Source organism: Flavobacterium ichthyis (genome assembly GCF_009915155.1).
Classification (GTDB): domain Bacteria; phylum Bacteroidota; class Bacteroidia; order Flavobacteriales; family Flavobacteriaceae; genus Flavobacterium; species Flavobacterium ichthyis.
Map to the genome: position 1 here is coordinate 1 of NZ_JAABLM010000016.1, position 47457 is coordinate 47457.

The following is a 47457-nucleotide window of genomic DNA, read 5'->3' on the forward strand; positions in this document are numbered from 1 at the left end:
TTAATTTTTTTTAAAAATTATTCTAAAGTTGCTAAATAACGCTCTGCGTCAAGTGCTGCTGTATTTACTTAATTTTTTTTAAAAATTATTCTAAAGTTGCTAAATAACGCTCTGCGTCAAGTGCTGCCATACATCCTGTTCCAGCAGCAGTAATTGCTTGACGGTATTCTTTATCCTGAACATCTCCAGCCGCAAAAACACCCGGCAAATTTGTTTTTGTCGTTTTTCCCGCAGTAATTAAATAACCGGTTTCATCCATATCCAATTGACCTTTGAAAATATCAGTATTGGGTTTGTGACCAATAGCGATAAAAAGGCCAGTGATAGCAATTTCTTCTTTTTCGCCTGTTACATTATTCACCATTCGTAAACCTTCCACCACTTGGTCTCCCAAAACTTCATCTACTTCGGTGTTGAATAAAACTTTTAAATTAGGTGTATTTTCTACTCTATGTTGCATCGCTTTCGAAGCTCTCATCACATCTTTTCTTACAAGCATTGTTACGCTTTTACAAATATTTGCCAAATATGTCGCTTCTTCAGCAGCGGTATCTCCCGCACCAACAATTGCTACATCTTGCCCTTTGTAAAAAAATCCGTCACAAACTGCACATGCCGAAACACCACCGCCACGCAATTTTTGTTCGCTTGGCAATCCTAAATATTTGGCAGTTGCTCCTGTAGAAACAATTACCGTTTGCGCATGAATTTCTTTATTTCCATCGATAATCACTTTGTGAAGACCGCCTTTTTCTTTAGAAAATTCTACGGCAGTTGCCATGCCAATTCTCACTTCGGTACCAAATCGTTCGGCTTGTTGTTGTAATTGAAGCATCATCGTTGGACCATCGATTCCTTCAGGATAACCTGGGAAATTATCAACTTCTGTAGTAGTAGTTAATTGTCCTCCAGGTTCCATTCCGGTGTACATAATAGGTTTCATATCGGCTCTAGCGGCATAAATTGCAGCAGAATATCCTGCGGGACCAGAACCAATGATTAAGCATTTTATTTTTTCTATCGTATCAGACATATTAAATTTTGTTTTAAAAAGTAAGCAAAAATAAGGTTTTCTAATTTGAAAGTAAAGCCCAACAAATTAGTTTTAACTATAAAAAAATAAGCAACCGTTATTTCCAAAAAAATATTTGCAAATAATAAAAATAGGAGTATATTTGCACTCACAAATTCGGGGTGTAGCGTAGCCCGGTCATCGCGCCTGGTTTGGGACCAGGAGGTCGCAGGTTCGAATCCTGCCACCCCGACTTTAGTTAATAAACCTGTAGATTTTGTCTGCGGGTTTTTTTTATGTTTTGCAAATAAATTGTATTGCTGCTTTCGCAAAATTTTCTCTTAAGAAATACTTTTTAATACTAGAGATTCAAAACAATCGTTACCTTTAAAATTGCTTTTAAAAGCCATAACGCTGTATATGAACAGACGAAAATTTATAAAACGAACTTTTTGGGGAACCCTCGGTTTAGGCGTTTTTACCGGACTTTACACTTGGCAAATTGAACCTTTTTGGTTAGAATTTGTAAACAAAAAAATGTCTATTGCAAACTTACCAAATCATTTAGTTGGCAAAACTTTGATGCAAATCAGTGACATTCACGTTGGTAACAGATTTGATTATAATTTTATCATCGAATCTTTTCAAGAAGCACAAAAATTAAATCCTGATTTTGTAGTTTACACTGGGGATTATGTGAGTTACAAAGATGAAGAACAATTTTCACAATTGGACGAAGTTCTGAAACATACCGTAAAAGGTACAATTGCAACTGTTGGCATTCTCGGAAATCATGATTATGGAAAAAATTGGGCAGAACCAGAGGTTGCTGATAAAATTACCGCACAATTAAACGATGCCGGCATTCAGATGCTCAGAAATGATGAAGTTGAATTTGATGGTCTCAATATTATAGGGTTCGATGATTTTTGGGGCTTGAATTTTAATCCTGAAAGCGTGATGAAAAATTTAAATCATGACAAGGCTAATATAGTGCTTTGCCACAATCCCGATGTTTGTGATTTATATGTTTGGAATGATTATCAAGGCTGGATTCTCGCCGGACACACACATGGCGGGCAATGCAAACCACCGTTTTTGCCAGCACCAATTTTACCCGTGAAAAATAAAAAATATGCTCAAGGCGAAATCAATTTGCAAGACGGCAGAACGCTTTACATCAATCGTGCGTTGGGACATTCGTTTCAAATAAGGTTTAATGTTCGCCCGGAAATTACGCTTTTTACACTCGAAAAAGCGGTTTAATATTTTTTGCAATAAATATTCTCGGTTAATTAACATTTTTCATTTTTAGGGATTCGGTTCTGGTATTATCTTTGTGGCAATCAGCACTTTTTCTACAAAAAGAAAGGACTTAAATGAAACGGACAGAATATGCCATAGTAGATATTGAAACGACTGGTGGAAACGCAAGCGGAAGCCGTATTACCGAAATTGCTATCATCATTCACGACGGAATCACGGTTTTAGATCGATTTGAAACTTTAATAAATCCGCAGAAAGAAATTCCACTTCCCATTTTTGCCTTAACCGGAATCAATAACGAAATGGTTCGTGATGCGCCAATTTTTGACGATGTAGCTCAAAAAGTTTTTTCTCTGCTAGAAAATAGGGTTTTCGTGGCTCATAACGTTAATTTCGATCATACCTTTGTAAAACACGAATTAAAAAACTCCGGATTCAATTGGACCGCAAAATACAAATTATGTACGGTTCGAGCGGCTCGAAAAATAAAACCGGGATTTCCATCTTATAGTTTGGGAAATCTCTGTAAATCGCTTTCTATTAATTTGGAAAATCGTCATCGGGCTGGGGGAGATGCTAATGCAACGGCTATTTTATTGCGCCAATTGTTAGATAGTGATGAAGATGGTATAATTGAAAAAATGATAAAAAAAACTTCGCAAGATCAACGATTACCGCCAAATTTACCACCCGAAGATTTTGAAAATTTACCCGAAAAACCGGGTATTTATTACTTTTATAGCAAAGAAAAAAAAGTGATTTATGTGGGCAAAGCCAATAATTTAAAAAAACGCGTAGCCCAACATTTCGGAGGACACAAAATTACATCGCAAAGACAAAATTTCTTACGTGATATTCACGGAATTTCCTTTGAAATTTGTGGTTCGGAATTAATGGCTTTAGTGATGGAATGTTGCGAAATTAGAAAACTGTGGCCCATATACAATCGTGCTTTAAAAAAATACGAAGCTAACTTTGGCTTGTTTCAATACGAAGCCAGAAATGGTTACCAATATCTTGCGGCTGGAAAATTGGCTAAAAATCAATCAAACGTATTGCAAAATTTTTATTCGTTACAAGAGTCTGTTAACCAATTGTCCAAACTAATGCAGGATTTTAATCTTGATTACAGGTTTTGCCAATTTGGAATTGCCAATGATTCTTTATTCAAAAAATTTGATTCCGAAAATTTACCAGATATTAAAGAACACAATAAAAATGTTACAGCTGCTGTTGCTTCGCTAGAAGAAAATAAAGTTAGTTTTGCGGTTTTTGACAAAGGTAGAACCCAAGACGAACGAAGTTGTATTTGGGTAGAAAAAGGCCATTTTTATGGTATGGGTTATATACCAAACGACATTGGTTTACAAGATATTTCCCAAATTAAGGATTATGTGACAATACAGAAAAGCAATCATTATCTCATGCAATTAATCCATTCTTTTGTAAAGAAAAATCCTAAAAATGTGTTCTTTGTATAAAATCTTTTGTGGTAGTTATAGGTAAAAGTTCAAGAAGAAATATCAAATCCAGTTGTCCACATCATATTATCATTTAATAACTATTCACATTTATTTAAGACTTAAGAATCTAATAACTAATTTTCAAGCCTTAATTTTGCAGCTTCGTTTTTATATTTATGATGACTTCAAAACAAAAATATTCTATCTTGTTTATACTCGGTGGTCTTTCGGCATTGGCACCATTTTCTATCGATATGTATTTACCGGCTTTTCCTTCAATTGCTAAATCACTCCAAACCGATATTTCCCACGTTGCACTTTCGCTTACCAGTTATTTTATAGGAATTAGTATAGGACAATTATTTTATGGCCCTATTACGGATAAATTTGGACGAAAAAAACCGTTAATTTTTGGACTTTCATTATTTCTAATCGCTTCAATTGGTTGTGCTTTATCACCTTCAATTGATTTTTTGATTGCCATGCGAGTCATTTTAGCACTTGGCGGTTGTGTAGGAATGGTTGTCAGTAGAGCTGTGGTACGTGATTTATTTCCGGTGAGCGAAATTCCCAAAATATTTTCTATTTTAATGTTAATCGTTGGGGTTGCCCCAATTTTGGCACCTACAATTGGTGGTTGGGTTTTGGCACATTCTACTTGGCGAAGTATATTTTATTTCCTAACGGCTTTCAGTTTTATCCTAATTATTTGCGTTGCCTTATTTTTACCTGAAAGCAAAAATCCAAATCGTGCTAAATCATTAAAAGCAAAAGACGTCATACGGGATTATGCTGATGTTTTACAAGAAAAAACGTTCCTTTATTATGCCTTTGGAAGTAGCATTGCCATGGCTGGAATGTTTGCCTACATTAGCGGTTCGCCTTTTGTTTTTATGGATTTTTTTAAATTTTCCGAGCAAGAATACAGTTGGGTTTTTGGAGGAAATGCATTAGGGTTTATTTTGGGAAGTCAATTAAACCGAATTTTTTTAAATAAATTTTCACCCCTTCAAGTAATTACTGGTTCCAGTGTACTTTTAATGGCCTTATCGTTTTTAATTTTTGGATTATTTTTAGCTAACGTTTTAAGTCCGTTTTTACTGATTATAATCTTATTTTTCTATTTATTTTCTTTAGGATTATTAGTGCCAAATTGTACTGCATTGGCTTTAGCTCCATTTACTTACAATGCTGGAAGTGCTTCTGCATTAATTGGTTTTATCCAAATGTTAACAGGAGCCAGTATTTCTGGATTGGTAAGCGTTTTACATAATGGAACCATTTTTCCAATGGTCTTCGGTATGTTTTTTTGCGGAAGCATTTGTTTTTTAATCATTATGATTTTAAATTCAAAAATCAAAAAGTGGAAGTTAGAAACCAATCCGGCATAAAACCACGATGAAAATCAATCCCTCTGTCGAAGCTTCGGTTGGTACCGATAATGCTCAAAAAACGGTTTACCGCATTTTATTTGCCATCGCATTTGCTCATTTATTAAATGATATGCTGCAGTCGGTAATTCCGTCAGCTTATCCAATTTTAAAAGAAAAATATGATTTGAGCTTTACGCAAATTGGTCTGATCACTTTTGCTTACCAAATGGCAGCTTCGATTTTGCAACCTTTTGTAGGATTTTACACCGATAAAAAACCACAGCCCTATTCGCAGATTTTCGGAATGTTGTTCACTTTAACAGGAATTGTCTTGCTTTCATTTGCCGCTAATTTTTACGTGATTGTACTTTCCGTAATTTTAGTAGGAATTGGCTCGTCTATCTTTCACCCCGAAGCCTCTCGTATTTCATTTTTGGCATCCGGCGGAAAACGAGGTTTAGCGCAATCTGTTTTTCAGTTAGGCGGAAATGCCGGAACCGCAATCGGACCTTTGTTAGTAGCGCTTTTGGTAGTGCCAAATGGACAACGTTACATTTTATTTTTTGTTTTAGTCGCCACATTAGCTTTATTTGTTTTACGCCACATTGCCAATTGGTATGCGGGGCATTTAATATTGAGAGCCAAAAAAACGCCAGTCATCATTTTGCCTGATTTGTCTAAAAAGCGAATTTTTTGGTCGGTTGTCATTTTACTAGTTTTGATTTTTTCAAAATATTTTTACATGGCCGGAATCTCGAGTTATTTCACATTTTATTTGATGGAAAAATTTCAATTGACGGTTCAAGAGGCACAATTTCATCTCTTTTTATTTTTGGCATCATGTGCTTTGGGAACGCTTGCTGGTGGACCAATGGGAGATAAATTTGGACGAAAATACGTGATTTGGTTTTCGGTTTTAGGAGCCGCACCTTTTGCTTTAATGTTGCCATATGCGTCACTTTTTTATACAGGTGTTTTATCCGTAATAATTGGGTTAATCATTTCATCAGCATTTCCAGCAATTTTGGTTTATGCACAAGAATTATTGCCTAAAAAATTAGGAATGGTTTCCGGACTTTTCTATGGCTTTGCCTTTGGAATGGGAGGTTTAGGTTCTGCACTTTTAGGCTATATAGCAGATCATATCGGTATTGAAAGTGTTTATAAAATTTGTGCATTTTTACCTTTAATTGGAATTATTGCGTTATTTCTTCCTAATCTTAAAAAGAAAAATTCTTAGCCCAAATATTTCATAAAGGTTTTTTTGTTAATTTTAGTAAAAATTTACCCATGAAACGTTTATTTAATACTTCGCGCAAATTAAGAGCATGACCAATTTAGGTCTGTTCATTTTAAGGGTTTCAACTGCATCGTGTATGATGGTTCACGGCTGGCAAAAATTACAAATGTTAGAATCTGGCGGTGCTGCCGAATTTCCAGATGTAATAGGGATTGGTGGCGCTACAACGCTTTATCTGGCAATTTTTTCGGAATTTATCTGTGCCGCTTTAATTCTTATCGGTTTTGTAACACGCTTGGCTACTATACCGTTAATTATTACCATGTTTATCGCAGTTTTTATCGTTCATGCAAATGATGGTTTTCAAATGCAAGAAATTGGCGCGCTTTACCTAACGATTTTTGTCTTTATTTTAATCGCTGGACCAGGAAAATATTCTATTGATCATTTGATTTACAAAAAAACAAAACCCACACATTATTAAAATTTCTTCGGTAAAAAGACTAATTTTGACACTTGTTCCCATTAGTTTTTATCCGATGAATAACGAAATTTCTCCCGAAATAAAATTACAGCTCAAGGCAGTTGTTGGCGCTTCCCATTTTTTTGAGGATACCGAAACAACAAGCCATTACGGTCACGATGAAACGGAAGATTTACTTTTTCCGCCCCAAATTGTTTTAAAACCAGCCGATTCTTTTCAAATCTCGGAAATTGTAAAAATTGCTTTTCAAAATAATATTCCCGTGATTCCCATCGGCGGAAGAACAGGTTTGAGTGGTGGCGCTTTAAGTATTTTTGGCGGAATTGCGATTGCCATGGAACGCCTTAATTCTATTTTGGAAATTGACGAAAAAAATCTTCAAGTTATTGTCGAGCCAGGAGTTATCACCCAAACGCTTCAGGACACTTTACTCGAAAAAAATCTTTTTTATCCGGTAGATCCCAGCAGTCGTGGTAGCTGTTTTATCGGTGGAAATGTTGCTGAAAATTCCGGTGGTGCGAGAGCTGTAAAGTATGGCGTTACAAAAGATTACGTTCTCAATCTTGAAGTGGTTTTGCCTAATGGAGAAATTATTTGGACTGGAGCAAACACACTTAAAAATTCAACGGGATACAACCTTACTGCGTTAATGGTGGGAAGCGAAGGTACTTTAGGAATAGTAACTAAAATTGTTTTAAAATTACTACCCAAACACTATCACGAAGTATTGATGCTGGTTCCTTTTTTTAATGCCAAAGAAGCTTGCGAGGCGGTTTCAAGAATTTTTAGAGCAGGTATCATTCCAAGTGCTTTAGAGTTTATGGAACGTGATGCAATTGATTGGACATTGCAATATGTTGAGGGTGTAAATCTTCAAATTAAAGATGAAGTTCAGGCACATTTATTAATTGAAGTGGATGGAAATTTCTCAGATATACTTTTTGCGGAAGCGGAAAAAATAGCCACAGTTTTAGAAGATTTTAATATTGATGAAATACTTTTTGCCGATACCGACGATCAAAAAAATGCGCTTTGGAAATTGCGTCGTGCAGTTGGTGAAGCCGTAAAAGCCAATTCAATTTATAAAGAAGAAGATACAGTTGTCCCAAGATATGCGTTGCCAACTTTGCTAGAAGGGATTAAAAAAATTGGAAAAAAATATGGGTTTAAATCCGTGTGCTATGGTCATGCTGGCGATGGAAATCTTCATGTAAATATTATTAAAGGTAAGATGAGCAATGACGATTGGCAAACTGAAATTCCCAAAGGTATCCGCGAAATTTTTGAACTGACGGTTGCTTTAAAAGGAACACTTTCTGGGGAACACGGCATTGGTTTTGTGCAAAAAAATTTCATGGACATTGCTTTTAACAAGGTTCAATTACAATTATTGAAAGGAATCAAAGAGCTGTTCGATCCTAAAAATATTATGAATCCCGGAAAAGTTTTACCTGATAATTTTTAACTAAAGATTATTTTCCGGACCTTAAAGATTCTTCTAAAATCGCTTTTTTTGATTTTGGAAGTAATCTGTTGGCTAATTTTCCAATGGTCAATCCTTGCACAATTATTGAAAAAACCACTACAAAATAAGTTATTGCTAAAATAATTTGCTTGTTTGGACTTTCGGCAATAGACAATGCCAATGCGATTGAAACACCACCTCGTAAACCACCCCAAACCAAAATTTTCACAGTAGAGGCCTCAAATTTTTTCTTAAACGGAATAATTTTCGTGGGAATATAAATTGAGACAAAACGTGCAAACAATACTACTGCAACACATATTATTCCAATTTTCCAGTAACTCCAAATATCGGGAATGAGCAATAATTCGAAGCCAATGAAAAGGAAAAGAATTGCATTTAAAATTTCGTCGATTAACTCCCAAAATTTGTCGAGATAATCTTTAGTAACAGGTGACATGAGTGTTTTTTTTCTTCCAAAATTACCAATTATTAATCCGGCGGAAACCATTGTCAAAGGTCCAGAAATATGCATGGCGTGAGCAATGAGATAACCACCCATTACCACCGAAAGCGTGATGAGCACTGAGGTTTTGTAATCGTCAATCTTTTTCATGGCGCGACCTGCTGTAATCCCTAATAAAATTCCTAAGATAAATCCTCCAAAAGCTTCTTTGATTAATAACCAGGATACGTGAGGCAGGGAAAAATCGCTTGCTGGATCTTGCGCTAACTGAAGAATTACGGCAAAAACTACTACTGCTACGCCGTCATTAAATAATGATTCTCCGGCAATTTTTGTTTCTAAAGATTTGGGTACTTTGGCATCTTTTAAAATACTTAAAACTGCAATAGGATCAGTTGGAGAAATCAATGCTCCAAAAAGTAAACAATAAATAAAAGGAATGTCAATCGCTAAAAAAGTGGTGATGTAATCTAATAAAAATCCGATGACTAATGTGGAAATCAGCACACTTATCGTAGAAAAAACCATGATTGGACCACGTTGTTCCCTTAAATCCCGAAGATTTACGTGAACGGCTCCTGCAAAAAGCAGAAAGTTAAGCATGGCACCCATAAGCACTTCGGTAAAATCGAAGTTGGCAATGAGTTTGCTAAAATTTTGAAAGGCTTTTGGAAAAATATTACCAGAAATTACTAATAGTATTGAGGAGATCATCGCAATAATCATAATCCCGATAGTTGCGGGAAGTTTTAAAAAGCGATTATTGAGGTAGGCAAAAAATGAGGCGAGAACAATAAGAACAGAAAATGAGTAGTACAACTCCATAAAAAATCGAGAATTTTGGCGTTTTTCCAAAAATAACAAAAAACGACTTTTTTTCCAAGAAGTTTGATGGGATGTTGCAAAAAAAAATCCCCAACATTGCTGTTGAGGATTGATTCTATGTAGGACTGAAAATTATTAGTTGGCTAAAACCCATTCACCTGAAGCAATTAAACTTTCGGCTTTTTTAAATTTCATAGTTTCTGTTTTCCCAGTCATAATGTGTCTTACCGTAACGTTATCATTGCGATTTATTTTTGGCATATCTCGAACAATGGTTTCTGTAACATGAGACGGTTGGGTTTGAGAGGCTTCTCTGTTTTTAGCTACTGCTTGATCCGTATTTGGAATTTCGTCTTTAGAAGTTTGGTAGTTTTCCTTTGGACGAGGAATTTCTCTTGCTTCTTGAATTTCCGGAGCTTGTTGTTGCTGTGGCAAATCACCTTTAAACAAAAACGAAACGACTTCTTTATTCACGCTGTCAATCATATTTTTGAAGAGATTAAACGCTTCAAATTTATAAATCAACAATGGGTCTTTTTGCTCGTGAACCGCCAACTGAACTGACTGTTTTAATTCATCCATTTTACGAAGATGTTTTTTCCAGGCTTCGTCAACAATTGCTAAAACAATATTTTTTTCGAAATCACCAATCAGTTGTGAACCTTCAGTGTCGTAAGCTTTTTTCAAATCAGTAACTACGTTAAGTGTTTTGATTCCGTCCGTAAATGGCACTACAATTCGCTCAAACTGGTTATTTTCGTTTTCAAAAACATTTTTAATGATTGGGAATGCTTCTCTAGCGCTTCTTGCAGTTTTTTCATTGTAAAAATCAAAAGCTGCCTTGTACACTTTTCGGGTTAACTCAAGTACGTTTATTTTTCCAAAATCTGCCTCAGTTACAGGGGAAGTAACGGAGAAATATCTAATTAATTCAAACTCAAAATTTTTAAAATCTCCAGTAGCTTTGTTTGATTCAGTAATTACTTCGCAAGTGTCATAAATCATGTTGGCAATGTCCACTTTCAGTCTTTCGCCGTGCAAAGCGTGACGACGACGTTTGTACACCACCTCACGTTGCGCATTCATTACATCATCATATTCTAACAAACGCTTACGAACGCCAAAGTTATTTTCTTCCACTTTTTTCTGAGCGCGTTCGATGGATTTTGTCATCATAGAATGTTGAATCACTTCACCTTCTTTCAAACCTAATCTGTCCATCACTTTCGCCACTCTTTCAGAACCGAAAAGACGCATTAAATTATCTTCTAAAGAAACATAAAACTGTGAACTTCCCACATCACCTTGACGACCTGCACGACCACGCAACTGACGATCCACACGACGAGAATCGTGACGTTCTGTACCAATAATTGCCAAACCTCCGGCAGCTTTTACTTCTGGAGATAGTTTGATATCTGTTCCACGACCCGCCATGTTTGTAGCAATGGTTACCACGCCAGGTTTTCCGGCTTCTTCCACAATTTGTGCTTCTTGCTTATGCATTTTTGCGTTCAAAACGTTGTGCGGAATGTTTCGCATTTTTAACATTCTCGACAAAAGTTCAGAAATTTCAACAGAAGTTGTACCAATCAACACCGGACGACCTTCATTGGAAAGTTGCGTTACGTCTTCAATTACTGCGTTGAATTTTTCGCGTGTACTTCTATAAATTAAATCTTCTTTGTCTTTTCTGGCAATGGGTTTGTTAGTTGGAATTTCCACAACGTCCAGTTTGTAAATTTCCCAAAGTTCTCCAGCTTCCGTTACCGCTGTACCTGTCATTCCGGCAAGTTTGCGGTACATTCTGAAATAATTTTGAAGCGTTACAGTAGCAAAAGTTTGTGTTGCGGCTTCAATTTTTACGTTTTCCTTTGCTTCAATCGCTTGATGCAAACCGTCAGAATAACGACGACCGTCCATGATACGACCCGTTTGCTCGTCCACAATCAAAATTTTATTGTCGATGATTACGTATTCTGTATCTTTTTCGAAAAGCGTGTAGGCTTTCAACAATTGCGTAAGCGTGTGAATTCTTTCGCTTTTTACGCTGAAATCTTGGAAAAGTTTTTCTTTTTCTTCTGCTTCCGCATCTTTTTCAAGACCCATTTTTTCGATTCGGGCAATTTCAGTTCCAATGTCTGGAAGTACGAAAAAATCATTATCGGTATCACCAGAGAGGAATTTGATTCCATTGTCCGTCAGTTCTACCTGATTGTTTTTTTCTTCAATTACAAAATACAAAGCTTCATCAATCTTGTGCATTTCGCGATTGTTGTCTTGCATGTAATGATTTTCGGTTTTTTGAAGCAATTGACGAACCCCTTCTTCACTCAAAAACTTAATCAATGCTTTGTTTTTAGGTAAACTTCGGTAAGCTCTTAATAATAAAAATCCGGCTTCTTTATGGTTTCCGTCTTTGTATTGTTTTTTAGCTTCGGCCAAAAATGAATTTGCTAAATTTCTTTGGGTGTTTACCAAATGATCGACTTTTGGCTTCAATTCGTTAAATTCATGGCGATCACCTTGAGGAACTGGGCCAGATATAATTAAAGGCGTTCTAGCGTCATCTACCAATACTGAATCAACCTCATCGACAATCGCATAATTATGACGTCGTTGAACCAATTCTTCTGGTGTGTGAGCCATGTTGTCACGCAAATAATCAAAACCAAATTCGTTGTTGGTTCCGTAAGTAATATCAGCGTTATAAGCTTTTCTTCTTCCGGCAGTATTGGGCTGGTGATTATCGATACAATCTACTGTTAATCCGTGAAATTCAAAAAGTGGCGCTTTCCAAGTGCTATCACGTTTTGCCAAATAGTCATTTACGGTTACAAGGTGGACACCTTCTCCAGTTAAAGCATTTAGATAAAGCGGAAGTGTTGCAACTAATGTTTTTCCTTCACCAGTTTGCATTTCGGCAATTTTTCCTTGATGCAAAACAGTTCCTCCAATTAATTGAACATCATAATGAATCATGTCCCAAGTAATCTGTTTTCCCGCAGCGTTCCATGTATTTGCCCAAATAGCTTGGTCACCCTCAATTTGAATGTATGGTTTTGTAGCCGAAAATTCTAAATCTTTAGGGGTGGCTTTTACGCTAATTGAAGTATTGTCTTTGAAACGTCTTGCAGTTTCTTTCACCACTGCAAAAGCTTCCGGAAGAATTTCCATCAAAGTTTTTTCAGAAATTTCGTAAGCCTCTTTTTCCAAAGTATCGATGGAAGCATAGATATCTTCGCGAGCGTCGATGTCGGCAGTTTTTTCTGCTTCTTCTTTGTAAGAGGCGATCTTGGCATCTTTATCGGCTCTTGCTTCTTTAATTTTTTCTTTAAAATAAATGGTCTTAGCGCGAAGTTCATCGTGTGAAAGTGCTGCTAAAGCTTCTTCATAAGATTTGATCTTGTTGATGAGTGGCATGATGGATTTTACATCCTTCTCCGACTTGTCACCAACAAAAACTTTTAATATGCTGTTAATGAAACTCATAATTTGTTGTTTTCTATTATATAAGGGTTGCAAATTTACACAAAAAAAAAGCCTCAACCGAGACTTTCTAATGTGATTTTATTATTTTTTAATACTCATCCTCGTTCCAAAGATAATCTTCGTCAGTAGGATAATCAGGCCAAATTTCCTCCATAGATTCGTAGATTTCACCTTCATCTTCTATAGATTGTAAGTTTTCTACAACTTCCAATGGAGCACCAGCTCTAATGGCGTAGTCGATCAACTCATCTTTGGTTGCTGGCCATGGTGCATCACTTAAATAAGATGCTAATTCTAATGTCCAATACATCTGATATCGATTTTATATTTTATGCAAAAATAATTTTTTTACTGAGAAAGTCAAGTAAATTTTATTTTATTTTCAAAAAACCAAGAACGTGTTTTAGAATTGAGGATTTTAGATACCTGATTTTTGATTTGTTATCTAAAATTTTACGGCTCAATCGCTAAATTTTTGGCTTTGAAGTTGCAAATATCATTCTTAAAATTATTCTTTTTCAGGAATCCATTTCACTTCGTCAGCCTTTAGGTCGTACGACAACTTTCGTGCCAGCACAAAAAGGTAGTCAGAAAGTCGGTTTAAGTATTTTAAAACATACTCGTCAACGGGTTCTTCTTCGTTTAAATGGGTAGAAAGTCGTTCTGCTCGACGGCAAACGCAACGTGTTATGTGACAATATGACACGGTTGTGTGACCTCCCGGAAGTATAAAATGTGTCATTTGCGGCAAAGCGTTTTCCATGTCATCAATTTCGTTTTCAAGAAGTTGGATGTCTTGTTCGGAAATTTTAGGAATGTTTAACCGTGGTTTTCCGTTTTTTAAAATTTCTTTTTCGGGTGGTGTTGCCAAAATGGCGCCAAGTGTGAAAAGCCTGTCTTGGATTTTCATCAAAATTTGCTTGTAATGATGATTGATTTCTTGGTCACGAATCAGTCCGATGTAAGAATTGAGTTCATCAACGGTGCCGTAACTTTCGATTCTGATGTGGTGTTTCGGGACACGATCTCCACCAAATAATGCGGTTGTACCTTTGTCACCGGTTTTGGTATATACTTTCATGGTGATTTTTGATTTAGGATTTATGATATTTGATTTGTGAATTTGAGAATTTTACCGCAATCCAGTAGCTTCGGGACGCAAAGATTTATGCAAAGAATCGCAAAGTTGAACTGTAAATTTCCAATAAATAAATTGTAAATTCCAAGTTGGGTTGGGGTTGAACTCCAAACTCAGAAGTTCTCACGCTAAACTCTAAAAGATGCTTGAAGAATTTAATTAGCCCCGATTGAAGCAAGTAGCCTTTTTTTTTTATTTTATTGTCCGGATTTAATCTAGTAATTAAAAAAAAGCTACAGCGGAAAGCGGGAAATACGTTTAAAAAAATTCCTGTCGTTTGGCTCCCCAAAAAAAATTATTTGCTTAAAACTTTTGCCGGATTTTGAACGTCGCTTTCAATTAAGCCGTCGCGAAGTCGGATAATTCTGTGAGCGTGTTCGGCGATGTCTTCTTCGTGGGTAACTAAAATTACGGTGTTTCCGTTAGCGTGAATTTCGTCAAAAAGATTCATGATTTCTACAGAAGTTTTACTGTCGAGGTTTCCCGTGGGTTCGTCGGCCAAGATTATCGAGGGACGGTTGACCAATGCTCTTGCCACGGCAACACGCTGGCGTTGTCCTCCAGAAAGTTGATTGGGTTCATGATCCATCCTGTCGCCTAAACCTACTTGTGTCAATACTTCTTCGGCTCGTTTGGTTCGTTCGGATTTTGAATATCCGGCATAAATCATGGGTAAAGCAACATTGTTTAGTGCGGTGGTTCGTGGTAAAAGGTTGAAGGTTTGGAACACGAAGCCGATTTCTTTATTGCGGATTTCAGCCAGTTCGTTATCGCTCATTTGGCTTACATCTTTGCCGTTTAAAATATATGTTCCGGATGTTGGCGTGTCTAAACAACCTAATAGGTTCATTAATGTAGATTTTCCAGAACCTGAAGGTCCCATCAATGCAACATATTCACCTTTTTGAATATTAAGGTCTATACCCTTTAGAACATTTATAGTTTCATCGCCTAAAATAAAATCGCGTTTTATGTCTTTAATATCGATCAATGCCATCTTTAATAATTTGTGCTAAATGTAAGGATTTTTGAAATAAATATTGTTGACGAATTATTAAAAAAGTTAATGTTTGTTTAAAGAATATTAAAATATTGCCAAATTATTAAGTTAAACTTTAATGATTATATTTTTTAAATTAATTTTAAGTAACAATTTTAATTAAAACCAACCATTATGAAAAAAATTCAATTATTTGCAGGTGCTGCAATCATTGCTTTGGGAATGACTTCTTGTAAAAGCGAAACGGAACAACGTGCAGAAAAATCTTTCGACATGTTCGAGAATTATGTTGATTCAGTAAGTAATTTTTCTGCCGAAGAAGCTCAGGCTAATTGGCAAGCTATTGAGGCGGATTATAACACTAGAATGGCAGAAGCGGAAGCCGCTCTTGTTAATATGAAAGATCAAGAAAATGCCCAAAAAAGGTTAGATGATTCTCGTACTCAATATGAAGAATTAAAAACAAAGGCACAAGCAAGTATGCCTGCTCCGGCAGAAGGTGACGCTGCAATGGGTGATCGCGTTCAAAATTTAAGAGATTCTTTTTTTGGCGCTGGAAAAATCGGGCAAGACATGAGTTTTGCTTGGGTTAATAAAGACAACATCTTGTCAGTGTACCAAAATTTTGTAGATACTTTCAACAAAAACAAGGATAGTTATTCTAGAGAAGATTTTGACGAAATTAAGGCCATGTATGAAGCATTAGACGCGCACAAAAATACAGTTGAAAAGCAAGGATTATCTAGTGAAGATAATAGAAAAATTGCAGCTTTAAAACTTGAATTTGCTCCTAAATTTAAATGGGAAAGAATGGGTGCCAAAGCTGAAGAAAACCAAGATGCAAAACAATAAAAACTGATTTTTGTGTTTGAATGGAGATGGCTGTTATAGTTCTATAACAGCCATTTCTTTTTTATAAATTTTAAAAAATATGTTATGCCAAAAAATGAAATGATACCACAAGTTAAAGACAAGGACCAATACCAAGCCTTGCGCGAGAAAGGCTATAGCAAAGAAAAGTCTGCGAGAATTGCCAACAGCAAAGGAGCCGAAAAACGTGGGGGCAAAGCTGATAAATACGAAAACCAAACGAAGGAAGAACTTTACACTCAAGCTAAAAAAGTGGGAATTGAAGGACGGTCTAAAATGAGTAAATCCGAATTAATTAAAGCCTTGCGAAATAACTAATGAAGTAAACCCCAAAGGTTTTTGATTCCTAAAATTTGGTCTAAAAAGAACGATTTTGAAGTTCGAATGATAAAATCTTCCTTCACTTGTTCTTTTCTAAAAAAAACAAAACCCCATTGAAAGGTGTCGATTGTGACCGTTACTTTGGGGTGTTTTTTTATGATTTCCCAAGCTTCTTCCATTCCTTTGGACCAATGAATATCATCGAAAATCCAAACGGTTTCATTGGAAATAGTTGGCAACAATAATTCAAAATAATTCAAAGTTGCTTCTTTGGAGTGATTGCCGTCCAAGTAAATAAGGTTTAAGGTTTGAGGTTTAAGTCCCGATACTTCGGGATAAGTTTGCAGATGACTTTCAAATTCAGTTACTACAAAATTGATTTTATTCTCAAACGTTGGGAATTGAAGTTGCAATTGATTTTTTGCAATTGCCATTGTATTCGGACAACCTTCTAAAGTGGTGATTTCTGCGACATTATTTTGTGCTAAAGCAGAAGTCGCCAAACCCAAAGAAGTCCCGATTTCTAAAATTTTTTCGGGCTGGAAATAATGTACAACTCTAAATAAAAGTTGTGCATCTTTCGGAGAAATCCCTGCGTTTTCGGCAACCTTATTTATCGCCCGAACATTTGATTTAAAAACCCTTGAACCCGCACCAAAATCAGTAACTTCTATTGTGTTTTTATTTTGTAGAAGAGAATTTCGATAATCATCCAAAACTTTATATTCAGGATAATTTGTCTTGTCATAAAAACATTTCCTGACCAAATCAAATACAAATGGCGAATGTACTCCGTGAGCATTCGTTGATTTCCAAAGGAATTTTAGGTATGATTTTATGATGTGTTGCAATATTTATTGTTTTTTTTATTCCACAGATTAAATGATAAAAATATCTACCACAATCTGAGAAATTTCCCCTTTTTTGAGTAGGGGTCTGACTACTCCATTTTCGCACTCAATTCAAACCAGCGTTCTTCTTTTGCCTCCAAAGTTTCAATCACTTTTTGCAATTCGTTTGCTCGTTTCTCAATCTCTCCATCAGCAACTTTTCCTTCCGAAAATAACGCTTCAATCTTGGCTTTTTCAATTTCTAAATCCTTAATCTCACGCTCAATTTTCTGAAATTCTTTCTGTTCGTTGAATGACAATCCTGCCGAAACATTCTGCTGTTTCCAATTTGTTTTCGGTGTTTCTTCAACTCCTCCCGCTTTGGGGGTTGGGGGGATACTGTCTTCATACGCTCTAAAATCCGAATAATTCCCAGGGAAATTCTCAATCACACCTTCGCCTCGAAACACAAATAAATGATCCACAATTTTGTCCATAAAATAGCGATCGTGTGAAACCACCAACAAACATCCTGGATAATCTAAAAGAAAACTCTCCAAAACATTTAACGTCACGATGTCCAAATCATTGGTTGGCTCATCCAAAATCAAGAAATTCGGATTCTGAATCAAAACCGTACACAAATACAGTCGTTTCAACTCCCCACCACTCAATTTCTCTACATAATCATATTGTTTTTTGCTGTCAAAAAGGAAACGCTCCAACAATTGTGAAGCCGAAATTATTCTGCCTTTTGCCAATGGAATAAATTCGCCAAACTCCTTTATTACCTCAATTACACGCTGTCCCGGTTTCGGATTGATACCGCTTTGGGTATAATATCCAATCTTAATCGTCTCACCAACAACTACTTTCCCCGAATCCAACGGAATAGTTCCCGTCAGCAAATTCAAAAACGAAGATTTCCCCGTTCCGTTTTTCCCGATAATCCCGATACGTTCGCCACGCTGAAAATCAAAACTGAAATTATCCAAAATCACCTTATCGTCAAACTTCTTCGAGATTTTATGAAGTTCAATGATTTTGCTACCCATTCGCTCCATATTGATCTCCAGTTCCACAACATTTTCTTTTCGTCGGCTCTCGGCTTTTTCCTTGATCACATAAAAATCATCCTGACGCGATTTCGATTTGGTCGTTCTCGCTTTCGGCTGTCTTCTCATCCATTCCAGTTCTTTCTTGAACAAGTTTTGGGCCTTGTCAATACTTGAATTTTCCGAAGCAATTCGCTCCTCTTTTTTCTCTAAATAATACGAATAGTTTCCTTTATATTGGTATAATTTTCCGTTGTCGAGTTCAATGATTTCGTTGCAAACACGCTCCAAAAAGAAACGGTCGTGCGTTACCATAAACAACGTAATATTTTCCTTTGCAAAATAACTTTCCAGCCATTCAATCATCTCCAAATCCAAGTGATTCGTAGGTTCATCCAAAATCAAAAGGTCCGGTCGGTTAATCAAAATAATCGCCAACGAAAGCCTTTTCTTCTGTCCACCCGAAAGATTTTTAACCTTCAATTTAAAATCTTCCAGCTTCAATTTAAACAAAATCTGCTTGAACTGCGTCTCAAAATCCCAAGCATTATGTTGGTCCATTCGGTCAAAAGCTCTTTGGTAAGCCTCCGCTCCCGAAGCTTCGGGATCAGGATTTTCCAATGCTTTTTCATACTCCTGAATCACCTTTAGTGTCTCATTATCACTCGCAAAAATACTTTCCTCAATCGTCAACTCTTCCTGCAAATTATTGTCCTGCGACAAAAACGCCATTTTAATCTCTTTCCGCACCACCACTTGTCCCGAATCCGGTTCATCTTCGCCGTTAATGATACGCATAATCGAAGTTTTCCCCGAACCATTCTTGGCGATAAATGCAATCTTCTGATCCTTATTGATTCCAAACGAAATGTCCTTAAAAAGCGTTCTCTCGCCAAACGATTTCGATATATTTTCTACTGATAAATAATTCACTTAATTGAGTTATGAGTTATAAATTAAGAGTTATGAGTTGCTCGACCATAACTTTTGTGCAAAAGTAACGTTTTTAAGTCATTATGTAAATTATTGATTTTGCACATTACATCTTTGTTACTTTGTAACTTCTTCATTAATTTTACTGTTCAAAGAATTGCACATTGGCAAAAAAAACACATCATCAATCGGCTTTAAGTGAAAAAGCAGGAATTAATCCGCCAGAAATTGTGGGAAAAAATTCGGTGGCAAAAATTATTGACTCTCGAAAAAAGCAACCTTCTGTAGATGAGTTGATTGAAGGTGTTTTATCGGGGAACAAAATCGCTTTGTCTCGGGCGATTACTTTGGTAGAAAGTACCAATTTTCGGCATATAGAAAAAGCCGAAAAAATTATAAACGCTTGTTTGCCATATTCTAATAACGCTGTAAGAATTGGAATTACTGGAGTTCCTGGAGTTGGAAAAAGCACTTTTATCGAAACTTTCGGAAAACATTTGACTCAAAAAGGAAAAAAAGTTGCGGTTTTAGCAGTTGACCCAAGTAGCACTGTTTCTCACGGAAGTATTTTAGGAGATAAAACCCGGATGGAAGAATTAGTGAAAGACGAAAATGCATATATACGTCCGTCAGCATCTGGCGAAACTTTAGGAGGAGTGGCGAGAAAAACCCGTGAAACAATTATTCTTTGCGAAGCTTGCGGATTTGACACGATTATTATTGAAACCGTTGGCGTGGGACAAAGTGAAACCACCGTTCAAAGTATGGTTGATTTTTTTCTTTTACTCAAAATTTCAGGAGCTGGCGATGAATTACAAGGTATCAAACGAGGCATTATGGAAATGGCAGATGCGATTGTGATTAATAAAACCGATGGCGATAATATTAAAAAAGCAAAATTAGCCAAAACTGAATTTAATAGGGCGTTGCATCTTTTTCCGGCAAAAAATTCGGGATGGCAACCTAAAGTAGTTACAGCAAGTTCTTTAACCAAAGACGGAATTGATGAGGTAGAGCAACTTATTTTCGAGTATGTTTCGCTTACAAAATCGAATGGTTATTTCGCTCAAAAACGACAAGAACAAAATCAATTTTGGTTGCTAGAAACAATAAACGAACAATTAAAAAATAACTTTTTCAACCATCCGGAAATTAAAAGTTTGTTAGCAACAAAACTACTTGCTGTTCAGAAAAATGAAATTTCCCCGTTTGTAGCAGCTAATGAATTACTTGAAAAATATTTTAAAAAATAAATTTATTCAGTACCCAATTTTTCTTGGGCTAAACGCTCTTGTTCCATTTTTTCGGCGAGACGTTTTTCTATAATAGGTGTGATTAAAGTTTTTCTAGGCTTTATTTTTACAAAAGGAAAAAGCTCTAGATCGTGTGCCATTCTATCATTTTTGTTTGGAAATTTATTCGTTCCTAACAAAACTTCATTTCCTGAATCAAACAAATCTTGTTCTTTTTTAGCGCTTTCCTGTATTTTTTTCTGAATATTTCCTTCAATCAATTGGGTAATGAAACCATCATTTGATTCAATTTCTTTAAATAAAACCAGCGCTTTTTCTGCCAATTGTTTCGTTAAATTTTCGATGTAATAACTTCCGTCAGCAGGATTTGAAACCTTATCAAAATAACTTTCGTGTTTTAATATCAACAATTGATTTCGTGAAATTCTGTCGCCAAATTCATTTTCTTTGTGGTACAAAACATCATACGCCAAATTACTTACGGCATTTGCGCCACCTAAAATAGCACTCATACATTCAGTTGTGGTGCGAAGCATATTTACATTATAATCGTACAACGTCTTATTTCTCTTGGTAGGAGTTGCCAAAATATAGCAAGGCAAATGGTGGTCAAATTCTGAAGCAATTAATTTAAAAAGTTGTTTGATTGCCCGAATTTTAGCTATTTCGAAAAAATAATTAGAACCCACGGCTACTTCTAAAACAATTGGTTTTGAGATGGTTGCCACTTTATTAAAATATTCTGTAACGTGAGCTAAAATATATGCTATTTGCTGTATCATATTGGCTCCCGCGTTTTGGTAAAGTGTTCCATCAATATTTAAAAAAGAAATATTTTGGCAGGAAACCGCAATGGTATTCAAGGCGTCAAAATCGGGATTGAGATTGTCAAACCAGTTTCCGTCTTTTGCTAATTGGTTGATTGGATCGAGTTGCACAAAAAATTTTGCGTTGTTATTTTGAGCAATTGCATTTATTTTTTGGACAAAATTTACTGATAGAAATTGCAATTTAAAAAATATCGTAATGTTTTCTAAAGGTAATTTTTCAAGCAGTTTGTGAATATCTAGATTTTCATCTGTGATGGTAAACCGAAGACTTTCGGCTCCACGGTTGAGGGTTTCCAGGGCTCGTGAAACAGATTTTTCGAGATCGAAAACAAAAATGTTTTGCGTAATTATAAAAACTTCAGAATTTGTGGCAATGTTCTGCGGGTTTTCAAATTCGTCTTTGTGGTAAAATGGTTTTACTTTGATGCCTTCCGGGCTTTCCCAAACCAAGGTGTCGTTATAATCTGCTCCTTTTAATTCGTACTGAATTTGTTGTTTCCATTGTTTGGAAGAAACGTGACTAAATTCGTTGAATAATTGGTTTTCCATTTTAATTACGTTTTCGTTTTACTTGCGATTAAAAAATGCCTGATGTTTTCCTTTAGCCCCGATTGTAGCGGAAATCCTTTTATTAATTGCCCGGATTGAAATCCGGGGCAATTGATGAAAGATTGTAGCGGAAAGCGGGAACCCAAATTTAAAAAAATGCCGGAAGTATTGCTCCAGAAATAAAAAATTAAAGCGTTTTACTTTCTTCGTCCGGCGGTAAATCTTCATCAAATTCAATGATGTAAATGTCTTCGCTGTCGCGTTTCATATAATATTTTTCTCGGGCGTATTTCTCGATTTGATCAGGGTTTTTGAGCAATTTTATTTTCTGCTGGTCGCTTTTAATTTCGTCTTGATAATATTTTTTGTTGTCTTCAAGTTCCTTTAATTCTTTATTGAGAATTTTTTGGTCCACAAAAGAATAGTTGTCTAAAAAAATCATCCAAATCACAAAAAAAACCGTCACGAGCACGTATCGGTTAGAGATAATTTTGAGCCAAGAAGTTTTTTTTTCGGTCGATTTTTTGAACAATTTTTTCATGGCGAAGCGGTTTTACAAAATACGTTGGTTAATTACAGCTCTAACCACATCTATGGCAACCGTATTGTATTTATCGTTAGGAATCACGATGTCGGCAAAAGCTTTTGTAGGCTCGATAAATTGTTCGTGCATGGGTTTTAACGTATTTTGGTAACGGTTTAAAACTTCTTGCATATCACGGCCACGTTCGGCAATGTCACGTTTCAAGCGGCGAATGAGGCGTTCGTCCGAATCTGCTTGAACATAAATTTTAATGTCAAACATTTCCCGAAGTTCCGGATTTGCCAAAATTAAAATGCCTTCTACAATCATCACTTTTCGCGGATGTGTCAAAACCGTATCATCAGTTCTATTGTGAGTAACGAAAGAATAAACCGGCTGATCAATGGTTTTTCCGGCCTTTAAATCTTTAAGATGTTGTGCCAAAAGTTCAAAATCTATAGCCCGAGGATGGTCAAAATTAATCAAAGCGCGTTCGTCAAAAGACAAGTTGTGGTTCTCGCGGTAATAAGAGTCTTGCGAAATAATCCCGACTTCAGTTTGCGGAAGTTCATTCATAATTTGCTGAACCACAGTAGTTTTTCCACTTCCGGTACCTCCGGCAATTCCAATAATGAGCATAAAGTTGTGTTATAATAAATTCTTTTGGCAAAAATAGAAATTTTTCCGGGAGCGCTTTTCGTTTTTTTTAACTAAATCCATATTTTCTATATTTCATGGGCGTGTCCCTTCGGGTCGGGCTTTCGCCACTCGCTGTTTTTTCGGTTCCACTTCGTTCCACCCTAAAAACGAGCTCAAACAATGGCTCAATCCCTCACGCAACCCGCGATTGAAAAAAAAATAATAATAGATAGACAAAGCTTTTGAATTGGCAATTTAGGTTGCCAAAAAATTTACGCTAGAAATGAGTTTTATTTTTTCGTACCTTCGCTCTAAATCAAAAAATATGGCACAAAATAAAACCATTGAAACCGATGTAGAAGTTACTGATTTTTTAAATGCTCCGGAGCGCGAAAAAAAATACCATGACAGTCTCGAATTTATTAAAATATTTAATGAGGTAAGTGGTTTTTCGCCAAAAATGTGGGGCTCAAGTATAATAGGCTTTGGCAGCTACCATTATAAATATAATTCTGGACACGAAGGTGATACACCACTTGTGGCTTTTTCTCCACGTAAAGATGCATTTGCATTATATCTTTTACCAGAATTCCCCGAAAAAGAAATGTTACTTTCGCAACTTGGTAAACACAAAGCTACCAAAGGCTGTGTTTACATTAAAAAACTCTCCGATATTAATATAGAAATTCTCAAAAAAATGCTGAGCAACTGCATCGCTCACACCAAGACTTTGTATCCGGAAAATTAACCCTTGGTTAGTCAACATTTAACCAAGCAATCAAGCCTAAAAATTTATCAAAATTCGTCTAACTTTGTAGCATGCAGCTTTCTGTCGTTATCTTAAATTATAATGTTCGATATTTTTTGCAGTTATGTTTATCTAGCGTTCAAAAAGCGATTCAAAACATTGATGCGGAAATTATAGTGGTTGATAATCTTTCGCCAGATGACAGTTGCCAAATGGTTCGGGAACATTTCCCAGAAGTTAAGCTTATCGAAAATAAAGAAAATTTCGGTTTTCCAAAAGGTAACAACATAGGAGTTCAGCAAGCTTCCGGAAAATACATTTGCATCTTAAATCCAGATACTGTTGTTGCCGAAGATACTTTTATAAAATTAATACAATTTGCTAACAATCAACAGGAACTAGGAGTCATAGGTTGCAAACTTATCGATGGATCCGGAAAATTTTTACCTGAATCCAAACGTGGCATTCCCACGCCATTTACTGCGTTTGCTAAAATATTTTCGCTGTATAAATTTTTTCCCAAGAACAAAAAATTTGGTCAATATTATGCTTCTCAAATTGCTGAGAATCAAACGGCTAAAGTGGATGTTTTGGTTGGTGCGTTTATGTTTTTAGAAAAGGAAACCTATGAAAAAATAGGCGGGTTTGATGAACAATATTTTATGTATGGAGAAGATATTGACTTGAGTTACAGTGTGTTAAAAATAAAAAAAAATAATTTTTATTTTCCAGAAACTACCGTGATTCATTATAAAGGAGAAAGTACGGCTCGCAATAAAAAATATTTACGGCATTTTCAGGAAGGCATGAATTTGTTTTACCAAAAACATTTTCAACCTTCGGTTTTTTTCAAAACATTTATGAAAGTTGGCAGTTTTGCTTTTTCTTTATTGAAAACAGTAGAAGGCAATCAAAACCACAATAAAAATGTTTCACAATATATTTTGTTATCTGAAAATCAGCAGTTACAAAAAAAAATAGCAATTACGCTCAAAAAAAATGTTACACTAGCCACTTTCGGTACGGAAAAAGATTTAATTTCGCAAACGTTTTCGAGAGATATGCCAACCGAAATAATATTTGACGAAAGTCATCTTTCTTTCAAGCAAATGATAACTTTGATGGAACAATGGCGACATCTAAATGTGAGTTTTAAAATCGCACTTTCCGGGCAAAATTTTATCATTGGAAGCAATCACAGTGAAAGCAAAGGCAATATCATAAAATTTTACAAATGACAATAGAGGATACCAATTTATCAGTAACTTATTAGGTCATAATTTCTATTTGGCTTAAAATTATTTTAAATTTGTGTTTTAAATTTAAATAAAAACAATTCATCTAAAAATTATATAATTCGTAGTGTAACATCGAAATTAATATTAATTTTACACAATAAAAATAAAAATTCACCATCAGGTTATCAATATGGCAAAATTTGAGTTGAAACTTCCAAAAATGGGAGAAAGCGTTGCAGAAGCAACTATTACCAATTGGTTAAAAAAAGTGGGCGATTCTATTCAAGCTGATGAAGCCGTTTTAGAAATTGCGACAGATAAAGTAGATTCTGAGGTTCCTTCGGAAGTTTCCGGTGTACTATCAGAAATTCTCTTTAATGTTGATGATGTTGTAAAAGTAGGACAAACCATTGCTTATATTGATATCGAAGGTGGCGTGGTGGTAGATGCCGGTTCTTCAGCAAAAGAGGAATCGATTGCGGCAACAATCGAAAAAAATATTGAAGCCGTGAAAGAAACTGTGACAACTCCGGTAGTTACAGATTTTTCAGTTTCGGATAAATTTTTCTCTCCTTTGGTAAAAAATATTGCCAGAGAAGAAGGCGTTTCTGTCGATGAATTAGAGTCAATTTCGGGTTCTGGAAAAGACGGAAGAGTTACAAAAGATGACATTTTGAAATTTGTGGAAAGCCGAAAGTCAAAAGGCGAAAGTGCCACACCAGAAACAAACATTTCAATTCCGCAATCCAGTCCTGCACCTAAAGCTCAAAGTTCTGCACCAGTTTCTCTAAACGGTGGCGACGAAATTGTGGAAATGGATAGAATGCGTAAACTGATTTCCAAATACATGGTAGAATCAGTTCAAACTTCTGCTCATGTCCAATCTTTTATTGAAGTTGATGTTACCAATATTGTGAAATGGAGAGATAAAGTTAAAAATGCGTTTGAAAAAAGGGAAGGTGAGAAGTTAACGTTTACGCCAATATTTATGGAAGCAGTAGCAAAAGCATTGAAAGATTTCCCGGGAATGAATATTTCGGTTGATGGCGAAAATATCATCAAAAGAAAAAACATTAATTTAGGAATGGCGGCTGCATTGCCAAATGGAAACCTGATTGTTCCAGTAATTAAAAATGCCGACCAGCTGAATTTAGTTGGAATGGCAAAAGCGGTGAACGACCTTGGAAATCGTGCTAAAGCCGGAAAGCTAAAACCAGATGATACACAAGGTGGAACTTATACTGTTACAAATGTGGGTACTTTTGGAAGCGTTTTTGGAACTCCAATTATTAACCAACCTCAAGTGGGAATTTTAGCTTTGGGAGCCATCAGAAAAGTTCCTGCGGTAATTGAAACTCCAGAAGGTGATTTTATCGGAATTCGTCAAAAAATGTTTCTATCCCATTCATATGATCACCGAGTGGTAGATGGTGCTTTAGGAGGTAGTTTTGTAAAACGTGTGGCAGAATATTTAGAGGCGTTCGATAGCAATAGAGATTACTAAAATTAATATGTCGATGAAGCGATTGAAACTCCTGGAAATTCCGGGAGTTTTTTTTGAAATTTTATTATCTTTAAAACAAAAAAAATATGTCGTTACTGCGAAAGTTTCTTAGATATACCAATCTACAATCAGAAATGGTGGATTACGATGTGATCCACGAAAATATTGAAAGGGATATTATTTTTAAAGGGACTAATCTTTGGATTTTAGTATTTGCCATTTTCATCGCATCCATCGGATTGAACATGAATTCTACCGCGGTCATCATTGGAGCCATGTTAATTTCGCCGTTAATGGGACCAATTAATGGGATGGGCTACAGCATTGCTACCTATAATTTTCCGCTATTTAGAAAAGCACTCAAAAATTTTGCCTTTGCTGTTTTGGCCAGTTTATCAGCATCAACACTCTATTTTTTAATGAGTCCGCTTTCGACCGCCCATTCTGAATTATTGGCTAGAACAAGTCCTACCATTTACGATGTTTTGATTGCATTATTCGGTGGATTGGCGGGAATTGTTGCCATCAGCAGTCGCCAAAAAGGGAATGTAATCCCTGGTGTGGCAATTGCTACGGCTTTAATGCCACCACTTTGTACAGCGGGTTTCGGATTGGCAAATGCAAACCCCACTTTTTTCTTAGGAGCACTTTATTTATTTACGATTAACACCGTTTTTATAGGAATATCCTCTATATTAATTTCTAGATTCTTAAAATTTCCAATTACCAATTTAGTTGCAGATGGCCAGAAAAAAAATGTGGTAAGATGGATTTCAATAATCATTGCTGCTACGGTAATTCCAAGTATTTATTTTGGATATGCTTTGGTAAAAGCCGAACGATTTACTGAAAAAGCAACTAAACTAATTGCAGATGTGAGCGTTTTTAAAGGAAGTTATTTGTTAAACAGCCAAATTGATGCCAGAAATAATAACGTTACTTTAATTTACGGCGGAAATGTTTTAGAAAAAGCCGACAAGCAAGAAATCGTCAAAAGAGCTATTGCATTTGAACTTCAGGAGGCAAAATTAATTTTTAGGCAAGGTTTTTCTTTAAACGATGGAAAAGAAAATGTCAACCAAATTGACAAGTTAAAAACAGAAATCAATAGATTATCATTACAATTGCAGCAAGAACAAAAATGGGTTGACAGTATTCAATCCCGTCCAAAAATAGGAGGGAAGCTATTAGCCGAAATTAAAACTATTTTTCCAGAAATAAAAAGTTGCAGTTACTCCGAATCGATTACTTTTTTAGATAGTGCTAAAACCGCTCCCATAAAAATTGTGATTATGGAAACCGATAAACGCCGAATTTCAGCAGAAAGCAGGTCTCGCATTCAAAAATGGTTAGAAAAAAGACTAGAATCAGAAAACGTCAAAACTTTTTTCAATTAAAATTTAATTTAAAATTAAGAACCTTTCAATGTAAAATAACAACATTTAGGTGAAAGGTTTTTTATCTTTGCCTTCCATACAAAAACTACACAATGGAACTAAAATTATCTAAGCCAATCTGCTTTTTCGACTTAGAAACCACAGGAACAGATATTTCTAAAGATAGAATTGTTGAAATTTCAATATTAAAAGTTTTTCCCAATGGGAATAAAGAAAGTAGAACTTTTTTAGTAAACCCAGAAAGACCAATTCCAGCGGAAACTACCGCAGTTCATGGGATTACAAATGAACAAGTTGCCAACGAACCTACTTTCAAAGAATTAGCTCACACTATTTTTAATATGATAAAAGACTCGGATTTAGCCGGATTTAATTCTGACCGTTTTGACATTCCCCTTTTAGCCGAAGAAATGTTGAGAGCTGGTTTAGACTTTGATATGAAAAACAGAGTTTCGGTAGATGTTCAAACTATTTTTCACAAAAAAGAAGAACGAACATTAAGTGCTGCTTACAAATTTTATTGCGGTTTGAGTCTCGAAAATGCTCATTCTGCGGAGGCTGACACTAATGCCACTTACGAAATTTTAAAAGCTCAACTGGAAAGATATGACGATTTACCACAAGAAATAAAATCCCTTTCGGAATACACCACTAGAAAAAAAACAGTTGATTTCGCTGGATTTATTGCTTTAGATAAAGATAATGATGAGATTTTTACTTTTGGGAAACATAAAGGAGCAAAAGTAGAAAAAGTCCTTGAAAATGAGCCAGGTTATTTCGGTTGGATTCAAAACGCTGATTTTCCGCTCTACACCAAAAAAGTGTTAACCGCAATAAAATTAAGAAAGTTAAATACAAGGTAAGATAGACGAAAGAACATAGAACATAGAATTAAAAACTAAAGACGAGTACAAAACCGCAAAAATAAGACGGCAAAGTCTAGTTCTTCAATCATAAATCTTCAATCATAAATTCTAAATGAAAATCATTTGCATCGGCAGAAATTATACCGAACACATTACGGAACTACAAAACGAAAAACCTTCTGAACCAGTTGTTTTTCTAAAACCAGATACAGCAGTTTTACCGAAAAATTTTCCGTTTTACATACCTGATTTCAGTAAAGATGTACACCACGAAGTGGAGGTTTTGGTTAAAATCAGTAAAGTAGGCAAGTATATTGACAGAAAATTCGCGCATAAATATTATGACGAAATTGGTTTAGGGATAGATTTTACCGCCAGAGATTTGCAAAAAATATTAAAAGACAAGGGATTGCCTTGGGAAAAAGCCAAAGCATTTGACGGTTCGGCAGTTGTGGGTGATTTTTTGCCAAAAACAGAGATAGATTCGTTAGAAAACATTAAATTTGAATTGACCACCAACGGGAAAACCGTTCAGCAAGGCAATACGGCAAATATGCTTTTTAAAATAGACGAAATTATTGAATATGTTTCACAATATTTTACTTTAAAAGTAGGCGATATTATTTTTACCGGAACTCCGGAAGGCGTTGCCGCCGTTCAAGCCGAAGATGTTCTTGAAGGATTTTTAAACGGAAAAAAATTATTTAGATTACAAGTGAAATAATGGCAATTCATTACAACCTTTCAAAAGTGTACGAAATTTCCGAAAATGACGATGATTTCGTAAAAAGTATTATCGATTTATTTGTGAGTGAAGTTCCTGCGGATTTAAAGAATGTGAAGCAAGGGATTAAAGAAAAAGACTTTAAATTAGCCTACAGTTTTGCTCATAAAATAAAGCCCACGTTAGATTTGCTTGGCATGACACAAGGTTACGAAGAAGTGTTACGCATCGAAGCCTGGACCAAACGTGAAGGAAAAAAACGCGAAATTAAAGACACTTATAAATCTCTCGAAGATAGAATCGAAAAAGCCGTGAAAGAAGTAAGTAAAGATTTTAATTTGTAAATAGATTATTCTAAGTTTTGAAAGCAACCATTGTAACCATTGGCGACGAAATTTTAATCGGTCAAATTGTCGATACTAATTCAAGTTTTATAGCAAAATCTTTAGATAAAATAGGAATTGAGGTTGCCGAAATGCTATCCATTAGCGATGATAGAAATGTGATTTTAAACACTTTTAATCGCCTTCAAAATAAAACAGATTTAGTGTTAATTACCGGAGGTTTAGGACCAACCAAAGACGATGTCACCAAAAAAACATTCTGCGATTATTTCCAAGACCAATTAATCTCGGATCCAAAAGTTTTAGACCATGTTACCCAACTCATCGAAGGATATTACAAGCGTCCCATCACACAATTAAATATTGATCAAGCATTAGTACCATCAAAGTGTACCGTGCTTTACAACCCAACCGGAACAGCTCCCGGAATGTGGATGCTAAAAGAAAAGACCGTATTTATTTCACTTCCCGGAGTACCATACGAAATGAAATATTTGATGGAAAACGAAGTGATCCCTAAAATTAGTCGGGAATACAAACGCAATTTTATTGTTCACAAAAATATTCTTACTTACGGTCAAGGCGAAAGTTTAGTAGCAGAACGCATTGAAAACTGGGAAAATAATTTGCCAAATTTCATCAAACTCGCATACCTACCAAGTTTAGGGAGAGTAAAACTAAGACTTTCTGCCAGAGGCGAAAACGAAACAACCCTTCACGAAGCCTTGAACCAACAAATTTCCGCTTTAAACCAAATCATTGGCGATATCATCATCGGTTACAACGACAATGATTCGTTAGAAAAAAGCGTTGCCACTTTATTAACCGACAAAAAATTTACCCTTGCTGTTGCCGAAAGTTGTACCGGCGGATTATTGGCTCAAAAATTAACCGCCATTCCCGGATCGTCAAAATTTTTCAAAGGTGGCGCAGTAACCTACGCTACCGAAAGTAAAATTTCTGTTTTAGCCGTAAACCCGCAAACCATCGAAAAAAAATCGGTTGTAAGCCAAGAAGTAGCAGAAGAAATGGCAAATGGCGCCAAAAAAGTTTTCCAATCCAGTTACGCTTTGTCAACCACCGGAAATGCAGGTCCCACAAAAGGAGACTCAGATGCCGAAGTAGGAACCGTTTTTATCGCCTTATCAACCCCCGAAAAAACAATTTCAAAAGAATTTAACTTCGGAAAACACAGAGAAATAGTCATCGAAAGAGCCACAAACAAAGCCCTCGAAATGCTCAAAGAAGAAATTTTAAAAAATCTCTAACAATTATTTTGTACAAACGTTTATTTTTTGTTTCTTTGCACCCTGATTTTGAATAACGATAAAAGAAAAGCATAATGTCAAGAGTTTGTGACCTTACAGGTAAAAGAGCGATGGTAGGAAACAACGTTTCTCACGCCATGAACAAGACTAAGAGAAAATTTTCTGTAAACTTAGTTAAAAAACGTTTTTATCTTCCGGAAGAAGACAGATGGATCTCTCTAAGAGTAGCTGCATCTACAATAAAAACTATCAATAAAAATGGAATCGCGGCAGTTTTGAAAGAAGCTAAAGCAAAAGGATTTATCAAATAATTCCTTCCTAATAAATATACAGCAAGATGGCAAAGAAAGGTAACAGAATCCAAGTGATTTTAGAATGTACAGAGCACAAAACAAGTGGTCAACCAGGTACATCAAGATACATTACAACAAAGAACAAAAAAAATACTCCGGATAGATTAGAAATTAAAAAATTCAATCCAATCCTTAAAAAAGTAACTGTTCACAAAGAAATTAAATAATAAGGAATTTTTATTTAGTAAAAATTTCATAAACTTATTTCAATCATGGCAAAGAAAACCGTAGCAACCCTACAAACCGCTTCAAAGAGATTAACAAAAGCCATTAAAATGGTAAAATCTCCTAAAACTGGTGCATACACTTTCGTAGAAAGCGTTATGGCTCCAGAACTTGTTGACGATTTCTTAAAAAAGAAATAATTCACAAACAGAGCATATCAAAAAGCTACTTTCATACGGAAGTAGCTTTTTTATTTTTATATTTGTCCTAAAATTTTAAGAAGCCCATCATTAGGCATTTTTTTAAACGCAATTCCCGCTTTCCGCTACAATCTTTTTATCAATTACCCCAAATTTCCCGGGTCAATTAATAAAAAGGATTTCCGCTTTAATCGGGGCTATTTAAAAAACGCCTTCGCCTTCTTTAAACTTTTGGAACCAAGATTGTCAAAAAAATAAAACACCCAATCAATCCGAAATACCTAACATCCATCAAAATGAGCTTTTTTAAGAAACTATTTTCGTCAGAAAAAAAGGAAATCAGCGAACATGACAAACAATCGCTCGACAAAGGATTAGAAAAATCTAAAACCTCCTTCTTTTCAAAACTCACCAAAGCCGTTGCCGGAAAATCAAAAGTAGATGACGAAGTACTCGACAACCTCGAAGAAATCCTCGTTGCCTCAGACGTAGGCGTGAACACCACACTTAAAATTATCGAACGAATCGAAGCACGCGTTGCCGCCGATAAATATTTAGGAACCGACGAACTCAACCAAATCCTTCGCGAAGAAATCGCAGGATTGCTTTCCGAAACCAACACCGGAGAAGCCACACAATTCGAAATTCCCGAAAATAAAAAACCATACGTCATCATGGTTGTTGGCGTAAATGGAGTAGGAAAAACCACCACAATCGGTAAACTCGCACATCAATTCAACAAAGCCGGATTAAAAGTAGTTCTTGGAGCAGCAGATACTTTTCGAGCCGCGGCAATCGACCAATTACAAATTTGGGCCGATAGAGTTGGCGTGCCAATCGTCAAACAACAAATGGGAAGCGATCCCGCATCCGTAGCTTTTGATACTCTACAATCCGCAGTTTCTCAAGATGCTGACGTAGTCATCATCGATACAGCAGGACGTTTGCACAACAAAATAAATTTAATGAACGAATTGACCAAAGTAAAACGCGTGATGCAAAAAGTAATTCCCGATGCACCACACGACGTGCTTTTAGTGCTCGACGGTTCAACCGGACAAAACGCCTTCGAACAAGCCAAACAATTTACCGCCGCAACCGAAGTTTCAGCTTTAGCCGTTACCAAACTTGACGGAACCGCAAAAGGTGGCGTTGTAATCGGCATTTCTGATCAGTTTCAAATTCCCGTAAAATACATTGGAGTAGGAGAAGGCATTGACGACTTGCAAGTCTTCAACAAATATGAATTTGTAGATTCGTTTTTTAAATAAATAATGCCATTCTCCGTCAAAAACATACAACCGTTACATCTCTACATTTTATTTGTAGTTTTGATTCTTGTGGCGTGCCTGTTTGAAAAAAGAATTCAACCAGTGTATTATTTGTTTTCGATTTTAGGTTGGTTGGCTTTTTTTATGGCAGCGAGAAATTTTTTCAACAGAAAAAAAACAACCAAAATTTCCGAAAAAAAAAACAGCCGTTTCTAAAAAGTAATCGGCTCTGAAATTATTGTAATGAAAAAAATATTCCTCCTTTTTTTTAGTTTCTTCTTAATGCTTTCATGCCATAAGGTTTCTAAAGAAAACGCTCAAAAGCTTAACGGTTACTGGGAAATCGAAAAAGTTGTAATGGCAGACGGTTCTGAGAAAGAATATCAGACTAACACTAATTATGATTTTTTTCAAATAAACGCTGATTACAAAGGTTTTCGTAAAAAAGTCAGTCCACAATTTAACGGCAAATTTTTAACCGACGATTCATCGGAATCTGTTGAGATAATTGAAAACGACGGAAAAATTTTCCTGAAATACAAAACAGATTACGCCACGTGGCAGGAAGAATTAAAATCAATTTCTGACGAAAATATGCTTATAATAAACCAGCAAAACATCGAATATCATTACAAAAAAGCAAAACCTTTTTTAGATGGCGAAGAGATTAAGTAACGAAAACTCCCTTGGAGAAGTGCTCAAGCACATCATTGAAAACAACAAGCTTCAAGCCGGAATTGATCAGGTCAACATCCAAGAAGCTTGGGGTTCGCTAATGGGAAATGGCGTAAAAAGTTATACAAGAAACGTAGTTTTGAAAAAAAATACGCTTTACGTAGAACTCACTTCCGCAGTTTTGCGAGAAGAATTAAGTTACGGCAAACAAAAAATCATCAAAATGATTAACGAAGAATTTCGCCGAGAGCTTGTTACTGAAATAATATTAAGATAAAAAAAATCCCGTTTCGATTGAAAAACGGGATTTTTATTATAGAAAATCTTAAATCATCAATTAAAACTGCTCTCTACCAGCAAAGTGAAAAGCGCCTTCGATAGCCGCGTTTTCATCACTATCACTTCCGTGAACTGCATTTTCACCAATAGATTTCGCATATTTTTTACGAATCGTTCCTTCAGCAGCGTCCGCCGGATTAGTCGCACCAATCAAAGTTCTGAAATCCTCAACTGCATTTTCTTTTTCTAAAATTGCAGCCACAATCGGACCTCTCGACATAAATTCTACCAATTCCCCATAAAAAGGTCTTTCCGCGTGAACCGCATAAAATTTTTGAGCATCAGCCACAGTTAACTGCGTCAATTTCAATGAAACAATTTTAAAACCACCTTCGGTAATCATATTTAAAATCCCGCCAATGTGCCCGTTTTCCACAGCATCCGGCTTAATCATTGTAAATGTTCTATTTGTTGCCATTTGTTTGTTTTTTATTTTGGCGCAAAAGTAGTCTTTTTTTAACACACGCCGAAAATTTTTTTATAAGAATTAGAAACAGAAAATTACCGCATCATCAGTTTTCGTCCGTCCCGCTTTCCGCTTCTATAAAAAATTTTTAAAATAAAAAATTTTTTGATTGCCGCTTCAATCGGGGTTAGGAGGAAAGGTCAGTGATTTTTTGTAGTCATCAGTGTCTATTTTGCGGAGAAAAACTACACCACCACAATAGAAAATTCCTGCTCCAGAGGTTTTAATTCCGCAAATAATTTCGTCAATAATTCCTCGCCGCTTTCCAAGTAAAACTCCGAAAAATTCGCAGTTCTTTCCTGCAAACTTTGGTTCGGAAACAATTCATTTTGTAAATTCGTGATTCTTATAAGTTGCTGTTCGTGGTTCTTTTTTTCAGCTTTTAACAAACGTTTTTCCAGATTTTCCAAACCCTTTAGTTGTTTTACTTCTTGTGCTCGTACAGCACCTGTAAACGATTTATCTGTTTTTTGCGCCATTTCGCTCAATTTTAAAAATTGATTTTTCAAAAACCGTTTCTGCTCCGAAAAATCCAAAGATATTTCCGAAAAAACCTTCACTTTTTCGTTCCGCAAATTTTCTTGTTTCGAAAATAAATCTTTCCAACTCAAATTTAATTTATCCGCTTTTAGTGCTTGTTTTTCAGTCGCCAACAATGCAGAATTTCGTAATAATAAAATGGGGAAAGTTACTTTTTGCGAATCGAAAAAAGATTTTAATTCAAGCCAATACGCCAATTCGCCGCCACCGCCAATGTAGCATAAATTGGGTAAAATCACCTCTTGATAAAGCGGTCGCATAATCACATTCGGACTAAATTTTTCCGGATTTCTTTCTAATAAATTTAAAATTTCAGTTTCAGTAAATTTTAAGTCAGTGTTGTTTACGAAGTAAGAATTATTGTCAAAAATAATTCGTTCTCGCAAATCATTTTCAATGTAAAAAAGATTAATTTCTCGAGGATTTACTTGAATATTGTAGTCTTTTAAATCTTCCGAAGTTTCCAAAACTTTCTGATGCGAGGTTTGTTTCAGCAGTTCTTCTTTGGCAAAAGGTACAAATGATTTCTTCAGCTGCGCATCATCAGCATCAATAATGACCAAACCATTTTTGCCAAAAATTTTATTGGCCAAAAATCGCGTAGCGTCAGCTAAATTATCATGCTCCAAATACGATTTTCGGAATACATTTTTCAAAAAATCTGCATTTTTTCCTACGCCAATTTCCATCGCAAAAATCTCCAAAATTTGCTCCAAACCTTCGGTTGACAACCTTCCCACAGGCCCATTACTTTCTCTGTTCCACCGAATTTTTTTTCCGCGCAAATTGAAATAATTGATTTCTTCAAAATCATGATCTTCCGTCGCCATCCAATAAACCGGCACAAAATTATAATCCGGATAGGCCGTTTTCAGTTCTTTCGTTAAATTAATTGTAGAAATAATTTTGTACAAAAAATACAAAGGTCCCGTAAATAAATTGAGCTGATGTCCCGTGGTTATCGTGAAAGTATTGGGTTTTTTCAGCAACTCAATATTATTTTTCACCAACTCCGAAACCTCCAAATTTTGGTATTGTTTTTTCAAAACAGCCACCAAATCTAATCTGTTTTGGTTGTCACTTTGATTAAAATTTTTTTGTTTTTCAATAATTTGTTTGCCAAAATTCACGAGCGTTGGAAACCTGTGATAAAGTGACTGTAACTTCGGATTTTGATTGAGATAATCCACAATTAATTTTGAAAAATAACCCGAATTTTGATAGCTAATACAGTCAGTTGGCATAGTTTGAAATTTTTGTAAAAATACGCAAATACCACGAAATTGCCAGTTGAAATTAATCTGAAAATTTTTACACAAAACGCTTTGATTTTCAACCTAAAAATATAAATTTGAACCCTCAACAAACCATTTATGAAAGCACTCAAAATCATTTCAGACATCCTTCCAATCCCAGGATATTCCATTATTTTAATCTGTTTTTTCCTACCATTTTTTACCATAAAATGTGGCACAACCGATTTGGTAAGCCTTTCCGGATTTGACTATATCATCATGAACGATGCCAAATCCAAGATGAAAGACAGTCCGTTTGCCAAAGAATTAGAGAAAAAAATGGGAGCCGATAGTCTTTTTGGTATTGACACCGAAAAGGAAAAAGAAGAAGACAATCTTTATGGTGACGAAACCGACGAATTGAACAACGATGTGGCAGATTCATCCGAAGAAAAAGCAACCGAAACACCAATTCCTGCCGATACCGAAGACGAAAAACGAGCGAAAATTTTGATGTTTGTATTGATGTCCATTCCGTTTTTAATGGCAATCTCCGGACTCATTTTTAGCTTCGTCAAAAGCCGTTACAAAAAAATACTGCACATCGTTTTTGCCAGCATCGGTTTCCTCACATTGCTCATTTACGGCTTCATCATCAAAGCCTCAAATTCCGAAATTGGAGCCGCAGCTTCAGCTATGGAAAGCTTTGGCGGCATGATTAGCATTGAGCTTGGAACCGCATATTACATTGCCATCTCCTTATTTTTAGTGCTACTTATTTTCTTTTCAGTTGAAAAATACATCCGCAATACATACCTCAAAGAACAACAAATTCGCAATACAAATCAAGACGAAATTTTCCCGTCAGATGTGATTTAATCAATAATTTTGGCAGCAATTCCGGCTGTCGCTTCAAGCCCTCATTGGGAAAACCTTTTTTCCAATACCACAAAAAGAGCTTCTCCCGAAAAGTCGAGAGTCGCTTTTTTGTGTCAGGAAAAAAATGGTTTTCCCCACTTCGGGGCTTTACACTTCCATCCGGGCTGCAACCCAATTTACTGGAAATCTCCTGCAAACCAATCAAAAAAAAGCGGTAATTTTGCAATTCATAAAAAATGCAAATGAAGCCCATTTTTCTCGTAACGCCACCATTTACGCAACTCAACACGCCATATCCGGCCACGGCTTATATTAAGGGTTTTCTCAATACAAAAAACATCAATTCCTTTCAAGCCGACTTAGGAATAGAAGTGATTTTGGCACTTTTTTCAAAAACAGGCCTCCAAAAACTTTTTCTCGAAGCAGAAAAAAATCAGCATCCAAAATCAGAAAACGCACAACGCATACTTTCTTTGAAACAAGAATATTTTAAAACCATAGATTCGGTTATTTTGTTTTTACAAGGAAAAAATCCTACACTTTCGCACCTCATTTGCCAAGAAGATTTTTTGCCGGAAGCTTCCCGCTTTTCACAACTCGACGAACTCGATTGGGCTTTCGGGACAATGGGAACCCAAGACAAAGCCAAACATTTGGCAACTTTATACCTCGAAGATATTTCAGATTTAATTATTGAATGTGTCGATGACAATTTTGGTTTCAGCCGTTATGCCGAAAGAATGGGACGTTCCGCAAATTCGTTTGACGATTTGTATAAAATGCTTCAGCAAAAACCTACGTACATTGACAACATTTTGCTCGAAATCCTCCATCAGAAAATGCAAAAAATCCAACCCGGATTGGTTTGTTTTTCGGTTCCATTTCCGGGAAATTTATACAGTGCTTTTCGAAGTGCACAATTTATCAAACAAAATTATCCTGATTTAAAAATTGCCATGGGAGGCGGATTTCCAAATACTGAACTTCGGTCATTGGCGGATATTAGAGTGATGGAATTTTTTGATTTTATTACATTAGATGATGGCGAAGTTCCTTTAGAAGAAATAATTTTAAACCTTCAAGATTTTAATTATCAACAATATAAACGAACGTTTTTAGTTAAAAATCAAGAAATTGTTTACCAAAATAATTCTCTAAAAAAAGATTACAAACAATCAGAAGTTGGTACGCCAGATTATTCTGATTTGCTTTTGGACCAATACATTTCGGTAATAGAAATCGTAAATCCCATGCACAGAATGTGGAGTGATGGCAGGTGGAACAAACTCACAATGGCTCACGGATGTTACTGGGGAAAATGTACTTTTTGCGATATTTCCCTCGATTACATTAAAATTTACGAACCGATTGCTGCCAAAATTTTGTGTGATAGAATGGAAGAATTGATTGCGCAAACGGGGCAAAACGGTTTTCACTTTGTGGACGAAGCTGCTCCTCCAGCTTTGATGCGGTCTTTGGCTTTAGAAATTTTACGCCGAAATTTAGCCGTTACGTGGTGGACCAATATTCGGTTTGAGAAAAGTTTTAGCCGTGATTTATGTTTATTGTTAAAAGCGTCCGGTTGTATTGCTGTTTCTGGCGGTTTAGAAGTGGCGTCAGATAGGCTGTTAGAACTGATTCAAAAAGGTGTCACGGTTGAACAAGTGGCAAAAGTGACCCGAAATTTTACCGAAGCAGGAATTAACGTTCATGCTTATTTGATGTACGGTTTTCCTACGCAAACGGTTCAGGAAACCGTTGATTCGCTTGAAATGGTAAGGCAAATGTTTGAAACCGGAATTTTGCAATCAGGTTTTTGGCATCAGTTTGCTATGACAGCTCATAGTCCGGTTGGGATGTATCCGGAAAAATTTGGTGTTTTAAAGGAAACAGAACTTATGGGTAGTTTTGCCAATAACGATATTATTCATATTGATAAAACTGGGATTAATTATGATAAATTTAGTTACGGTCTAAAAAAATCGTTGTTTAATTTCATGCACGGAATTTGTTTCGACTATCCGCTTCAGGATTGGTTTGACTTTAAAATTCCAAGGACAAAAGTGCCGCAAGATTTTATTTACAATGCGATTTCTGATGAAGATTCGCTTCAAGCAAAACCTTCGGCGAAAGTGGTTTGGTTAGGAGGAAAGCCATTAATCTCTGTTTTTACAAAATCCAAAAAAGGACAAACGTGGGAAATGGTTTCGCTGGATTTTCATACTAAAAAAGATTTTATTTCGGTACAATTTTCTAAAGATGAAGGTTTGTGGATGGCGAATTTGTTAACGAAAATTTCGGTATCGGAAGAAAAAAATCATACTTTTGCGCAAATAAAAACCGACTTTGAGACAGCCGGTTTAGAAGATTTTGAATTATTTTGGTACGGAAAAAATGTACGAAAACTCCGAGAATCAGGATTATTGGTACTTTAATTAGTCAACATTTTTTTCTCCTGTTCGTCTAATAATTCTTGGTATTTTTTCTGTTGTTCTGAAGAAAGTACAAGCGTAACTTTTTCAGTAATACTGTTAGTTACTACTTTATACTGGTCTTTTTTTTCCTGAATCTTGGCGTTACTGTTCATAATTTGATCAATACGGCTCTGATGATCTTCAAATGTTGTTTTAAAAACCGCGTACTGCAAATCGTCCAATTTTAATTCTTTTTTCATATAATCTGCCCAAACTTCAGCGGGATCTTTTTTAACCGCATTTTTTTTGCGTGGATTATTGTAGCGTTGTTCTGCACCAATCCGTCTGTCAACTTGCGAAAAACCTTCAAACGTACCTAAAAAAGCAAATGATATGAAGACAAGAATTATTTTTTTCATTGTAAATTATTTTCTAAAAATTTGAACAAAAATCAAGCCGAAACCTGATTTTGTAAAGATAATTAAAAATTATTTTTCTAAAATGGCTTCGCCATATAAATCAAATTCTGCGGCATCAGTAATACGAACATTCACAAACTCACCGGTTTTTAAATACACAGTTGAAGCATCAATTAAAACTTCGTTATCCACGTCAGGACTGTCAAATTCCGTTCTTCCAACGAAATGACTTCCTTCTTTTCTATCAATCATCACACGGAATATCTGCCCTATTTTTTCTTGATTCAACTCCCAAGATATTTGAGATTGTAATTCCATAATTTCGTTAGCACGTTGCTGTTTCACTTCAGCTGGAACATCGTCTTCGAGCAGATAAGCGTGGGTATTTTCTTCGTGAGAATAAGCAAAACAACCTAATCTTTCAAAACGCATTTCTTCAACCCAATTTTTCAAAATCTGAAAATCCTCTTCAGTTTCGCCAGGATAACCCACAATCAAAGTAGTTCTGATGGTCATTCCCGGAACTTTTTCACGAAATTCGTTGATGAGCTTTGTGGTTTTGGCTTGAGTGGTTCCACGACGCATCGATTTTAAAATAGAATCAGAAATGTGTTGCAACGGAATATCGAGGTAATTACAAATTTTCGGTTCGCGGTTCATCAAATCCAATACATCCATCGGGAAACCTGTTGGGAAAGCATAATGCAAACGAATCCATTCAATTCCTTCAACGGCTGCGAGGTTTTCCAGCAATTCGGCAAGATTTCTTTTTTTGTATAAATCTAAACCGTAGTACGTTAAATCTTGGGCAATTAAAATAAGTTCTTTCACGCCGTTTTTTGCCAACCTTTTTGCTTCGTTCACCAATTTTTCAATCGGTTGCGAAACGTGTTTGCCTCGCATCAACGGAATCGCGCAAAAACTACACGGACGATCACAACCTTCGGCAATTTTTAAATACGCATAATTTTTCGGCGTAGTCGTCAAGCGTTCGCCTAAAAGTTCGTGGCGGTAATCCGCACCAAGTGCTTTCAACAATCCGGGTAATTCTGTGGTGCCAAAATATTGGTCCACATTTGGAATTTCTTTAATCAAGTCTGGTTTATAACGTTCTGATAAACATCCGGTTACAAAAACTTTATCCACAATTCCTTGTTCTTTTTTATCGACATAATTTAAAATCATGTTAACCGATTCTTCTTTCGCATTGTCAATAAAACCGCAAGTGTTAATCACAATGATATTTCCTTCACGATCCGCAGGAGCTTCGTGTTCCACATCTTTGCCACTGGCACGTAATTGTCCCATTAAAACTTCGCTGTCGTACACGTTTTTAGAACAACCTAAAGTGATCACATTGATTTTATTTTTCTTTAACGTTTTGGTTCTCATAGATTTATAATCCGATAAAATTGAAATAAGGGTGCAAAATTACGCTTTTTAAATGAATAGTTTAATAAAAACTTTGTTATTTAAATTTTGTTTAAATTGCAATCAATAAATTTTATTTTTTAAAGTTGAAAATGATTAAAAACACATGGCTACTGCTGTTTTTTCTGAATGCGGTTTCGGTATTTTCGCAGCAAAGAAATGTAAAAGTTTACCACGAATTTGTGGAAGGAAAAACGGTAGTTTATGCGGATAATGATGAATTTTGTCCGGTTTCGGTTTTGTTCCGAAGCGAATTGCTAAACATGAAAAGCAGTTTGAAAGAAAGTTATATTTTGGTTCCAGCTCAAGCGAAACGCTTTGCTATCACGAATCTTTCCGTTGTAAATTTGAAAAAAGCCTTTAATTTTAAATACCAAAGTTCATTTTTTTTAGGTGACATCAATTTGAAAAAATATGATGCGGATTTTCCTTACCAATTGCCTTACGAGTCTGGGAAATCGTTCGCCGTAATTCAGGGTTATAACGGAAAAATTTCGCATCAGGGAGAATTTGCTCTGGATTTTTCAATGCCAATTGGAACAGAAGTTTTGGCATCTCGTGGCGGAATTGTGGTAGATGTTGAAGATAAAAACACTGAATCTTGCCCGAAAAAAGCTTGTGCGGAATTTAATAATTTTGTGGTCATTTTTCATGATGACGGCACTTTTGCTGAGTATACCCACATTGACACTAATTCGGCTCGAGTGAAAAAAGGCGATCGGGTAGAGGCAGGAACGGTTGTAGCTTTGAGTGGTAACGTAGGTTGGTCAACCGGACCACATTTGCATTTTTTTGTTTTTGTTCCAAATATTGAAACAGGACGGCAATCGCTAAAAACGAAATTTGAAACTATATCAGGGAAAACTGAATTTTTGGCTGAAGGAAAATCGTATAATAAACCATAAAAAAAGCCGGAATGTTTCCGGCTTAGTATATTTTTTTTGAAAAAATTAAAGACTGAATAATAAGGTAAGCGACACATTATTGTTGATGGCTTCAATCGTTGGGGCATCAACAAGACCTTGCGAAAAAAAGCCTTGGTTGAAGTCTCTTTTTGAATAGGCATAAGCCAAATCTAATCTTGTTCCGCCGAAATCATATCCTAAACCGGCAGAGAATCCGTGAAGATCACCAACGGTTCGACCATTTTTGTAGGGACTTTGCTCAAATCTGTAACCACCACGGAAACTCCATTGTTTTGCTCGCGCTTCGGCACCAACACGAAGTTCAGAAGTAGCATCTAAAATTGACTCGATTTCATTGTTTCTGGTGTTAAAAAAAGAATCATTCGGGCGAAATTTAGCACTGCTGTAATCTTTCATCGTATAATCAACACTAATCAAACCTTTGTCACCGAAGACATAAGCAAAACTTCCTGTGTATTCTCCAGGCGTTTGTAAGCGATATTCCGGATAAATAATAATTGTACCCGGATCAATGATTCCGGCACCACAATCAGCACAATCAACTACAATATTTTGGTAACCTTCGTCAAAAAGAGTCATCCAAGTTGGAGATTGGTAAGCCAAACCAAGTCGTAATTCGTCAGTAACTTTTGCGATGGCTCCTAATTGAAACGAAAATCCGCTTCCGTAAGTGTATAATTCATTGTTAAATCTGAGTGATTGAACTCCTGTTGTTGGAGAACTTCCTGGAGTGTCGAGATAATCTTCGTAAAAACTGGTTCTTCTGGTGTAATCCGTGAAATGCGCATTTAAATTTAATCCAAAATAAAATTTGTCTGTATATTGAAATGCTCCATTGAAGGAAATTTTTCCATTGTAACCCGATTCAAAAACTGTATTTTCTTGGAAATAATTACCACCAGCCGGAACATTTGAAACGTAGGCGGTGTTATTCCCTACATTGGTTGAAGGATTAATGAGAAATCCATTGTACCCAAAATAAGCTTGTTGCTCAGCAAAAGTCATGGCCTCAAACGGAGTTCCCGTGATGTTCTGCAACGGAATACCATTTGCGTAGTTTAAAAAATAATTAGCAATCGAATTTTGTGGATTCAATCCAGCCGAAAACTGACGGTTATCGAAATTATTGGCGTTTTCATAATTGATACCAACGCTAAATTTTTTCCAATTGCTTTCTAAATTTCTGTTTTCAAATACCCAGATGGCACCTAATTGGTTCAAATCAAAAGCGTTTTCCCTGTCTTCAGTTTTGGTACCAAAAAAATCCGACTTATTTTTAGTATTGATACTACTTAAGGTAACCGCCATTTGATTGGTGGTAAAAATCGCACCACCGGCAGGATTTACGTTTAAGGAAGAAAAATCTCCACCTAAAGCGCCGAAAGCTCCACTCATTGCTCGAAAACGTGCTGTTCCGGTGAGATTGTCTTGAGAATAGCGCAATGCATCGTTCACTTCTTGAGCATTCGCTACAAAGGTTGCAACAATTGTTACTAAAGGGAATAAATATTTTTTCATAACAAAATTTTCAATTTGGTTCAAAAAAATACCCATGCTGAAAACAGTATAGGTATATCTAAATATTTTGGATTAACCTCTGCGACCTCCGCCACCAGATCTTCCGCCACCACCACCAGAACTTCCCCGGCTTCCACCACCAGAAGATGGACTTGGAGAGTAACTTCTTGAAGGAGTTACATTTTGATTTCTTGTGCCTGAGTTTCGCGTAGGGGTGTTTCGAGTAGAATTATTATAATTTCTTGAGGGGGTAACTGAGTTGTTTCGATTAGTATTCGCCGGTCTTGTGTTAGAATTGTAGTTGGAATTTCTTCCGGTATTTGAAGAATTAAAACGGGTTCCCACGTTATTAGTGTTATAACCATCATTTCTTCGGCCGGTGTTGTAAGAGTTACTTCTATATCTCACGTTACCATTGGTAGAATAAGAATTTCTATTTCTTCCAGCAGTATTGTTGATGTAATTACCACGTCTTCCGTATGAGTAAGTAGAGTGGCGGTAAAAATTATTTCCATGCCAATTATTCCAACCCCAGTTGTTCCAACCCCAACCGCCGTACCAATTGTTCCAGCCAAGACCCCAGCCCCAACTTGGACCATACCATCCATTCCAACCCCAATTGTTCCAACCCCAATTGTTCCAACCAAGTCCCCACCCCCATCCAGGACCGTACCAGTTATTCCAGCCAAGTCCCCAGCCGGCGTTCCATCCCCAGCTATTATCATAAAAATTTACGGTAACATTATCCGAAGAGCTTCCCCATGCAGGATAACCTTGTTGGGAAACATATACGCTATCATTATCTTGATAAGAGGATTGGTAATTATCTACATCAGTAAAAAATTCTGGGTCTTCTTGTAAAGATTGAAAGTACCCAGGTTGATAATTTCCGGTTGAAGTTTCCACAACTCTTTCTTCATTAGGACGGCTACTTTGGTAAATTCCATCAGTATCATAATACGATGCGTTTTGGTAAGATGAACAAGAAGTGAGGAAAATTGTCAGTAGTCCAATCAATGAATAAGTGGAGACTGTTTTCGAAGAAAAGTAATTAGTTTTCATATCGCGAGCAATTTTATTGTTGGACAATACAAAATTAGTTAGTTTTGCTGAACTATTTCGTTAAATAAAGTTAAACAATATTTGTGCCAAAATATTCAACATGAGTAAAAATCTCACCAAAAGATCAGAAGATTATTCAAAATGGTATAATGAACTGGTTGTCAAGGCAGATCTTGCCGAAAATTCGGGCGTTAGAGGTTGTATGGTAATCAAGCCATACGGTTATGCAATTTGGGAAAAAATGCAAGCAGAATTAGATAGAATGTTTAAAGAAACAGGACATCAAAATGCTTATTTCCCTTTGTTTGTTCCGAAAAGCATGTTTGAAGCTGAAGAAAAAAATGCTGAAGGATTTGCTAAAGAATGTGCAATTGTAACGCATTATCGTTTAAAAAACGATGAGCAAAATCCGGGTAAGTTAATGGTTGATCCTAACGCAAAACTCGAAGAAGAATTAATTGTTCGTCCTACAAGTGAAGCGATAATTTGGTCAACTTATAAAGGTTGGGTTCAATCCTATAGAGATTTACCATTGCTTATTAACCAATGGGCAAATGTAGTTCGTTGGGAAATGAGAACCAGATTGTTTTTACGAACAGCAGAATTTCTTTGGCAAGAGGGTCACACAGCTCATGCAACAAGACAGGAAGCGATTGCAGAATCTGAGCAAATGATGAATGTTTATGCTGATTTTGTTCAAAATTTTATGGCAATACCGGTGGTAAAAGGTTTAAAAACTGAAACCGAACGTTTTGCTGGAGCTGAAGAAACCTATTGTATTGAAGCGTTAATGCAAGATGGTAAAGCCTTGCAAGCTGGGACATCTCACTTTTTAGGTCAAAATTTTGCGAAAGCATTTGACGTGAAATTTGCCAACCAAGAAGGAAAACAAGAGCATGTATGGGGAACGTCTTGGGGTGTATCAACTAGATTGATGGGGGCATTAATTATGACCCATTCTGATGATAATGGTCTTGTTTTACCTCCAAATTTAGCGCCAATTCAGGTTGTTATTGTTCCCATTTACAGAACAGATGAAGAATTTGAAGCCATTTCTGAAGTAGCCAATACTTTAGTTTCTCAGTTCAAAAAACTAAAAATTTCAGTAAAATTTGACAACAGAACCACTCATAAACCTGGATTTAAATTTGCAGAGCATGAACTTCGTGGTGTTCCGGTAAGAATTGCCGTTGGACCGAAAGATTTAGAAAATGGAACATTTGAAGTAGCAAGACGAGATAATTTAACCAAAGAAGTTGTTCTCAAAGACAATATCGTGAATCACGTTCAGGCCTTACTTGATGAAATTCAGGAGAGTTTATTTGGTAGAGCATTGAATTATAGAGATTCCCACATTACGGAGGTAAATTCTTTTGAGGAATTTAAGGATGTTTTAGAGAATAAAGGAGGTTTTATTTCGGCTCATTGGGATGGAACCCCTGAGACGGAAGAAAAGATTAAAGACCTCACAAAAGCAACCATCAGATGTATTGCTTTGGATAGAGTAGAAGAGGCGGGAAGCTGCGTGTTGACAGGCAAACCATCGTCTGGGAGAGTGCTTTTTGCGAAAGCGTATTAAAAAAAAATAAAAAAAATGCATCTGACTATTGTGCGAATAAAAAATAGTTGTATTTTTGCATCCGCAATCAAGAAGCATGGCCCGTTCGTCTATCGGTTAGGACGCCAGGTTTTCATCCTGGTAAGGGGGGTTCGATTCCCCCACGGGCTACAAAGTTAAATTTTTATAACTTTAAAAAGATTGCAAGGTCCGTTCGTCTAGGGGTTAGGACGCCAGGTTTTCATCCTGGTAACAGGGGTTCGATTCCCCTACGGACTACAAAATTAGTTGTAAATTAGTTTTATAAAACAAAAATCAGTGTCTCGGTTTTTGTTTTATTAGTTAAAACCAAAGTGATTTTTAATTGTGGGAGGTTTTTCTTTTTTAACTAGTATTTTTTATCAATTACAATTAAATTAAAAAGAAAATGGCAAATCATAAGTCAGCTTTAAAAAGAATCAGAAGTAACGAAAAGAAAAGAGTATTAAACAGATATCAACACAAAACAACTCGTAATGCTATTAAAGCTTTGCGTTTGTCAACTGATAAATCTGATGCTTATTCTAAATTGGCTGGTGTAATTTCTATGATCGATAAATTGGCTAAGAAAAACATCATCCACAATAATAAAGCTTCAAATTTGAAATCTAAATTAACTAAGCACGTTTCAGCTATGTAAATTGTGTGTTAATACAAATCATTAAGACCTTCACTTTTGTGGAGGTTTTTTTTTGGGTAATCCCAAAATGAAAAAAGAGAACGCTGAACATGCCCCAAAAAGTTAGACACTATTTGGGGCATTTTTTATGGAAAGAAAAGTTAAGTATGATTACGCATTTAAATTAGAATGTGTTAAGTTAGTTTTAGAGAAACATTATTCTGTTTTGTAT

At 36.0% G+C, this 47457-nt stretch carries 45 protein-coding genes and 3 tRNA genes; 31 read left to right on the forward strand and 17 right to left on the reverse strand.

The genetic code is table 11. The features are described from left to right. Window positions 1-85: 85 nt before the first annotated feature. A complete protein-coding gene (gene trxB / locus GV828_RS11680) occupies window positions 86-1033 on the reverse strand; it encodes a thioredoxin-disulfide reductase (RefSeq protein WP_166537685.1) in 948 nt (315 codons plus the stop codon). A 157-nt stretch (window positions 1034-1190) separates the two neighbouring features. Here trxB and GV828_RS11685 point away from each other — a divergent pair. The 7 genes from GV828_RS11685 (at window position 1191) to GV828_RS11715 (ending at window position 8303) form a co-directional block, all read left to right on the forward strand. Further along, a tRNA-Pro gene (locus GV828_RS11685) sits at window positions 1191-1265 on the forward strand. Window positions 1266-1432: 167 nt separating this feature from the next. Then, window positions 1433-2278, forward strand: a complete 846-nt coding sequence (locus GV828_RS11690) for a metallophosphoesterase (protein ID WP_166537686.1) — start codon at window positions 1433-1435, stop codon at window positions 2276-2278. A gap of 113 nt (window positions 2279-2391) precedes the next feature. Further along, window positions 2392-3759, forward strand: a complete 1368-nt coding sequence (locus GV828_RS11695; RefSeq protein ID WP_166537687.1) for an exonuclease domain-containing protein — start codon at window positions 2392-2394, stop codon at window positions 3757-3759. Between the two features lie 158 nt (window positions 3760-3917). Next, complete coding sequence (locus GV828_RS11700; RefSeq protein WP_208103193.1) at window positions 3918-5132, forward strand: multidrug effflux MFS transporter; 1215 nt, start codon at window positions 3918-3920, stop codon at window positions 5130-5132. 7 nt (window positions 5133-5139) lie between these two features. Then, entirely contained in the window at window positions 5140-6354 is a 1215-nt protein-coding gene (locus GV828_RS11705; RefSeq protein ID WP_166537688.1) for an MFS transporter, read from the forward strand. Window positions 6355-6442: 88 nt separating this feature from the next. Then, entirely contained in the window at window positions 6443-6838 is a 396-nt protein-coding gene (locus GV828_RS11710; RefSeq protein WP_166537689.1) for a DoxX family protein, read from the forward strand. Window positions 6839-6893: 55 nt separating this feature from the next. Next, the gene (locus tag GV828_RS11715) at window positions 6894-8303 is read left to right on the forward strand and encodes an FAD-binding oxidoreductase (RefSeq protein WP_166537724.1); all 1410 of its coding nucleotides are present in this window, start codon (window positions 6894-6896) and stop codon (window positions 8301-8303) included. A gap of 7 nt (window positions 8304-8310) precedes the next feature. Here GV828_RS11715 and GV828_RS11720 read toward each other — a convergent pair whose 3' ends face one another. The 5 genes from GV828_RS11720 to GV828_RS11740 form a co-directional block, all read right to left on the reverse strand. Continuing rightward, entirely contained in the window at window positions 8311-9594 is a 1284-nt protein-coding gene (locus tag GV828_RS11720) for a cation:proton antiporter (RefSeq protein ID WP_166537690.1), read from the reverse strand. 135 nt (window positions 9595-9729) lie between these two features. Continuing rightward, on the reverse strand, window positions 9730-13086 hold the full coding sequence (gene secA / locus GV828_RS11725) for a preprotein translocase subunit SecA (protein ID WP_166537691.1): 3357 nt from the start codon (window positions 13084-13086) through the stop codon (window positions 9730-9732). An 88-nt stretch (window positions 13087-13174) separates the two neighbouring features. Then, window positions 13175-13396, reverse strand: a complete 222-nt coding sequence (locus GV828_RS11730) for a DUF2795 domain-containing protein (RefSeq protein ID WP_022828503.1) — start codon at window positions 13394-13396, stop codon at window positions 13175-13177. Window positions 13397-13594: 198 nt separating this feature from the next. After that, a complete protein-coding gene (locus GV828_RS11735) occupies window positions 13595-14167 on the reverse strand; it encodes a cob(I)yrinic acid a,c-diamide adenosyltransferase (protein WP_166537692.1) in 573 nt (190 codons plus the stop codon). A 352-nt stretch (window positions 14168-14519) separates the two neighbouring features. Continuing rightward, window positions 14520-15221, reverse strand: coding sequence for an ABC transporter ATP-binding protein (locus tag GV828_RS11740; RefSeq protein WP_317163831.1), 702 nt, complete (start codon window positions 15219-15221; stop codon window positions 14520-14522). Between the two features lie 177 nt (window positions 15222-15398). On the opposite strand from GV828_RS11740, the gene GV828_RS11745 reads away from it, so the two are divergent. Further along, entirely contained in the window at window positions 15399-16076 is a 678-nt protein-coding gene (locus GV828_RS11745; RefSeq protein WP_166537693.1) for a hypothetical protein, read from the forward strand. An 84-nt stretch (window positions 16077-16160) separates the two neighbouring features. After that, window positions 16161-16412 carry a DUF7218 family protein gene (locus tag GV828_RS11750; protein ID WP_235935462.1) on the forward strand — a complete coding sequence of 84 codons (252 nt, stop codon included), beginning with the start codon at window positions 16161-16163 and terminating at the stop codon, window positions 16410-16412. Here the strand turns inward: GV828_RS11750 and GV828_RS11755 are convergent. Beyond that, on the reverse strand, window positions 16409-17266 hold the full coding sequence (locus GV828_RS11755; protein ID WP_166537695.1) for an O-methyltransferase: 858 nt from the start codon (window positions 17264-17266) through the stop codon (window positions 16409-16411). The two genes, GV828_RS11750 and GV828_RS11755, sit on opposite strands and share 4 nt — an antisense overlap. 89 nt (window positions 17267-17355) lie before the next feature. After that, window positions 17356-19233 carry an ABC-F family ATP-binding cassette domain-containing protein gene (locus GV828_RS11760; RefSeq protein ID WP_166537696.1) on the reverse strand — a complete coding sequence of 626 codons (1878 nt, stop codon included), beginning with the start codon at window positions 19231-19233 and terminating at the stop codon, window positions 17356-17358. A 164-nt stretch (window positions 19234-19397) separates the two neighbouring features. Here GV828_RS11760 and meaB point away from each other — a divergent pair, with 164 nt between their 5' ends. Beyond that, window positions 19398-20486: a methylmalonyl Co-A mutase-associated GTPase MeaB gene (gene meaB / locus GV828_RS11765; RefSeq protein ID WP_166537697.1), complete on the forward strand. Its 1089-nt coding sequence runs from the start codon at window positions 19398-19400 to the stop codon at window positions 20484-20486. Between the two features lie 2 nt (window positions 20487-20488). On the opposite strand, the gene GV828_RS11770 is transcribed toward meaB, so the two are convergent. From GV828_RS11770 to udk, 3 genes are all read right to left on the reverse strand, one after another. Further along, window positions 20489-21865, reverse strand: coding sequence for a methylmalonyl-CoA mutase subunit beta (locus GV828_RS11770; RefSeq protein WP_166537698.1), 1377 nt, complete (start codon window positions 21863-21865; stop codon window positions 20489-20491). 187 nt (window positions 21866-22052) lie between these two features. Further along, window positions 22053-22406, reverse strand: a complete 354-nt coding sequence (locus tag GV828_RS11775; protein ID WP_235935463.1) for an FtsB family cell division protein — start codon at window positions 22404-22406, stop codon at window positions 22053-22055. A gap of 12 nt (window positions 22407-22418) precedes the next feature. Continuing rightward, window positions 22419-23027 carry a uridine kinase gene (gene udk / locus GV828_RS11780; protein WP_166537699.1) on the reverse strand — a complete coding sequence of 203 codons (609 nt, stop codon included), beginning with the start codon at window positions 23025-23027 and terminating at the stop codon, window positions 22419-22421. 283 nt (window positions 23028-23310) lie between these two features. On the opposite strand from udk, the gene GV828_RS11785 reads away from it, so the two are divergent. From GV828_RS11785 to GV828_RS11850, 14 genes are all read left to right on the forward strand, one after another. After that, entirely contained in the window at window positions 23311-23775 is a 465-nt protein-coding gene (locus tag GV828_RS11785; protein ID WP_235935464.1) for a DUF1801 domain-containing protein, read from the forward strand. A 71-nt stretch (window positions 23776-23846) separates the two neighbouring features. Next, window positions 23847-25013: a glycosyltransferase family 2 protein gene (locus GV828_RS11790; protein ID WP_166537700.1), complete on the forward strand. Its 1167-nt coding sequence runs from the start codon at window positions 23847-23849 to the stop codon at window positions 25011-25013. 190 nt (window positions 25014-25203) lie between these two features. Beyond that, a complete protein-coding gene (locus GV828_RS11795) occupies window positions 25204-26517 on the forward strand; it encodes a dihydrolipoamide acetyltransferase family protein (RefSeq protein ID WP_166537701.1) in 1314 nt (437 codons plus the stop codon). Window positions 26518-26603: 86 nt separating this feature from the next. Beyond that, the gene (locus GV828_RS11800; RefSeq protein ID WP_166537702.1) at window positions 26604-27914 is read left to right on the forward strand and encodes a DUF389 domain-containing protein; all 1311 of its coding nucleotides are present in this window, start codon (window positions 26604-26606) and stop codon (window positions 27912-27914) included. Between the two features lie 92 nt (window positions 27915-28006). Continuing rightward, the gene (locus GV828_RS11805; protein WP_166537703.1) at window positions 28007-28777 is read left to right on the forward strand and encodes a 3'-5' exonuclease; all 771 of its coding nucleotides are present in this window, start codon (window positions 28007-28009) and stop codon (window positions 28775-28777) included. Window positions 28778-28892: 115 nt separating this feature from the next. Continuing rightward, complete coding sequence (locus tag GV828_RS11810; protein WP_166537704.1) at window positions 28893-29504, forward strand: fumarylacetoacetate hydrolase family protein; 612 nt, start codon at window positions 28893-28895, stop codon at window positions 29502-29504. After that, window positions 29504-29848, forward strand: a complete 345-nt coding sequence (locus GV828_RS11815; RefSeq protein ID WP_166537705.1) for an Hpt domain-containing protein — start codon at window positions 29504-29506, stop codon at window positions 29846-29848. The genes GV828_RS11810 and GV828_RS11815 overlap by 1 nt, the downstream gene beginning before the upstream one ends. A 17-nt stretch (window positions 29849-29865) precedes the next feature. Continuing rightward, on the forward strand, window positions 29866-31116 hold the full coding sequence (locus GV828_RS11820) for a competence/damage-inducible protein A (protein ID WP_166537706.1): 1251 nt from the start codon (window positions 29866-29868) through the stop codon (window positions 31114-31116). 74 nt (window positions 31117-31190) lie between these two features. Then, window positions 31191-31427: a 50S ribosomal protein L28 gene (gene rpmB / locus GV828_RS11825; RefSeq protein ID WP_166537707.1), complete on the forward strand. Its 237-nt coding sequence runs from the start codon at window positions 31191-31193 to the stop codon at window positions 31425-31427. A 26-nt stretch (window positions 31428-31453) separates the two neighbouring features. Then, window positions 31454-31636: a 50S ribosomal protein L33 gene (gene rpmG / locus GV828_RS11830; RefSeq protein ID WP_166537708.1), complete on the forward strand. Its 183-nt coding sequence runs from the start codon at window positions 31454-31456 to the stop codon at window positions 31634-31636. Between the two features lie 45 nt (window positions 31637-31681). Beyond that, on the forward strand, window positions 31682-31834 hold the full coding sequence (locus tag GV828_RS11835; protein ID WP_008238127.1) for a DUF4295 domain-containing protein: 153 nt from the start codon (window positions 31682-31684) through the stop codon (window positions 31832-31834). 296 nt (window positions 31835-32130) lie between these two features. After that, complete coding sequence (gene ftsY, locus GV828_RS11840) at window positions 32131-33105, forward strand: signal recognition particle-docking protein FtsY (protein WP_166537709.1); 975 nt, start codon at window positions 32131-32133, stop codon at window positions 33103-33105. A gap of 243 nt (window positions 33106-33348) precedes the next feature. Next, window positions 33349-33780 carry a hypothetical protein gene (locus tag GV828_RS11845; protein ID WP_166537710.1) on the forward strand — a complete coding sequence of 144 codons (432 nt, stop codon included), beginning with the start codon at window positions 33349-33351 and terminating at the stop codon, window positions 33778-33780. Further along, window positions 33761-34057: a DUF721 domain-containing protein gene (locus GV828_RS11850; RefSeq protein WP_166537711.1), complete on the forward strand. Its 297-nt coding sequence runs from the start codon at window positions 33761-33763 to the stop codon at window positions 34055-34057. The genes GV828_RS11845 and GV828_RS11850 overlap by 20 nt, the downstream gene beginning before the upstream one ends. 60 nt (window positions 34058-34117) lie before the next feature. Here GV828_RS11850 and GV828_RS11855 read toward each other — a convergent pair whose 3' ends face one another. Further along, window positions 34118-34537: a nucleoside-diphosphate kinase gene (locus GV828_RS11855; protein WP_166537712.1), complete on the reverse strand. Its 420-nt coding sequence runs from the start codon at window positions 34535-34537 to the stop codon at window positions 34118-34120. 233 nt (window positions 34538-34770) lie between these two features. Further along, window positions 34771-36369, reverse strand: a complete 1599-nt coding sequence (gene bshC, locus GV828_RS11860) for a bacillithiol biosynthesis cysteine-adding enzyme BshC (protein WP_166537713.1) — start codon at window positions 36367-36369, stop codon at window positions 34771-34773. A 129-nt stretch (window positions 36370-36498) separates the two neighbouring features. On the opposite strand from bshC, the gene GV828_RS11865 reads away from it, so the two are divergent. Together GV828_RS11865 and GV828_RS11870 are read left to right on the forward strand one after the other, a co-directional pair. Beyond that, complete coding sequence (locus tag GV828_RS11865) at window positions 36499-37239, forward strand: hypothetical protein (RefSeq protein WP_166537714.1); 741 nt, start codon at window positions 36499-36501, stop codon at window positions 37237-37239. Between the two features lie 242 nt (window positions 37240-37481). Beyond that, window positions 37482-39674 (forward strand): B12-binding domain-containing radical SAM protein, encoded by a 2193-nt coding sequence (locus GV828_RS11870; RefSeq protein WP_394350657.1) that lies wholly within the window; start codon window positions 37482-37484, stop codon window positions 39672-39674. Here GV828_RS11870 and GV828_RS11875 read toward each other — a convergent pair. Both GV828_RS11875 and rimO read right to left on the reverse strand, forming a co-directional pair. After that, window positions 39671-40072: a hypothetical protein gene (locus GV828_RS11875; protein WP_166537716.1), complete on the reverse strand. Its 402-nt coding sequence runs from the start codon at window positions 40070-40072 to the stop codon at window positions 39671-39673. The genes GV828_RS11870 and GV828_RS11875 overlap by 4 nt on opposite strands. Window positions 40073-40141: 69 nt before the next feature. Further along, entirely contained in the window at window positions 40142-41464 is a 1323-nt protein-coding gene (gene rimO / locus GV828_RS11880) for a 30S ribosomal protein S12 methylthiotransferase RimO (RefSeq protein ID WP_166537717.1), read from the reverse strand. A gap of 131 nt (window positions 41465-41595) precedes the next feature. Between rimO and GV828_RS11885 the strand changes: the two genes are divergently transcribed. Further along, window positions 41596-42408, forward strand: coding sequence for a M23 family metallopeptidase (locus GV828_RS11885; RefSeq protein WP_166537718.1), 813 nt, complete (start codon window positions 41596-41598; stop codon window positions 42406-42408). Between the two features lie 45 nt (window positions 42409-42453). Here GV828_RS11885 and GV828_RS11890 read toward each other — a convergent pair whose 3' ends face one another. Together GV828_RS11890 and GV828_RS11895 are read right to left on the reverse strand one after the other, a co-directional pair. Next, window positions 42454-43947, reverse strand: a complete 1494-nt coding sequence (locus tag GV828_RS11890) for an OmpP1/FadL family transporter (RefSeq protein ID WP_166537719.1) — start codon at window positions 43945-43947, stop codon at window positions 42454-42456. A 72-nt stretch (window positions 43948-44019) separates the two neighbouring features. Further along, a complete protein-coding gene (locus GV828_RS11895; RefSeq protein ID WP_166537720.1) occupies window positions 44020-45009 on the reverse strand; it encodes a hypothetical protein in 990 nt (329 codons plus the stop codon). 100 nt (window positions 45010-45109) lie between these two features. Between GV828_RS11895 and proS the strand changes: the two genes are divergently transcribed. The 4 genes from proS to rpsT all read left to right on the forward strand — a co-directional run bounded on the left by proS (window position 45110) and on the right by rpsT (window position 47246). After that, the gene (proS, locus tag GV828_RS11900) at window positions 45110-46588 is read left to right on the forward strand and encodes a proline--tRNA ligase (protein ID WP_166537721.1); all 1479 of its coding nucleotides are present in this window, start codon (window positions 45110-45112) and stop codon (window positions 46586-46588) included. 78 nt (window positions 46589-46666) lie between these two features. Further along, a tRNA-Glu gene (locus tag GV828_RS11905) sits at window positions 46667-46738 on the forward strand. Between the two features lie 36 nt (window positions 46739-46774). Further along, window positions 46775-46846: transfer RNA gene (locus GV828_RS11910), tRNA-Glu, on the forward strand. A 148-nt stretch (window positions 46847-46994) separates the two neighbouring features. After that, window positions 46995-47246, forward strand: a complete 252-nt coding sequence (gene rpsT, locus GV828_RS11915; RefSeq protein WP_166537722.1) for a 30S ribosomal protein S20 — start codon at window positions 46995-46997, stop codon at window positions 47244-47246. The last annotated feature ends 211 nt before the right edge of the window (window positions 47247-47457 follow it).

Bases quoted from the DNA above. Each gene is read 5' to 3' on its own strand.
- trxB (WP_166537685.1), bottom strand. From the start codon at position 1,033: ATGTCTGATACGATAGAAAAAATAAAATGCTTAATCATTGGTTCTGGT.
- GV828_RS11690 (WP_166537686.1), top strand. From the start codon at position 1,433: ATGAACAGACGAAAATTTATAAAACGAACTTTTTGGGGAACCCTCGGT.
- GV828_RS11695 (WP_166537687.1), top strand. From the start codon at position 2,392: ATGAAACGGACAGAATATGCCATAGTAGATATTGAAACGACTGGTGGA.
- GV828_RS11700 (WP_208103193.1), top strand. From the start codon at position 3,918: ATGATGACTTCAAAACAAAAATATTCTATCTTGTTTATACTCGGTGGT.
- GV828_RS11705 (WP_166537688.1), top strand. From the start codon at position 5,140: ATGAAAATCAATCCCTCTGTCGAAGCTTCGGTTGGTACCGATAATGCT.
- GV828_RS11710 (WP_166537689.1), top strand. From the start codon at position 6,443: ATGACCAATTTAGGTCTGTTCATTTTAAGGGTTTCAACTGCATCGTGT.
- GV828_RS11715 (WP_166537724.1), top strand. From the start codon at position 6,894: ATGAATAACGAAATTTCTCCCGAAATAAAATTACAGCTCAAGGCAGTT.
- GV828_RS11720 (WP_166537690.1), bottom strand. From the start codon at position 9,594: ATGGAGTTGTACTACTCATTTTCTGTTCTTATTGTTCTCGCCTCATTT.
- secA (WP_166537691.1), bottom strand. From the start codon at position 13,086: ATGAGTTTCATTAACAGCATATTAAAAGTTTTTGTTGGTGACAAGTCG.
- GV828_RS11730 (WP_022828503.1), bottom strand. From the start codon at position 13,396: ATGTATTGGACATTAGAATTAGCATCTTATTTAAGTGATGCACCATGG.
- GV828_RS11735 (WP_166537692.1), bottom strand. From the start codon at position 14,167: ATGAAAGTATATACCAAAACCGGTGACAAAGGTACAACCGCATTATTT.
- GV828_RS11740 (WP_317163831.1), bottom strand. From the start codon at position 15,221: ATGGCATTGATCGATATTAAAGACATAAAACGCGATTTTATTTTAGGC.
- GV828_RS11745 (WP_166537693.1), top strand. From the start codon at position 15,399: ATGAAAAAAATTCAATTATTTGCAGGTGCTGCAATCATTGCTTTGGGA.
- GV828_RS11750 (WP_235935462.1), top strand. From the start codon at position 16,161: ATGCCAAAAAATGAAATGATACCACAAGTTAAAGACAAGGACCAATAC.
- GV828_RS11770 (WP_166537698.1), bottom strand. From the start codon at position 21,865: ATGGAAAACCAATTATTCAACGAATTTAGTCACGTTTCTTCCAAACAA.
- GV828_RS11775 (WP_235935463.1), bottom strand. From the start codon at position 22,406: ATGAAAAAATTGTTCAAAAAATCGACCGAAAAAAAAACTTCTTGGCTC.
- udk (WP_166537699.1), bottom strand. From the start codon at position 23,027: ATGCTCATTATTGGAATTGCCGGAGGTACCGGAAGTGGAAAAACTACT.
- GV828_RS11785 (WP_235935464.1), top strand. From the start codon at position 23,311: ATGAGTTTTATTTTTTCGTACCTTCGCTCTAAATCAAAAAATATGGCA.
- GV828_RS11790 (WP_166537700.1), top strand. From the start codon at position 23,847: ATGCAGCTTTCTGTCGTTATCTTAAATTATAATGTTCGATATTTTTTG.
- GV828_RS11795 (WP_166537701.1), top strand. From the start codon at position 25,204: ATGGCAAAATTTGAGTTGAAACTTCCAAAAATGGGAGAAAGCGTTGCA.
- GV828_RS11800 (WP_166537702.1), top strand. From the start codon at position 26,604: ATGTCGTTACTGCGAAAGTTTCTTAGATATACCAATCTACAATCAGAA.
- GV828_RS11805 (WP_166537703.1), top strand. From the start codon at position 28,007: ATGGAACTAAAATTATCTAAGCCAATCTGCTTTTTCGACTTAGAAACC.
- GV828_RS11810 (WP_166537704.1), top strand. From the start codon at position 28,893: ATGAAAATCATTTGCATCGGCAGAAATTATACCGAACACATTACGGAA.
- GV828_RS11815 (WP_166537705.1), top strand. From the start codon at position 29,504: ATGGCAATTCATTACAACCTTTCAAAAGTGTACGAAATTTCCGAAAAT.
- rpmB (WP_166537707.1), top strand. From the start codon at position 31,191: ATGTCAAGAGTTTGTGACCTTACAGGTAAAAGAGCGATGGTAGGAAAC.
- rpmG (WP_166537708.1), top strand. From the start codon at position 31,454: ATGGCAAAGAAAGGTAACAGAATCCAAGTGATTTTAGAATGTACAGAG.
- GV828_RS11835 (WP_008238127.1), top strand. From the start codon at position 31,682: ATGGCAAAGAAAACCGTAGCAACCCTACAAACCGCTTCAAAGAGATTA.
- ftsY (WP_166537709.1), top strand. From the start codon at position 32,131: ATGAGCTTTTTTAAGAAACTATTTTCGTCAGAAAAAAAGGAAATCAGC.
- GV828_RS11845 (WP_166537710.1), top strand. From the start codon at position 33,349: ATGAAAAAAATATTCCTCCTTTTTTTTAGTTTCTTCTTAATGCTTTCA.
- GV828_RS11850 (WP_166537711.1), top strand. From the start codon at position 33,761: ATGGCGAAGAGATTAAGTAACGAAAACTCCCTTGGAGAAGTGCTCAAG.
- GV828_RS11855 (WP_166537712.1), bottom strand. From the start codon at position 34,537: ATGGCAACAAATAGAACATTTACAATGATTAAGCCGGATGCTGTGGAA.
- bshC (WP_166537713.1), bottom strand. From the start codon at position 36,369: ATGCCAACTGACTGTATTAGCTATCAAAATTCGGGTTATTTTTCAAAA.
- GV828_RS11865 (WP_166537714.1), top strand. From the start codon at position 36,499: ATGAAAGCACTCAAAATCATTTCAGACATCCTTCCAATCCCAGGATAT.
- GV828_RS11870 (WP_394350657.1), top strand. From the start codon at position 37,482: ATGAAGCCCATTTTTCTCGTAACGCCACCATTTACGCAACTCAACACG.
- GV828_RS11875 (WP_166537716.1), bottom strand. From the start codon at position 40,072: ATGAAAAAAATAATTCTTGTCTTCATATCATTTGCTTTTTTAGGTACG.
- rimO (WP_166537717.1), bottom strand. From the start codon at position 41,464: ATGAGAACCAAAACGTTAAAGAAAAATAAAATCAATGTGATCACTTTA.
- GV828_RS11885 (WP_166537718.1), top strand. From the start codon at position 41,596: ATGATTAAAAACACATGGCTACTGCTGTTTTTTCTGAATGCGGTTTCG.
- GV828_RS11890 (WP_166537719.1), bottom strand. From the start codon at position 43,947: ATGAAAAAATATTTATTCCCTTTAGTAACAATTGTTGCAACCTTTGTA.
- GV828_RS11895 (WP_166537720.1), bottom strand. From the start codon at position 45,009: ATGAAAACTAATTACTTTTCTTCGAAAACAGTCTCCACTTATTCATTG.
- proS (WP_166537721.1), top strand. From the start codon at position 45,110: ATGAGTAAAAATCTCACCAAAAGATCAGAAGATTATTCAAAATGGTAT.
- rpsT (WP_166537722.1), top strand. From the start codon at position 46,995: ATGGCAAATCATAAGTCAGCTTTAAAAAGAATCAGAAGTAACGAAAAG.